A 57,671-nucleotide genomic window follows, 5' to 3' on the forward strand; every position below is an offset into this window, starting at 1 on the left:
TTGCCGCCTTGCGCGCTATGGGAATAACCAGTGAGGAAATGACGCCCCACGGTTTCCGGGCAATGGCACGGACGCTGCTTGATGAGGTGTTGGGAGAGCGTTACGATTTGATAGAACACCAGCTTGCTCATATGGTGCGCGACCCCAATGGCCGGGCATATAACCGCACACAACATCTTGCTGAAAGACACCGCATGATGGAGCGGTGGGCCATGTATCTGGACAGTTTACGCAATGAGCGTCCAATAATCTGACATCCCGCGTTTCAAAAGGCATGGGCAAAACCTCATGCCTTTTGTTTATGAATTGAAAATCGTTATATTCCAATATATTATTACTTTTTCCTTGCCAGAAAGAAATTTTTTTCTGAAAAATTTCCCTTTTTCATACATCCATAGCGTACTCTATCGCACGGTATAAAAGCTCTTCGCACTGTATTGCACTTCTTCAAACTATGTGGATTTATTGACTAAATATGCTATAGCACTCCGTAATCACCAACCGCATACGGAGTTATCGCTATGGCGACTGATATTCCTTCCACTGGTTTTCTTCGGCTTCCGCAAATCCTGAAGCTTTTTCCCATCAGCAAGAGCGCGTGGTGGAAAGGCTGCGCAACAGGGCGTTATCCCAAGCCTGTAAAAATTGGCCCGCGCACAACCGTCTGGCGCGCCGAGGACATCAAGGCGTTTATTGAACGTGTCGGAAAGGAAGGAGAAGGCCATGACTGATCTTCTCCATACTTTCCACGATGTGCTTGGTCAGCATGGCCTTATTCCTGAAGCAATCCTCGCGGACGACACTCTTCACCGCTGCCCCACGGAAAGCAAGCCGCGCAAGCTGAACGGCGCATACATTGCCCATCTGGATAAACCGGCCACCCTCTGGTGGTGCAACTGGGAAATCGACGACCAAGGCACGTTCTGCGCCGAGGAAAAGCAGACGCTTTCTATTTCGGAAATGCCAGCATGGCAGGAACGCCAGCAATCCATCCGGCGACAGCGCGAAGCGGAATGCGCCAGACGCCATAAGGAAAACGAATCGCAGTCCTGGCAGGCTATGCAGGCGTGGCTTCTGGATCTGCGTCGCAGAGGAATCACGGTGCTTCTGATTCATCACGCCGGAAAATCCGGCGACCAGCGCGGCACCAGCGCCAAAGAGGACATTATGGATACGGTCATCAGCCTCCGCAGACCCAGGGAATACGCAATGGCCGAAGGCGCGCGTTTTGAGGTTCACCTGACCAAGGCCAGAGGCATTCTCGGCGACGACGCCAAGCCTTTTGAGGCCAATCTGATTACCGAAGGCAACGCTCTGCATTGGCAGGTTCGGGAAATTGAGGATGTGGAACTGGAGGAGCTGAAAAAGCTGCTTGGCGAAGGCTACAGCATCCGCGACTGCGCCGAGGAAATGGGCAAAACGAAGGGCGCGATTCAGCGACTGAAAAAGAGATTGGAAGCCTGCTCAAAATAGGCCGGTTGGAGGTGTACCGCTGTACCGCTGCTTAAGCGCCGGTACAGCGGTACACCTGTTTCTTACAGGATAAGGAAGTTTCATTATGTCCACACTCGTTCTGCATATGGACAAATTCAAGAAAGACGCCATTCGCGGCATTCAGTCACATAATCGGCGCGAACGTGAGAGCCATTCCAACCCTGATATTGATTACAGCCGGAGTGCCGGAAACTACGATCTATGTAAAAATCCGTCCGCCAATTATGCCGAATCCATTCAAAACCGCATTGACGATCTGCTTATGGTCAAGGCCGTGCGCAAGGACGCCGTACATATGTGCGGTCTTGTCGTCAGTTCCGACAAGGCATTTTTTGACCAACTCACTGCCGAGGAAACCAGGCGTTTTTTCGAGAAGAGCGCGGCCTTTCTGACCGACTTTGTGGGCAGGGAAAACGTCATCTCCGCAATGGTGCACATGGATGAAAAGACGCCGCACATGCACTTCCTTCATGTGCCGGTGACACCGGACGGGCGTCTCAGCGCCAACAGCATCTATACCCGCGCCAGTCTGAAAAAGCTGCAAGCCGACTTACCCGCCTATCTGCAACGCTGTGGCTTCGCCATCCAGCGCGGCGTCGAACAGAAGCCGGGAGCAGCCAAAAAACATCTGGATACGCGGGAGTTCAAGCAGCAACAGGAAGCCCTGAACAGACTGATTCAAGAATCTGAAGAGATGGCCCAACGTTTCCAGCAAACTATCGACGAATTGGAGCAGCGTGAAGAAGAGCTGAAAAAGAGCATTGCAGAGCATGAGCAACAGGCCGAAGAAGCGGAAAAAATTCTTCAGGAGGAGTTCTCGCTCCCGAAGGCCACCGTTTTCAACTACCAATCTGTCCTGCAAAAAGCGTCCGCTCTCATCGCCGAACAGAACAAGGCGCTTGCCGTCAAGCACATCACCCAAACGCGGATGGAAAGCCTGCAACGGGAAGCGGAAGCGTTACGCCAAAAACAGACGCGGCTTGAAGGGGAATACGCGGCCCACAGAAAGCAAAGCCATGAGGAAAAAGAATCGCTGGAGTCCCAATTGAAAAAAGCGGACGCGATCATGGCGGGCTTTCTGGAATTTTTGCGTTTGCCGGAAATCCGGCCCCTGCATCTTGACTTCCTGAATCGCAAGCGGGCCGAACTGCTCCAACGCCAGAGCGAGCGTCAGGAAGCGGAGGCCCGCCAGCAGTCCGAGCGTGAACGGCACATCCGGCAAGAGCCGGAAGCCGTGCCGCAACACCATCGCTCAAGGATGCGCTGACCATCCGCCGGGAATCTCGGCTCAGGGTCGAGCCATAGCCCACTATACTTTCCTGCGGGAAGTCGTGGGCAAGCGTGCCGCTTGACCGCCAAAGGCAAAAGACAACACCGGGGACATGCCCCGTCAATCACAGGAGAAAAAAACATGAGCATCACAGCCAGCCAACTGAAGGAAATCCGACAGGAGTTTGCCCACCTCAAGCCCGCCGTTGTCATGCTGGACGGAAACCGCGCCATGACCGTGAAGCAGGTCATCTTCGCTCTCGCCCCGACGCTGGAGCGGATGAAAAAGCGCGGCTTTGACACACAGGAACTTGTCGAAAAGCTGCGCGAGAAGGGGATTGAGGTGAAGGCCCAAACCCTGACCAAGTATCTGACCGAGGCCCGACGGCAGCGGGAAGGCCAGAAAGCCAAGAAAAAAGACACGCCCCCGCCCGCCTCAGCCACGGCGAAGGCCCCAGCCATACCCCCCAGCCCCACACAGAACAATGACAGGCCCAGGCCGCTTTGGGGGCCGCACCTTCCCCCCGATCATCCGCAAAACCATCGGTGAGATCAACTGTGAACCGATGCAAAAGGACAACCCTATGGAACAGACCTACGGCTACATCCGCGTATCCAGCGTGGATCAGAATGAAATCCGGCAGCGCATCGCCCTGGAACAGCAGGCCATACCGCCCGACCGCATCTTCATGGACAAGATGTCGGGCAAGGACTTTCAGCGCCCGCAATACCAAGCCATGCTCAAAAAGCTCAGGCCCGGCGATCTGCTCTGCATCACCAGCATTGATCGGCTGGGCAGAAACTATGAGGAGATTTTGGAGCAGTGGCGCGTGCTGACCAGGGAAAAACGCGTAGATATTCTCGTCCTGGACATGCCCCTGCTCGACACCCGGCGCGACAAAAACCTGCTCGGCACGTTCATCGCCGACCTTGTCTTGCAGGTACTTTCCTTTGTGGCCCAGAACGAACGCGAGAACATCCGCAAACGGCAGGCGGAAGGGATAGCTGCCGCCAAATTGCGCGGAGTCCGCTTTGGTCATGAGCCAAAACCTTTGCCCAGGAATTTTGCCGAGGTTTACGGGCTTTGGGAAATGGGTCAGCTCACTGTTTCCGAAGCGGCCAGACGCACCGAAATGTCCCGCACAACTTTCCGCAGGAGGGTAAAATCATTCAAAAAAGTTTGTCCATAGTCTGGTAGGATAGTCTACCTGGTGTCCAACGAATACATCCACGCTTTTGATTGTCCAGTAAAGATTGACCAGGTGTTATATATAGCTTAAAAAAATTACTTGACTTTCAGATTGATGGGTGGACACCAGGTAGACTGCTTGTCCACCCCGTTATTGCGGGGTGCGCCATGTCAAGACTTACGGATCAGGAAAAACAGGAAATCATCCGCTATCTGGACGAGGACAAGCCTTTACCAGACAAATACCGTTTTCTTCTGTTTGAGGACAAACGCGAGGTGGAGCTTGTCTGGAACGGCAAGAGCAACGAAGTCTGCAATCTTGTTTTGCCTTTTCAGACCATTGAGCAGATTGATGAACCGCGCAAAGAAAGTTCTGGACATCAGTTTCTTTCTCTTTTTGATATTGATAAACGCGGTCGTCAGCAAAAAGGCTGGACCAACAAGCTCATCTGGGGCGACAACAAGCTGATTCTGTCATCCCTCAAAAATGGCCCCATGCGCGAGGAAATCGAGCGTCAAGGCGGGCTGAAACTCATTTATATTGACCCGCCCTTTGATGTCGGTGCGGATTTTTCAATGGATATTGAAATTGGCGATGAAACATTCACCAAAGATCCCAATATCCTGGAAGAAATAGCCTACCGTGACACTTGGGGTAAAGGCGCTGACAGCTTCATTAGCATGATTTATGAAAGATTACAATTAATGAGGGATTTACTATCAGATAATGGAAGTATTTATGTTCATTGTGATTGGCGGGTGAATTCCTTTATAAAATCAGTTTTGGATGAAATATTTGGACAAAATAATTTTTTAAATCAGATAATATGGAAAAGGCAAACATCATCTGGATATAAAGGTAAAAATTTCTTGGGAAAGAATCATGATGATATTTTTCTTTATAAGAAATCAAATAGTACAAAATTTTTAGTTGAGATGTTACCTTACAGTGACGAGTATATAAATAAAAGATTTTGTCATATCGATACTGATGGACGTAGATTTAAGGATGCCTTTTTAGGTACAGCAACAACTTTAGAAACAATAGAAAAATTAAAAAATGAAAATAAAATCTATTTTACAGATACAGGTGGAATGAGATTAAAAATATATTTAGATGAAGCAGAAGGTATACCACTTGATGATATATGGACAGATATAAATTTTATTAATTCTATGAGTACTGAGCGCATAGCTTACCCCACCCAAAAACCTGAAGCTCTGCTTGAGCGCATTATCAAAGCCTCATCCAACGAGGGCGACCTCATAGCCGATTTCTTCTGTGGTTCCGGTACGCTTTCGGCAGTTGCCGAAAAGCTGGGGCGCAAGTGGATAGCCACAGACCTCGGCAAGTTCGCCATCCATACCACCAGAAAACGCCTGCTTGGCGTACAGCGCCAGCTCAAGAAGGAAGGCAGGCCCTACCGCGCCTTTGAAATCTTGAACCTCGGCAAGTATGAGCGCCAGCACTATGTGGGCGTCAACGAAAATCTGCGCGAAGAAGAAAAGCAGCGCCAGCGTGAAGAAAAGGAAGCCGCGTTTCTGAAACTGATCCTGAAAGCGTACAAGGCGGAAAAGACTGAAGGTTTTCAGACCTTCCACGGCAAAAAACAGGGCCGCATGGTTGTCGTCGGACCGGTCAATCTGCCGGTAACGCGCCTGTTTGTGGAAGAGATCATTCTGGAGTGCCGCAAGCGGCATATCAGCAAGGTGGATATTCTCGGCTTTGAATTTGAAATGGGCCTGTTCCCCAATGTTCTGGATGAGGCCAGAAGCAAGGGTATTGACATTGCGCCCAAGTATATTCCCGCCGAAGTGTTTGACAAACGCGCTGTGGATCGCGGCCAGATTGTCTTTCACGATGTGGCCTATATTGAGGTAAAGCCGCATTACAACAAAAATGAGGTGGCTGTTGAACTGACCGATTTTTCTGTCTTTTACTCGCAGGATTCCATAAGCAATGCCGAGGCCACGCTCAAGGACGGCAAAAGCAAAATCGTTGTGGAGCGCGGCCAGATTGTAAAAGTCAAAAAGGACAAGAAAGGCATTGTCAGCCGCGAACAGCTCACCAGGCACTGGACAGACTGGATTGACTATTGGGCTGTGGATTATGATTTTGAATCCAAGCGCGAAATTATCCGTGTTCATAATCCCGATACAGGCAACATTGAGGAACAATGGACAGGAGACTATATCTTTGAAAATGAATGGCAGTCCTTCCGTACAAGACAGAATCGCAAGCTGGAGCTGACAAGCGCGTATCAGGAACTGCCGCCAGGACGGCACAAAATCGCTGTGAAGGTGGTGGATATTTTTGGCAATGACACCATGACCATAGTGGAAGTCACTGCGGGAGGGGAAAAGTAATGGCCCTGCATCCTGATTTTCCCAAATCTCCCCATGCCATTCTTGACCCTGAATTGCGCTGGTTCCCCGCGGACGAATCCCTGCGTGACAAAATGGCAAACCTCATGCCTCCACTGGTTCCGATATTGCGCCGCAAGGTGAAAGAATTCCGCGATTCCGGCTATGTTGGCGCAAGCGAGACCAGCAAAAGCCTGCTCAACTGGTGGTTCACAGAGCCGCATCTTTTGCCGGCTGGTGACGGCGCATTGCGTGAGTTCAAGTATTATTTCGCCCAGCGCGAGGCTCTGGAAACCATCATTTATCTGTATGATATTGCGGATGCGAAAGACAAACTTGACCTGATGCGCTTTGACGCCTCCGGCGTGGTCAGCGCCAATATGTTTGATGAAAGCTGGCGACGCTATGTGATCAAGATGGCCACCGGCAGCGGCAAGACCAAGGTTATGGCGTTGGCTCTGGCCTGGAGCTATTTCCACAAGCTCTATGAGCCGGATTCGCAACTGTCCAGAAACTTTTTGGTCATCACACCCAACATCATTGTTCTTGACCGCATTTACAAGGACTTTCAGGGATTGCGGATTTTCTTCAGCGATCCAATCCTGCCGGACAATGGCTATGGCGGCCATAGCTGGCGCGATGATTTTCAGCTTACCCTGCACAAGCAGGATGAAGTCAGGATAACAAGGCCAACCGGCAATATCTTTCTGACCAACATCCACCGCGTCTACGCGGGCAACGAAAGCCTGCCCACAGCGGATGACGAGGACAGCCGCGACTATTTTCTTGGCCCAAAGCCGGTCGGCGCGACGACGGATTCAAAGGTGGATCTGGGCCTGATTGTGCGCGACATTGACGAACTGATGATTATCAACGACGAGGCCCACCACATTCATGACGCGTCGCTTGCCTGGTTCAAGTCCATTGAGGATATTCACAATCAACTTTTACAAAAGAACAGGGGCTTGAGCCTGCAACTGGACGTGACGGCAACGCCCAGGCACAATAATGGCGCGATCTTTGTTCAGACCGTGGCTGACTATCCGCTTGTGGAAGCCATCGCCCAGAACGTGGTCAAGCACCCTGTCCTGCCGGACAAACCCAGCCGCGACAAGCTGACCGAGCGGCAATCGGCAAAATTCACGGAGAAGTATGCGGACTACCTTGACCTCGGGGTCATTGAATGGCGCAAGGCGTATGCCGAGCATGAAAAGCTTGGCAAAAAAGCCATTCTCTTTGTCATGACGGACGACACGCGCAACTGCGACGACGTGGCCGAGTATCTGGAATCCACATGCCCGGATCTGAAAAACGGCGTTCTGGTCATTCATACCAAAAACAATGGCGAAATCTCCGAAGCCAGTTCCGGCAAGGCCAAAGAGGAACTGGAACGCCTGCGCGGTCTTTCCAACAAAATTGACGATGCGGGCAGTCCCTACAAGGCCATTGTTTCGGTGCTGATGCTCAAGGAAGGCTGGGATGTGCGCAATGTGACAACCATTGTCGGCCTCCGCGCCTATACAGCCAAAAGCAATATCTTGCCGGAGCAAACCCTGGGGCGCGGCTTGCGCAAGATGTATCCGGGCGACCTTGAGGAATATGTCAGCGTCATCGGCACAGAAGCTTTCATGGAGTTTGTGGAGCAAATCCAGGCCGAGGGCGTGGAATTGGAGCGCAAGCCTATGGGCGACGGCACAGGCGCGAAAACTCCTCTGACCATTGAAATTGACACTGAGAATGTGAACAAGAACATTGACGCCCTGGATATTGAATTGCCCCTGCTCACGCCGCGTCTCTACCGGGAATACAAAAACCTTTCCGAACTTGACGTGACGCAGTTCGGTCACGCAAAAGTTGAATACACACAGTTCAGCGAGGAGGAACAGAGGGAGATCGTCTTTCGTGACATCACCACCGATGAAATCAGCCATACAACCGTTCTGGACAGCGGCGGATTGGCCGATTACAGAAGCGTTCTTGGCTGGTTCACGCAAACCATCATGAAGGACTTGCGCCTGTTCAGCGGTTATGACGTGCTCTACGGCAAGGTGAAACGCTTTGTGCGCGATGAGCTGTTCACCAAACCGCTTGAACTGGACAGCGCCAACACCATGCGCAACCTTTCCGAACTGGCGGCGACAAGAACTATTATTGAGAGCTTCAGGAAGGCCATCAACGCCCTGACTGTCAGGGACAAGGGCGATGCTGAAATCCGCGATTCTATCAAGCTGCGCAAGACCCGGCCCTTCATGGTCAAGCAACAGGAATCCCTGATCCCCAAAAAGAGCGTTTTCAACCGGATTATCGGCGACAGCCACTTTGAATTGGAATTTGCCAGCTTTTTGGAGGGCTGCAAGGATGTGCTTGCCTACGCCAAAAACTACCTTGCGGTCAATTTCAAGCTGGACTATGTGAACAGGGACGGCAACATTTCCCACTACTACCCTGACTTCATCGTCAAACTGCCCAAAAACCGCATTGTGATTGTGGAGACCAAGGGCAACGCCGACCTGGATACGCCACTCAAAATGAAACGCCTTCGCCAATGGTGCGAGGATGTAAACAAGGCGCAGAGTGAGGTGAAGTATGAGTGTCTGTATGTGGAGCAGGAAGAGTTTGGTAAGTATGAAGCGAGGAATTTTAGGGAGCTGATTGAAAATTGTTCAATTCAATTCACCTAATCAAAAAGATGATTTCAACCATGTAATGTTTTTATGCGGCATGGTATCTTGTGGCTCTTCAGATATTTGCATACAGAGCCTGGAACTTCCAGCAAAAAATTTCTCCCAAAAGTATTACTTTATTGAAACCATCCCCCAAAATGGTTCTAGGAGTAGAAATGAAACTTTCTTCAATCCATATACAGAATTATCGTCCCTTGGAAGACATCTCAATTGATTTTAATTCCAACCTAAACGTCATATATGGTGTCAATGGTATTGGCAAAAGCAGCATTTTATATGCAATTCACGATTTTTTAGTGCTATTAAATACTTTATCTATACAAAATAATGATTTACATTTAAATAAGTTGCCAACTGATCAACAAATAAATTTATTCCCATTCGGTAGGTTACATGATCCCAACAAAGATGCTGAAATTACCATTAAATTCACTAATGACAATGTTGTAAAAGCAACACATTTTTCAAAAGGATTTGATGAAAATAATCAATTCCACGATAATAAGAAATTTTTTTCCAGAAATGGCACTTCTGTGAATTCTGAAATGACTTTTATGGAAGTTAAGTTTGCATCATTCATTCCAAATTTAGTAAATCTGGGATTAGTTGGAGTACAAAACCCAGATGGATCGTTTGGTTTTTCTGTTAAACAACCACCTCGCTTCACTTACACGAGGGGTATTTTTGACTTTGAAGAATTTAAACGTAATTTTGAAGAGTTAGAAAATTTAGAAAATCAGAAAAAACTAAAAGATACTACTTATAATCATCCAGCTTTACAAAAAATTCGTAATGCGATTCCTAAGATAGCAGAAAATCTTCATGGTCTAACTATCGATAGGGAAAAACCACATAAGCCATTATGCTCTATAAAAAATGGAGTTTATATGGATATTGAAGATCAATTATCTGCTGGAGAGGCAAGTATTATTGGGCTTATAACAAAAATAGCACTTGATGAAAATAAATTTGGTGAAAGCTTTCCAATTATCATTGATGAAATTGATAGTAGCCTACATCCATCTTGGCAAATACAAGTATGTAAAGTGCTAAAAGATACATTCCCAGATCTGCAATTCATTCTGACAAGCCATTCTCCATTTATATGGGCTGGTTTAAATAAGGATGAAATTATATGGTTAGATTATGATGTTAATAATAAAATCGTAAGGAAACAGGTAATGTACGGCAAGGGTGGAAGTATAGAAAGCATTATATCTCAATATTTTAAAGAAAATAATTATGATAAAGATTTTTCTGATGAACTTCATAACATAGAAGATAAAATCAAATCTAAAAACAATGAAGAGGTTGAAAAAATATTAAATGATCTGAAGATAAAATATGGAGACATTCCAATTATAGATCAATTAAGATTAAAAAACAGGTTGTTTCGCTTATGAACCATATAAATAAGAAGCAAGAGCCACAAAAATTTGTCAATTGGAAGCTGCGTCATCCAAATGCAAATTTTAAACAGTTACCAAGTAACGTAAAAAAGGCTTTGCAAAATTCATTGCTCGATGAACAAGGGTACGTTTGTTGTTTCTGTGGTTCATCTCTGGGAAAGATTGACTATCAAGGCGCAATCATACAAGCTCCATTATCTAAAGGTGATAACCATAATATACGTGTTGCACATATTGAACCACAAAGCGTTAATATCTCTCTATCTTTAGATTATAGCAATATTTGTGCATCTTGTGATTCATCTTTAGATGGCGAAGAGCATTGTGATATAGCACAGAGAGCACAATGCTTGCCAGTTTCACCATTGGAACAGGACTGCCTTTCTTTTTTCTCATTTGATATTTTAGGAAATATTTATCCCAATAAAGATAAGAGTGACAATGAACAAAAGATGGCAAATGAAACAATCAAAATACTTGGTTTGCAAGCACCAAGTCTTGTATTAAAAAGACAAAAAGCTATTAATATTTTATTAAAAGCGATAGAAATGAATGCTTGTTTGCTAGATAGCGATCATATCGAAAAAATTATGCAAAAAGATATCAATGGTTTGTTTATGGAATTTTATTTTGTTATATATAAATATATAAAAGACAATATGAATAAAATAAATTCAAACTAAATTTTTACAAAAATAATTGTGTATACAAACTACACATCACACTTATACCTACAAAATATCAAATTTTGGATCAAAAAGTTTATATACGCAGAATGCTGATAACTGTCAGTATGTTTCTTGGTTAACTGACTTCTGGTATATATCCGTACAGGATTACAGATTATTCTTGTTTTGAGGATGAAGGCATCGCGCTGGTATTTACAGTATGCGCATAGCTTGCGTAAGAACGGACTACATGCTGGAAGAAGCAGATAAGTCTTCTGGACATGAAAATTTCGTCACTCAGGCTTGAATATCTGCAAGTCAACTTCCTTTCCTCCTTTAGCAGCCAAAATAATTCAAACGCACATTACATCTTTCGAGGACTGAAAGTCCATCTCCGTCCAATACTTCATGCTGAAATCCAACAAACTGACGTAAATGGCAAGAGATATTTTACCGTTACTTTTGAACCAATGATATGTACAGAAAATAGGGGTTTATTTTGGGGGTTTATTTAATGTTATTGGAATGAAGTTATTACATTTCAATAAATTAAATATGTGATAAGTCAACTACCTCGATAACTTGCGTTCCGGCAACACTCAACAGTAACCACCGGGGAGACAGATATGACCACCAACACAGACTCCACAATGACGCCCCAGTCCCCAGAACAGGAGACCTTCGTCACTATCGGCAAAATCCCTGAAGACGAGCAAATCACTGTCGCGGATACCGGCTGGAGTGAAGAAACCAGAGAACGCATGAGACAGGCCGCTTATGACGATATGGACATGATCCGGGCATGGTATAGCTGAAAACTCTGCGAATTTCCCACGCAGGCGGCACGGATATTTGCAAATCGACATCTTATGCTATGCCTCGCAAAATCCACGTCGCCTGCCTTCCAATTGTCCGAACTCGGCGTTTACGCTCTTTTTGCCTCAGCTTTTTTTATGATGGCTATCAAGATATATCTTGACATTTCATGAAAGCCTGCCACCATCTGGATACAGGAGATCGCCATGCAACAGGCTCAGAGAGAAAAAACGGCAAAGGTCAAATTCGCCACTCAGGCTGATCCCGTTGTGCTGCAAACCCTGAAAAGCATCGCGGCGAGTGAAGGTCGCCAGATTCAAGCCCTGGTGGATGAAGCCCTGCGCGATTATATCGAGCGCAAAACCGGCAATACTCCCCGCAGGCATGTGATGGATGCGTTCAGGAACAGCATGGAGCAATACGACAGCCTGTACAGAGAGCTGGCGAAATGAGGGATTACCCGACCCTGCATGAAGTTCTGGCTATTCATTCTGAAGCCATCAAGGCATACGGCGGTTCCAATGGCGTGCGCGACCCCGGAGCCATTGAAGCGGCGTTGTTTCGGCCGCAAAGCGGGTATTATGCGGACATCATCGAAGAAGCCGCCGCGCTCATGGAAAGCCTGCTCATCAACCATCCTTTTGTTGACGGCAACAAACGGGTAGCCTTTGCGATCTGTCATGTCTTTCTGGATATCAACGGGTACCGTCTGAATGCGGCCCCCAAATGGCTGTACGACAGAATTTTGCACTGGCTTGAAGAAAAAGAAGGACGATTTGAAACCATGGTGCGGGATCTGCGTTGCTGCGTCAGCAAACGCTGACAACAAAACAACCTGCTTGCGCAAGGCCTCCGGGACGCCCCTGCCGGAGGTCTTTCTTTGCAGTCGGCATTGTTGCACAATGCCCTCACAACATCCGCGCCGCCTGCCTTCCTATTGTCCGAACTCGGCGTTTGCGCTACGCTTTCCCCCATGTTGGACCAGCAAAAGATCTCCCTCGGTAGGGTACGGCAGGCGTATCGGCTGACCTCGAACGAAGTCGAAACCGTCATTCAGGCGCTGTGGCCTCATGCTGTTTTTCCTGCGGAATTATGGCGCAGAGCGCATGAAGCGTACTGGAAAGACTTTGCTGACAGCAATCAGACCATCTATAACAGAGAAAGCCCTGCTTTGCCGCAGCCATGTCTGTCAGACAAACATTTCCATAGCTATTTGTTTGCTCAAGACATGCAGGATTTTTTCAGAAAACTTTCGGAGAATATCCATGCCCATGCCCTGGAACTGGGTCTCCAGTATATTCTGGAAGAAACCTATGATGAAATTGACAACGTATTTCCTGAAGAAAGGGAATGTCTGTTTCATGCCCTGAAAAGGCTTGAGACAGAAGATTTCTCTGATCAATACGCGCCAGACTCTCCCCTGTTTGAAACTCCGATATTCACCATACCTGTATCAAGCTATCACTTCATCTCACATATTTTTGTTGACACCATTCTTGTCAATCGAGATGAAGTCATCAGATTTCTCAGTAAGTATCCCTTGCACATGGAAGTGAAAGGCATTACCCACGCGCTTGTGGAATCCATTCTCAAGAGTATGCCGCCAGAAACAGCCTCCCTTGGAAGTCCCAAAGTACAGACAGAACAGCCAACAGTGGAAGAAACGGAAGACGGCAGACTTACATTCAAGATTCCGTCCGCTGTCTGGAGAGGCAAGCCGGATCATGCCGTCCGCGACGCCATGAAAGACACCTGCCCTCTCGCCGTGATCGCCTATGTGCTGTTTTACTGGTGCGGCTCGGACAAGCCTGAAGCAGGGCACAAGACCCAGATGGGCAGAAAGACGCAACTGGGCCGCCTGCTCACGGAAAAGGAATACAGCGATCCCAAGTCGTACCGTAACCTGATGAACGCCCTCCTCGAAGAAGCGGACGCCTACACGATCGTCAAAGCCTGATTTTCAGTTTTTCTCCGCAGTACCGCATTTTCCCGTCTTTTTCCCGCCAAATTCCCTCACGGGAATCTTTTTTCGTGTGCCAGACCATCCTGAAGACCAACAACCTTCAGGAGTTTTTTTTCATGGCTCGACGCAAACCATCATTCCCCGAATTCGGCTTTGTCCGTCTGCCCCAGATTCTGGCCTGCATCCCCATCTGTGAAAGCGCATGGTGGGAAGGCTGCCGTACCGGTCGCTACCCCAAGCCCGTGAAACTTGGTCCCCGCACCACAGCCTGGCGGGTTGAGGACATCAAAGAACTTATCGAACGCCTGAGCAACGGTGAAGACAATGTCAGGTAGCTCATACCTTCCCGCCAATTCCGGAGGCGAGGCATGAGCGCCGACATTCTGCACAGCTTTGCCGAGTGTCTGCGCGCGGCGGGACTGGAGGTCGAGACCGTTTTGGCCGACGGCCTCCTGCACCGTTGCGGCACTGCGGGCAAGCCCCAGCGCAGGGACGGCGTGTACAAGGCATTTCTGGACGATCCGCCCTCCATCTGGTGGAAGAACTGGCGCACCGGAGATGAAGGCACATGGACAGCCCGGCCGGAAAAGGAAAACAGCGTCCAGCGCAAATCGCTACGGACGCGCATTGTCGCCGACAAGGCCAACAGCGAGGCCAATCGGGATCGCCGCTGGGAAGACGCCGCAAAGCTGGCCGTCAGCATCTGGAATCATGCCAGGCCCGCCGGGGACGAGCATCCCTACCTGCAACGAAAGGAAGTCCCGGCCATCGGCTTGCGGCAGACGGATGACGGGCGGCTCATTGTTCCGATCCTGGATCAATCCGGCCAGATCCAGAGCCTGCAATTTATCCTGCCGGAAAAATCGGCAAGCAACCCGGACAAGTTCTTTCTCAAGGGCGGCAAAACGGCTGGCGGTTTTTTCTCCCTTCCGACAAGGGATGATGCCCAGGACGGCCCGTTGCTCATTGCCGAAGGCTACGCCACTGCGGCAAGCCTGCATCTGGCTACCGGATACGCCGTACTGGTGGCTTTCACCGCCGGGAATCTGGAAACCGTGGCCCGCACAGCCCGAAGCATCCACCCGGACAGGGAGCTTGTGCTGTGCGCGGATAACGACTGCGAAACCGCCAAACCCGACGGCACTCCGTGGAATCCCGGCAGGGAAGCGGCTGCCAGAGCGGCGCGGGCCGTGGGCGGCAAGCTGGCCGTCTGCCCCGCTCATGAAGGCAGAGCCACGGATTTCAACGATCTGCACCGGCTCCGCTCCCTTGAAGCTGTGCGCGCGGTTGTGGAAGCGGCACGAAAACAGGATGTTGATTGCCCCATGCCCGAGGGCTTCTTTCTGGTGCCGGAAGGCAAACGCGCCGGACTGTACAAGCTGGAGACGAAGCCTGACGGCGAGGTGAACGAAATCCGTATCGGCCCCCCGCTCCATGTGCAAGGCATGACCCGCGACAGGGAGGGCAACGAATGGGGCCTGATGCTCGCATGGGCTGATCCCGATGGCAAAAAGCACACCTGGCCCATGCCCATTGAGCTGCTCTTTCGTCAGAGCGCCGACTGGTACAGCGCACTGGCTTCCGGCGGCTGGCTGGGCAATCCGCTGACCAGGAAAAAGCTTGTGGACTTTCTGTCCGCCGTTCGGCCCGTCCGGCGTATCCGCTGTGTGCCGCGCACCGGTTGGGACAGCACCGACTGGGACAACGCCGCCTACATCCTGCCGGATGCCGTGTACGGCGAACGATCCGGCGAAACCGTAGTGCTGCAATCCGCGCACCACGGCGATCTGTACCGCACCGCCGGAACTCTGGACGGCTGGCGGGAAATCGCAACGCTCGCCGTCGGCAACTCCCGTCTCAGCTTTGCCCTGTGCGCGGCCTTTGCCGGGCCGTTGCTGCGCCTGGCCGGTCTGGAAGGCGGCGGCTTCAGCTTTGAGGGCGGTTCGTCATCGGGCAAGACAACGGCCCTTCAGATTGCCGCGTCCGTCTGGGGCGGCCCGGAGCATGTCCGAAGCTGGCGCGCCACAGACAACGGCCTTGAGAATATCGCCGTTCTGCACAACGACAATGTGCTGATTCTGGATGAAGTCGGACAGGTCAACGGCAAGGTTCTGGCCGAGTGCGCCTACATGCTGGCCAACGGTCAGGGCAAGGGTCGTTCCAGCCGCGAGGGCAATCTTCGCAAGTCGCACGCCTGGCGTCTGCTCTTTCTGTCCAGCGGCGAACTCGGCCTTGCCGACAAGCTGGCCGAGAACGGCCTGAAATCCAGAGGCGGGCAGGAGGTGCGTTTTGTGGGATTGCCCGTGGATACGACCATGATCACCGAACTGCACGGCCTTCCCGATGCCGGAGCCGTGGTCAACCGTCTGAAGGAAGTGACCGCCATCCATTACGGTCACGCGGGCCGCGCCTTTCTGCACAAATTGACCGAATCCGACACCATGAGCACGGTTTTGTCCGAGCTGCAATCGGCCCTTGCCAACACGGTTAATCGCCTTGCGCCCGCCGGAGCGGACGGGCAGGTGCGGCGCGTGGCCCAACGCTTCGCGCTCTGCGGGCTGGCCGGAGGTCTGGCTGTGCAGATGAAGATCCTGCCCCCTGACTTTGACGCTCTTGGTTGCGCCGAACGCTGTTTCCAGGACTGGCTGACCGCTCGCGGCGGCATCGGCGCTTCCGAGGATACGGCCATTCTCGCGGCTGTGCGTCTGTTTATTGAGCAGCACGGGGCAAGCCGTTTTCAGGACTTGAATACGCAAACAGCCACCTGCGTCAACCGCGTGGGCTTTCGGCGCACACGCAACAGCATAACCGAGTATCTGATTCTGCCGGAAAGTTTTCGGGCCGAGGTTGTCAAAGGGTACTCCGAGACAAGAGCCGTGCGTGTTTTGCGTGAGGCGGGCTGGCTGCGCACTCCAGACAAAAATCGGTTGAAAGCTCAGGAGCGCCTTCCCGGCCTTGGGCGTGTGCGCGTCTATATCGTGTGCTTGCCGGATGATACGGACGAAGCCCCTACGCAAACCTTGTCTGATTGAGCGGCGACAGTGGTGACAACGGTGACAAGCCTACAGCCGCAAGGGATTATGCCTGTCACCACTGTCACCATTGCATATTTAAGTGGTGACAGCCGGAACGCCTTGCCATTGCTGAGTTGTCACCACTGTCACCGCTGTCACCACTGAAAAATACACAGGGAGAAGGATCTATGTCCTATCTCGTTTTGCATATGGACAAATTCAAAAAGGACGCCATTCGCGGCATCCAGTCGCACAATCGCCGCGAGCGCGAGAGTCACAGCAACCCCGACATCGACTACAGCCAAAGCGCCGGAAATTACGATCTTCATGAATCTGCCTCAGATAACTACGCGCAGGCCATTCAGAACCGCATTGACGATCTGCTCATGGTCAAGGCTGTGCGCAAGGACGCCGTATACATGTGCGGGCTTGTGGTCAGCTCCGACAAGGCATTTTTCGACACACTCACTGCCGAGGAAACCAGGCGTTTTTTCGAGGAGAGCGCGGCCTTTCTGACCGACTTCGTGGGCAGGGAAAACGTCATCTCGGCAATGGTTCATACTGACGAAAAAACACCGCACATGCACTTCCTTCATGTGCCGGTGACGCCGGACGGGCGTCTCAGCGCCAACAGCATCTATACCCGCGCCAGTCTGAAAAAGCTGCAAGCCGACTTGCCCGCCCATCTGCAACGCTGTGGCTTCGACATCCAGCGCGGCGTCGAACAGAAGCCGGGAGCAGCGAAAAAGCATCTGGATACGCGGGAGTTCAAACAGCAGCAGGAGGCCCTCGACGGTCTGCGGAGCGAGGCTGATGCTGTAGTGGCTGATGCTGTAGTGCATGAAGCCTTGCTACTCATCGGAGAAATGGCTGAAAGACAGAAGCAGGAGGAAGTCTTGCAGGAACGTCTGCAATTCATAGAACGACAGGAACGCGAGCAACAGGAAGCGGAGGCCCGCCAGCAGTCCGAGCGCGAGCGGCACATCCGGCAAGAGCTGGAAGCCGTGCCGCAACACCGTCGCTCAAGGATGCGCTGACCATCCGCCGAGAATCTCGGCTCAGGGTCGAGCCATAGCCCACTATGATATGTTTATAAGATTTTACCAGACAGTATTCCACAAATAAATTTTGTATTTTCATATAATTATTGAGATAATGCGACTATTGAGGAGTATCCCAATCCATTGACGTCCGGCACTTTTAGGGGTATTTTTTGGGGTATGAAATCGGGATGCTTTTGTTAATTTTCATACTGATTATGGAGGCGTCCATGCCCAGAGTCATCAAACCGCTGACCGCTGTCCAGGTCAAAAACGCGAAGCCCCAGGACAAGCCCTACAAACTTTATGACGGCGGCGGCCTGTTTTTGCTGGTCACGCCGGCCGGGGGAAAGCTTTGGCGTTTGAAGTATCGGCAGGAGAACGGCAAGGAGGGCCTGCTGTCCTTTGGTTCGTACCCGGCGGTGTCTTTGGAGCAGGCACGGCGGAAACGCGACGAGGCGAAGCAGCAAAAGGCATCCGGGAACGATCCGGGACAAATTGCCCGCGCTGAGAAGGCTGAAAGCAAATCGCTTGCCAGGAATACCTTTGCCGCCATTGCCGGGCAGTGGATTGATTTCATGGGGTCCAAGATAGCTCCGCAGACCCTGAAGTATTACAATTCGCTCATGAAAAATTATCTTCTTCCCAATTTCGGGGATATGCCAGTCAAAAAAATCAAACCGTCGCACCTGATAGAGGTATTCAGAAAAATTGAGGAAAAGGGAACATTGTACAGTTCCAAACGGTCATGCCAGATTTGTTCAAATGTTATGCAGTATGCGGTTGCTCTTGAACTCATCGAAATCAATCCCGTTCCATCCATTCGGAAATTACTGAAGGTTCCCAAATACGGCCATTTTTCAGCCGTCATCGATCCTGAATCATTGGGTAATATACTGTATAAAATAGAGCAATACAAAGGATATGGCACCATACGCAACGCCTTGCGAATGATGCCGTATGTTTTTGTGCGATCAAGCGAACTTATGAACGCTCGATGGGCGGACATGAATTTTGATGCCTGCGAGTGGCGGTACACTGTCCGCAAAACGAATACGCCTCATATTGTTCCTCTTGCTCCGCAGGTCATTGGTATTCTCAATGAACAAAGGAACATTTCCGGGGACTGTGAGCTTGTCTTTCCCGGTTATTATGACAAGACAAAGCGTATGGGGCCAGGTTCAATGTGCCATGCGCTCCGCACATTGGGGATACCGTATTCCGACATGACGGTTCACGGATTTCGTGCCACTGCGCGAACCCTTCTGGATGAAGTTTTGGGTGAACGCTATGAATATATTGAGCACCAGCTTGCCCACGCGGTTCGAGATCCAAATGGTCGGGCCTACAATCGCACCGAACATCTTGCGGAGCGCAAAAGGATGATGATCAGGTGGGCCACATATCTGGACACACTACGCGAAAAAGCGCGCCAGGCAGCATAAAAACAAGACACGCCCCCGGCCCTGTTCCAAAGATTCCGTAATGCGGCGCGGCCCAGGCATACACCCTGACCGCGTCGTTTCTTTTTGCCTCATATCCCGTCTGTGCTTCCATGTCCGCCAGTTTCGGCAACGGCAGCGGGCGAGGCTGTGTCTTGATCCCTCTCTTCCTTGCCCGTGGCAAACCCCAGTGCCGGAACTTTTTCAAACAGAGCTTCCAGCCTGGTCAGTGGAACCGATAGCCCGGCATCCGCGAGCACGTCCCTTATGTCGCGCGGGGTATAGCCCTGCCGCACGGCCTTCCTGATGTCCTTGCCCAGAAGTTCCGCGACCTCCGCACGGGTTTTGCCAATCGTTTTCATAGGCAAGCTGCGGAGCCTTTTCCGGGCTGCCTCTATTTGTTCCATTGTGTAGCGTTGAGCTTTTGCCATAGCTGTCACCTTCCTTGTCAAAAATTCAGAGACCTTTCCCCATACCACAGTGAAAACTTGAGTGGCAACTTTTCTTTGTGGATATATTTGTACAATACTGGATGTATCTGGATTATAGTACATAAGTATAGACAGTAAATTTTTTTAACTCATTTCTGTTTAAATTTATATTGCCTTCAGAATCATTTGTTCAAGGAAAAGCAATACAGTCTTTTTCATTTTTTTCTCTGGCCTCCAAGCTCATTTTTCATCTATGCTTGCGTCAAAAGCAAAGGCGTGAAGCGGCCAACGCGCCAGCCGAGGCAAGAAAGGGCATTCCCAAGCCCGAAAAAGGTTCTTCTTTACAGGATGGTAGCTGTCTGACAACAGCTCACATCCTGCCAAAGGCTTCGCCTCTGGACTCCGGCAGAGCGTTCGGCGCTTCGCTTCTCACGCTCTCAAAAAGGCGGGAAAGGCAGATGGAAAAGCGGAAGGCGACAATCAGATTTCAGAAACGGCGGACGCTCAGGCTCACCGCTGAAGAAGACGCAAGAATGACCCGACAGGCCGCGACCGCCGGAATCTCTGTTTCCGAGTACATGCGGCGGCTGTTCTTCGGCGGCAGGCCCATCATTGCCAGAACGGACGACCAGACCATCCGGGAGCTGCGGCGACTTGGAGGTCTGCTCAAGCATCATTTCGACGTGGTGCAGCGAACACAAAGCACGGCCACCCTCGCGGAACTGGACGCCGCGCTGCGGGCAATCCGGGGAGCCATCGAAGCCCTGAGCGAAACGCGATGATCATCAAGAAGCTCAAACGTACCAGCTTCAAAAAGTCCAAGGCCGCCATGATCTGCGGTCTGGTGGACTACATTCTTGCTTCTCATGATGAAGAAGGAAGGGACAAACTCGCCTTTGCCGGAAGCAAAAACTTTTTGACAACGACTGTTGCCGCGCAGAAAAGGGAAATGATTTCTCTGGCCGAGGAATCCATCCAGAGCAAAATGCCGGTCACGCACTGGATTCTGTCATGGCAGGAAAACGAACAGCCCACCCGTGAACAGGTGGACGAGGCGGTCAGTCTTTTTCTCCGGGGAATGGGGCTTGCCGAACACCAGACAATTTACGCCCTGCACAAGAACACGGGTAATTATCACCTGCATATCGTTGTCAACCGAACGCATCCATATACTGAAAAGGTAATTCAGCCGCACCGGGGTTTTGACATTGAGGCAGCGCACAAAATTATTGCCGAAATCGAACATAAACAGGGCTGGGCACCGCAGATAAATGCCCGCTATCGCGTCAACGAACAGGGGCATGTGGTCAGGAATCTCCAGCGCCGGGAGCAGGTAAAACCCAAGTCCAAGGCCGAGGACTTTGAAAGCGCCACGGGCGAAAAGTCCGCGCAACGCATCGCCCAAGAGCGCGGACATGCCGTCATTCAGAACGCCTCATGCTGGGAAGAGCTGCACGCCGGCCTGGATGCCGTGGGGCTGCGTTTCGCCCGCAAAGGCTCCGGCGCGGTGATTTTTGTGGGGGATATGGCGGTCAAGGCGTCCAGCGTGGACAGAAATTTCAGTCTGTCCAAACTGTGTAAGCGGCTCGGAGCGTTCGAGCCAGGCTACTACTCCAGGCGGACATTCAAAAAGCCCGCCCCGGAGCCGGTCAGTCATGTATGCCGGGAGGAGTGGCTGGAGTACCAGAAAGAGCGGCAAAGGCTGGCCGAGGAAAGACTCCTCGTTGAAAAGAGGCAGGAAGAAGAACGGGAAGAACTGGAACAGCGGCAGCGGGAGCGCCGGGAGGCAGCCACAGCCCGTCTTGCCCGGCACGGGCTTTCCGTACTGAATATTGCCCGGCATTTTCTGAAAGAACAGGAACGGGAGGAGAAAGCGGCGTTGCGGGGCAGACAGTCTCAATCAGGGCAAACGGAGCGGCTCCCGCGCTTCAAGCACTGGCTCGGCAAGCGCAGTCCGCACCTCGGCAATCTGTGGCGTTTTCGCAAGCGGATCGTTCCCGGCGTGGAGGTCAGGAAGCGTGAATTTCCCAGGGTCGGCACGCTGCCCTCGCCCTATGCCGCCTACCGGGAAATGGTCAAAAAGCGTTTCCCGGAAACGATGGATGCCTCACGCTTGGACGCGGCCATTGCCCTGTACCTACGCTGTGCGGGATATACGCCGCAGGAGGTAGCCAACGAATTATTCAGACACAGCCCCGTCCGCCCCCACAGACAGAGCCGTGACGAACGGATAGAGTACGGGCGCAGGGTGGTCGGGTACGCCTTCGGGACGGCGGGAGATATTGATATTGCCAATGTACAGCCTACGGAGGCGGAGATTCGGAATTTCGACAGGGAGGCGGCTGAACTCGCACGGGAACAAGGCACGAAAGAACAGAAACGCCACGTTGCATTTCGTTTGCGGTGATCATGTGAAGCTATATTTTTGAGGGTTCCCGGCATACGGGATGAGAGGCAAACCGCACGGCTGCTTCTTTTCTCTGAAATGCCTGCGTTCGGTGCGGCGCAAGCCGGAACAGGAGCCGGGTATTGACCCCATCGGCATCACCTAGCGATCTGGTACCGGTAAAACGTATGAGAGTATTAATCAGCTGATGTTCACAGCCCCAACAGGTCAGCTTTTATGCGGGTTTCCTGCCCACAAAACATTCGTTGGTTAATACTCTCCGTAAAACAGCGGGGGGTGAAACATGAAAAATTCGGGCAATGGCAGACAGGGACAGACCCATGGTATAAAGCGTGACGGCAAGGGCTTTTTCACTTGCCGGGCGGCCAAGTGGAGTGGTGCGAGTAAATTGAAATCCACAATTCTTGCAGCGATCCCGTTGTTTTCCCAGAATCTTTCCGCTTCGATATACCGTGCTGGCATGGCACTGGGGGCAGTCGGGCTTTGCTTCCATGCGCTCCTCCTTTTGGAGGGATATAACATATTTACATCATATTGTTAATACTCTCACTTTATATTCCAAATGCATCTAATATTGCTTTGAGTGCCATTGGACGAGCATATTTCGTAACCGCGTCACTTATGCTGATGGTATTACATTCCAGAGGTTGTTTCCACATGGCAGGATAAATTAACAGTTCTTTCTCCAGACCATTTACTGTTAGAAATAGGCTGTCGCCTTTCTGTGAAGTTTTTATCTTATGCGCTTCAAATATTGGGGAAAATGGTTTGAGCAGTTCTTTCCGCCTGTCTATATGAAGAGGTTCCGCAAGTTTTCCCTGTGCGCTCCAGCGCAGGAGATCCAGTGCGGCAAATCTATCCAATCGGCCGTGAAGGTGGCGGTTACAATAGAGCATTTTGCTTTTGAAATTATTCAATTTCAAAAGCGGCGCTGCCATCATTTCGCGTCCAGAACGCGGTCTGGACGCTCATTCGGCGCGGGCGTCCGCTCCCGCGGTCGCCAGAGCGTTTAGCTAATTTTATTAGCAAAACGCTCTAGTGCTTTAAACAGAGATGACAGGCATCTTCACATTTACAGGCTGAAAGAAATTGTTCAGTATTTCGAAGAATCTCAGCCATGTAGGGAACAAGTCCTACGGCGTATCCTGCCCCACTGGAAAGACTGTCATACAAATACAGGTCAACGAAGACTTCGCCTTTATTCTCTCGAATACGATAGCCACTAACCAGTTCTGTAAACTCGATATCCAGCTTTTGACAGACCTGAAGGCGCAGTGCTTCAGCTAGAGACTGCGCGGCTCGTTCCAACCATGGGGTGTTGCGTTGCGTATCCATCTTATGGCTGTCCAACCTGCACTCCAGTACGAGCATATCCGTAATGAAATCATAGCCCAGATCAACTTCCAGCACATCCGTATGACGGCATTTTTCTCCGAACTTACTCCGATAGGGACGCCCTACTTCATTCTTCAACCGACTTTTCTGGACGGAGGGTACAGCAGCTCCGCAGTCCCGGCATACATGAAAGCCGTTGCCGCCACCGCTATTCATCATAATGATGCGCTGGCCGCTCCGGTCAGCCATGCGCATATATCTGCACCCCTCCACGAGCGCCATATTTCCCGATTCCGGCAGGGTTGAGTACAAAGGCTGCTCTGTCCACGAATACGTCTCATCCAGGCGGGAAGCCGACATGCCCTCGGCATTGACCGGCGCAAACCCCCATGGCTTGAGCATCGGACGCCCTTCCTCAAGTTTTTCCGATCCGCAGAAGGGGCATCGCCGTTCATCGCCGGAGGCCAGGCCGAACCAATGACATTGAGGACAACGGACGATCGGTTTCAGATATGCTGTATCTTCGATAAAAGACCGGGCCGGACTTTTCCAGTTTGATTTGCCGTCGATTTTATACCGTTCGCTTCCATAGCTGTACAACCCGCCGATCTGATAGGTATTCTTATCCACGACGATACCACGCCCAGGAGCATATTCACTGATAGCTATATCCAGCCCACGGGATACCTGATAACGCAGCCGACCGGATTCATCCGTGATATACACGCTTACGACGTTCTTGGGGAAAGAATAGGTAGGAATGATGCTCTCTTCATACAGAGCATCAAGCAGGTTGCGGGCCTGAATTACTGGTCCTGCCGATTCATAAAGTTCCGGATGCTTACGCCACTTTTCGTAAAGCGATTTTAAAGACTGTCGCAGTCCTTGGCGAAAATCATTTTCCTCAATGTCAACATTCTTATCCAGCAGGATGCCGCCGCACAACACAGGCCAGCTTTCAAGAAATTTTAGGAAACTATCCATATGAGTGGACAGAAAGTTCGCTGCGGGAATTTCATCCAGTCCCTGCAGCCCATTCTGCTCGCAGTAGTCTTGAATGACGACCATGGACAGATGACGCTGGAGCAGTCGAGAACTCCGTGTGTCTATCCACGGTCGACGCGGATCTCCCCGAAACATGGGAGAAGGATCTCGAAAATATAACGCATCATGAGGTCCGTTTTCACAGAAAGTCACGATGGTGGAAAGGACGGCCCCACGACGACCTGCGCGGCCGGCTCGCTGCTGGTAATTTTCGCGCAAGGGTGGCACGTTGCGCAAGCCGACAGCAACAAGAGAACCAATATCGATACCCACTTCCATAGTTGTCGTGCTGCTCAGAATATCTACGGGAGAATCGCCCTCCTCAACTATGTCTTGAAAACGCAATTCATACTCTTCCGTGCGAGACCACAGCTCGTCGCGCTGGTCTTTGTAGGAAAGCTGTGCCGTATGCTCTTCAGTATCAATGACGCGGATAGGTGCCCCTTCGAGAGCATCCCGCATCTGTTTTTTCCACAGCTCCAAGGCTTCAAGCTCTCGACCGGCAAGCGGCTGTATGGAGGGCGCGCCGCAGTTTGGACATGCTCCCTTAAAAGGCATGGCCGTCACCCCCGAACAGCGCGAGCAGCGATACCAGACATGATCCATGTCAAACCGAGGAACCACGGCACAAAGATCGATATAATATCTCCCCTGATTGCCCCTGCCGCGTTTGAGAAAATTTTCCTGAAGGGTTCCCCGCCATTTCTTCACGGCCGGAGAATCCTGCTGCCACCCCATGATGTGCAGCACGGATGAAGGCAATTTCCAGTCTTCCTTAAGGCCACATCCTTCGTAGGGAAGCAACACTTCTTCCCGGACTTCATCCGATATCTGATGGCCAAGAGCCAGCTTGTCGCGACAGATATTCAGCATCCATGCGTTGAACAGTTCGACGAATTCCTGTCTGCCGGTCAGGATGCCATCGTCTTCCAGCTCATCCAAGGCATCCTGAAGATGTTTTTCTTCCGGCTCCAGCCATGCCATGGCGATATCGGAAGCGGTGTTGTAGCCTGAACAAAAGAGTCTGAGCAATTGTACCTGCATCTGTTCGGGGGCAGACGCCATATCCATATCGGGAGAACGCCCCCGCTTCATCCGGCGCAGCACTTTCGCGCAGTCTTCATCCCAAAACCTCTGACCGTCTTTGCCGCTGAACATATGCACATTATGCAATTTGGCCTCAAGGGCGAAATATCCGTACAAATCGTTCAGGGTCTGCGACTCGTGCTCCTGCGACATTCTTTTTAATGCCAAGGCAAAAAGCTGACGCGCGGCAGTGAGATCAGAGGCCTCCGACATGTCTCGAGCCAATGTTGCCGCTCCCTGACGACTGTCGGAAAAAAGCAGTACCTTGCGGCCCTCATTAGGAAACTCCGTTTTTCCCGTCTTTCCCGGAACCGGCGGCTGAGTTTCAAACTGCGCCCGAATGAGACTATAGAAAGGGAAATTCCCACGCACAGCAAAATTCAGGATCTGATTCGGCCCCAAACGCCGTCCACAGTGCGGGCAGGTATGAAACGTTTTGAGGTGCGGCCTTCCCGCATCTTCAAAGCCGGGACAGTAGTAAAGTTTTCGGATAGCGGGTCGCCCCTGGGGAGTGTCATCGCCGATATGCAGAAAGCCGTTGCGTGTATCCAGATAACAGGGGGTGATCTTAGACTTGCCCGAGCTCTTCAGGGCCGTAGAGCCCTTTGGCGGTATGTAAAGATGAATCTCTTTCAGCGTCCTGTCCATCCACTGCCCGGGAAGCCTCCAGAGATATGCCAAGCCTCTATGTCTGAACTGTTCTTCAAGAATGTATCCCTTGAAAAACAGCGCACCGCAGCGACGATCACGATACAATTCATAGACCATGCCGCCGCAATGCGGGCAAGTGGCCTGTCCGCTGGAGAAGGTCACTTCTCCCAGCGTGATCCCTCCTACGCTTGAAGAATGCGGACAGTCCGGGTTGGAGCAGGCGAAAAGTCCCTGTATACCTCGAAACAACATATGCGCCCGCACAGGAAACAGAATATCTCCGTTCTTCCGGGCCAGTGCAAGCATGGAAAGAAGTGTGCCTGTCATCGGCAACGCCTGATCCAAGGCGGTATTCGGAAAGATGGTGGAAGCCAGCTCTGAAAGGGCAACCGACGTACCTCGGCACAGCCCCATAAGCTCACGGAATGGCCGGTATTCCGTCAGGTGTTCAAACAGCCATTCTTCGGCTTCCGCAACAGACGCAAATAGCTCACCTTTCCGGTAAGCACCCCAAAATCTGTTCAGAGTGTCCGTCAGATTTTCACCTTCGCTCAATTCAGAGGCCGAAAAAGCGGCAATATGTTTCGCTGGGATGTCTCTATGTGCCTCAGGCAGAACTTTCCTTGATCCGGTAAGATGACAAAATCCTTCACCTTTGGAAGCCGTAAGACGACCTGCAAACTCACGCACGGCATTTTGATCTTGTTCATTGGCGTCAGGCATACTGGCGGTGGTCAGAATGAACTGCACGCGCTCGCGGGAGATGCCGAGCTTGTGGAACAGACGGCGCAGCAAAAGTGCGACTTCACCGCCCGAAGCTCCCTTATACATATGAGCTTCATCAATAACGAAAATCAGACGATTTGTCTGTGAAGCAGACAACCACGCACGGGTATCGTCCCATATGCCGCGTTCATGTGGACGAAACAGCATATATTCCAACATGGAATAGTTGGTAATGAGGATATCCGGGGTCACGCCCTGCATCTCGAAGCGGGTGATGAGTTCCGCATCTTCCGGATCGGTTACATGTCGCCCAAAACTTAAATGTTCCACAAAGGCGGAAAGATCTGCTTTAGCCGGAATACGTCCCTGCTTCTTCAGCTCTTCAATATAGGCATTCCCTTCCGTATCGACAACACGTTTCAGCGTCCGGGCGAGTTCTTTATCCTGATATCCCTTTGAGACCGAACCTGGATACGGGGTACGCCCCGTGTACATACCAAACTGCGGCCTGCGCGCCTCTTTCCCCGCACAGGCCCGGAAATGCTTCACAAAACATCCTCTTTCATCTCCCATCAGACGGCGCAGACGGCTTATCTGGTCGGAAACGAGAGCGTTCATGGGGTACATGATGATACAGCGTACGCCGCGCTTTTCCCACGTTTGAGGAGCATCATGCGCCTCACGAATCAGTGCGGCCATGAGCGGCCACATGAAACACTCTGTCTTACCGGATCCCGTACCCGTAGACACGAACAAATCCTTCCCCGCAACGGCTTTTTCCAACGCTTTGATCTGATGTCGAAAAGGACTGGAATAGACGCCGAGCTTATCGTGTACCAGACAAGAAAAAAAATCTCGCATCCAGTTTGGGATATCCGCAAAGGAGATGCCGTCCGGCACCTTTTCATACTCCGCCGAAGACTCAATATATGGCTCACGGAACAAAATTCCGTGTTCATCCAACCTTTCCTGCAGCGCTTCCAAAAGAACCGGACTCCTGCGAAGATGGGTGATGATATAATCTTTCAAAGCATTCTTAAGTACGGCGTGGGAACCAAGAATACCTTCAGACATGTGAAGTCTCCTTAAACCGGTAGCCCAGATGGGTCATGATGTCATGAAATGCCGTATAGATCTCCCCGGCCATGATACGGGGAGCGAAAGGCCCCTTGTCTCTCTGGTTCGGAGCCAGGTCAGGCCAGCTGTACAGACGGAAAAAAGCGTCTTCCGCTGGCGGAAGCAGATACCCCGGTTTCACAAAAACAAGTTTTCCGACAGTTTTCACCTCAAAAGGAGGTAAACCGCGTCGGGCAAGCATGGCGGCCGCCAGAGCGACATAATGCTTTTTCTCATTCCAATATTCTGGCAGGGCACGGCAGTAAAAGGTGCTCCCGTCAAAACGATATAAGGCATAGGAGTGATCCCCCTTCTTCCTCCTCATCAGGGAGAGTATCTCCTTATCCGGCGTATTCTTCCAATAGCCCTGGCGGAGAAAAGAAGGATCAAGACACAAAAATTCCCGGCCTTCCAGAGTGTGCCGGCGTTCTTCACGCAAAGACTCTTCCAGTCGCTCCAAATTTTCCTCCGAGGACAACGCCCGCAGCCCAAACATGGAAAAAATGTCCCTGTTCGATTTGTTAGACATTTCTTTTCGGTAAAACCCGGCCCCACTTATGGGGCATACTTCTCCAGGACGAAGTCCCCGCAGAAAAGATACCCCACTCTTGAAGGCACAGGACGGAGCGGCTGGGGCGGCACGAAACTCTTTATGGTAGAAGCATCCGCCGTTCCGAAGAATATCGCATATCTTCACTGACAGCTTTTCTTTCGTTTGCCTCTCGAAAGAATCCAGAACCTTGCCTACCTGAGGGAATAATGTACGAAAAGTCGCCAAAGTTTGCTCTATCGTACAGGTGAGATGCTTCAACGATACGCTTTTTTCATCCTGATTCTCTTCCTGCTCCCAGAGGAAGGTCAGACCGCGCACTGCGGCGGCACTGTATGCAAGGCGACAATACCAATATTCAACCGGTTCAGAGACTTCTTTGTCTATGCCAAGATCCTGGGATATACGTTCAAAGATTTCAGCTTCATTCATCAGGATTGTTCTCCCAGAGCGCCTTCAAGAAAGCGTCGATCTGTAGAACTCAAGTTATTTTCGGATCCAAGCTTTTCAAGAAACTTATTTTTTCGATCCAACGCCACCGCAAAAGGAAAGAGCAGACAAGAAAAATGGAAAAATTCCTTGTATCTTTCATTCATCGTGGCACAGGCCCATGCCGTAAGCTCTCTAACATTGTTTTTTAAAGTAGGTTTCCGGCTCAAGAATTTTATTGAGTTTACCATATTCTTCACATCTTCGCACTTTCCGGATTGATGATATTCGCTGCTTCTGCGGCATCCGACCATGGAGCCGGAAGTCTTGCCGGTAATAAAAATGTCGAGCACCAGCGGAAAAATGTAAGAATATAGACTGACAGGTTCAAGAGGCAGATCATCGGCATAGGGATGAACAAATATCCACATCTTCCCCGTATCTTCCAATTCAGGAATCAGTTGATCGATCCAGCGATGCAAAAAAGGATGCTTCACCACGATGACAGCAGTATCATCATGCAGCACGCATTCCAATACCGTCGGCGTCCATGCCCCACAGCAGTCCAGTACAGCGGCATGGTGTCCCGTCATGGCGCAAGAAAGCGCATCCGCTACGGCCGCCCCCTGCGGACCGGCCAACAGGAGAGGAATACGGCTCTGAAAGGCTCCATACAGGAAATGCGCCAGTTCCTTCTCATGCGCCGCACCGACCATTTTCAAGTTATCCTGCAGCAGTTCCAGACTTTCTTCCGTATTTCGCACATCTTCTTGATCTTCCGTCGGTTTTCCCGACTGGAAGAAAAACGGATCGGAACTGCTGGCATAAGAAGACGCCGCATCTGCATTTTTTTCTGAAGTTCCGAACAGAGCCAGATCCGCAAGAAATTCGGCCGCCTCTTTACGGGCAAGATTGAGCTTCTCCCGTACCAGACACAGGCTTTTTTCACTTAACTGCTCGTAATATACCGCATTTTCCTTTGCTTTTTCTAGGCGTTCTTCCGCATCCTTCATTTCTTGCTGTATCAACGCCAATTTCTTTTGATGTTCTGAGTAAACGTTCTCCAGTTCCTGTTTTTTCTGCTCTAGCTCTCTGCGACGATCAGCATATATTTCTTGTTCCTTAAAAATTTTCTCTTTTTCTTGCTTTAACTCAGAATCATAAGCTTCTAACCATTCATCTTTGAGTCTTTGTCGTAATATATCATCCTCTTTCAAAAGAGATTTAAGTATTTTACTATCTATATCATCACCTTGAACAAACTGATCAAGCTTATTTTGAAATATATTCCAGATCTCTTTTGCTTCTTCAAAAGTAATTGGATAATAAGATAAAATTTTTTCAGGTATTTCTTCATTAGGAAATTGTTTGATTAATTCATGGATCTGTTTTACTCCCTTGCGATATATACCATTTTTCATAAGATAGCGTTTATTTAGTTTTTCAATAAGTAATTGTTTAATTACATCATTTGGATGAGATATGAACATAGACTCATTTTTTTCTGGCAATTTATAACGATAGTATAGATATCGCCTAGATCTATTATTATATATATCTATATTTAAAATATTTCCTTCATATATGTTAAAACATGGTAAGTAATACACGTCATTCTTTAGGCGAATTCTATCTTGAAAAACTTTCCACTGAAAAGATTTGCATAATACTGCATTCAAAATTCTGTTAGATTCAGCAGAATAGTTTTCTTTATCACTTTGATTTAGTTTTTTTTTGAATAAAATCAATCTATTATGCTTACAATCAGGAAGATCTACTCCTTCCTTCAGTTGTTTGGCTAGAGCTTCCTTTGAAAATGTGGAATATTTCTTAATAACTTCAAAGAACGTATCTTCATACCCGTCTAAATAGGTACTTATAACTCGGTCATTCTCATCAACATACCATTCCCATACCCCAAGTTGTCCTGAAGTCATAGGGGTCTTCTGTTGATTGTAAAAAAGTCTGTCTCTTTGATATCCTTTATATGAACCATCGATTTTAGGCAGCGAAAGATATCCGTCTTTAATATCGGCAAGACGTGTCATTCTATTATCTTCACCGGTTATTTCACAAATAGAAATAATTTTTTCATATTCATACATTATTTTTCCCCCTTTTTTCTTTTTCCTGCATCACCGTATACAGCAGAGTCTTCGCTCTTTTGGAAATATTCCCCTTGGCTTGCCTCTGCCGCAGCCACATTTCCACTGAACGCCATCCTCTAAAAAAATGGATAAACTCCGCTAAGGGGCGGGAGGCCTCCACTTCATCTCCAGTCATGCGTCTCAAACGTCGGCAAAGCTGCGTATCCGTCCATCCGACAGCACTGCCATTTTTCGTTTGCTCTGGAGCTTCCGTACCCTGTCTTTTCTGGCCGGGACGAGCGAACACGATGGTTCGCACACAATCCAGCCCCTGAAAAATAACCAGCGTCTGCCCCATCCCCGCTTTCAGTTCCAGATCTTCGCCGCCTTTCAGAGTACGTCTGTCCACCAGCGGTGAGCCTCCGCTCTGCAGCCAGACTTCACCGTCAAACGGCCCTTTCACATAGAGTCGTGTTCCGGGGCGAAGGCCTTCCAACCAGTCGCCTTCCAGTTCGTTTCCCTTGTGATCCGTCACTGTTACCTTGGGCAGAGACGCCGTCTGATCAAAAGATTGCCGAATAAAATAATCATAATGCAAGGGATGAGAGAATCGCCCCAGTTGAAGAAGCGGAGTGTCGGAACCGCCTGACACCATCTGTTTCCGTATCCCGCAGGCAAAACGTATAAGACGTGCCGTTTCTCGCTCCACGGTTGACACTAGTGAAATAGAAGGGAAAGCCTGAACCTTTATCTCTTTACCTATGCCTTCGCCTCCCAGGAAAACAAAAAGCTCATCGGCGTCGTGATAGATAAGGTGAGGCGTACGTATGACCACAGGCCATAGGGGAAAAATAAGCGGAACTTGCTTTTTGAGATTCGCCTTAAGACGAATAAAAAAGCTTGCAGCCTCTTTGCTGAAGCGAAGAGCCTGCACACGGTATATATCATAGCCATGCCAGCCATGTTCTAATACCCGATCGGCACGTACATCAAGTCTACTGCCTGGATCAAAACGTCCACGGATGACCGCAAGATATTCTTTAGCTACCTCCACATCAGTGAAAAACGGCAGACGACGACCGGTTTCGGCTTCAAATAGCGTAATGTCGTCCAGCCCGTCTATCCGCTGAGGCCAGAGCGGAGGCAGCGAAGAACCATCACTAAAAAAAAGCTGAAAATATTCTGAAGATTGTTCCCCTACATTGACCCATGTAAGCCGGTTCGGATAGAGGCGCTCTATAAGATTATACTTGTACTTTTTCCCCTTACTATTCAAAATACAAAGTAGTTTCTGGCCATATTTTTTTAAAGCTGTTTCTTGAAGTGCCAGCAATCCGAGTTCCAGTCTCCAGTGTCCTGATTCTCGTATCAATCGAAGTGGAAGTGTTTGTATTTTTGCTGGAAGACGATTTGTAGACTGACTATACTCATACGCTTGGGAACGATCCTCGCATTCCTTGTTCTGAGCCGCCTGATCATGGCGAAAGTGTCTAATCTTTTTCTCTCCTGCGGTAAGGGTTACCCCTTGCCCACAAATACCGCAGATAAAAAGCTTGCTTTTAGCAGAGACAGTATAAGTATAATGCTCCACCGCCTCGTCAACCGTCACCGGTTGATATCCGTATTTATCCTTCCACATAAAAACGTGGGAAAGCGCCATATGACATCCTAAGTCTTTATAAATGCAGTCTTCTGGATTTTGCGAACTGGCGCGCCATGGCGAGATTTGCCCCTGATTTTGGTGACTGAAAAAATACACATCGCAGATTTTGCCGTTGGCGGGACAAGGGTGTATGGGAAAAACTTCTCGAAATATTGATAGATGAACCAGATTTTGAATGGCTTATGATTGATGCCTCATATATAAAGACTCATCATGATGGAATGGGCGCGAAAGGCGGCAGCCAGGATATGGGACGCACAAAAGGGGGATTAACTCAAAGATACATCTGGCCCTGGATGCGCATGGTATGCCGGTCCGAATGGCTGTCACGTCAGGTACCGTCGCTGATTGTACGAAGGCTTGCAGTCTCATAGAAGGGATTGACGCCGAATATCTGCTTGCGGATAAAGGTTATGACAGCGATGCTTTCGTGGAAACGGTGGAAGAAAATGGATTGACAGCGGTCATCCCACCACGCAAAAATCGGAAAAAACAACGCGATCATGACAACGACTTGTATAAATTGAGACATTTGGTTGAAAATTCATTTCAATTTTTGAAACAGTGGCGAGGTGTGGCTACCAGATATGCAAAAAATACCGCCTCATTCCTTGCTGCAGTTTATATTCGCTGCATAGCTATCTGGGCTAAAATCAAATAACGACACACACTAAAAATCATATATCAATAAAATTACCATAGCGATAAATGAGCATAAAAAGCATGAAGAAGAAGAACCCATCCCCCGCTTTGGATTAGGTTCAGGAATAACATGGGCGCAAAAAATTTCAAAGAGGTAAAGTTTTCTGAGGGTTTCATTTTTGAGATGATTTTCTTAAGAAAATTCGTTTTATTTTACATAGTTGTGAAAGAAATTTCACTCTAAAAGTCATACCCTGAGTTTTCTGGTAGTGGCTCACTTTGAAATATATGCAGCCCGCTTGGGGCATGCTGCCCCCGAATCCTCATGAGCCAGTTTGACAGATGGTATCCCCTGCGGCACCATATTCCCAACAAGCTGAATATCATGAGAATTTCAATGGGTTATTTTTCATGACTGGTGCCCCGCCAATCCTCGAAGATGCGCTCCGGGCACGAACTCGAACACATTTCGGTTCAGACATTCATCCCGTAGTTTGCTGTTGGAGCTTTCCACAAATCCGTTATCCGTCGGTTTGCCGGGACGGCTGTGCTCCATGCTCTCGCCATGTTTACGCGCGCCAGACATCCAACGCCAGACCTGTGAACTCAGGGCCGTTGTTCGTGCGGAGTCTGCGTGCCAAACGTCCCTGCAGGCATTCCAATACCCCACCACCCGTTGGCCGAAAAGCGATACATCCACTTTCAGGGCTGGAGTTGACCTGTCCCGGAGATCAAGGATGCTTAAAAAGGGATGCGCTGCCCCGATATCAGACTGTCGCTGACAAAAACCATATCCCATTGCTCGTTCGGGCCGCCGGACATCGGCAGGCATGACCGCATAAACCTGGACGTTTTTTATGTGGCGCAGGCGCAACGACAGTCCCTCCTCACGATACACAGCTCCGTCCGCTTGTGATTCACCACAAGCCCCTCACGGCGTAAAAGGATATGCAGCCGTTCGCCGAAACGTCGGCGTCCTTGGTCAGTTTCCAATCCCGATCTGGCGGCAAGGGGCGTCGGACAGTGCTGCGGTTGACACCAAGGCCGCGCAGGCCCGCCGCTGAGAGGTGTCGTCGTCTGGATATGCCGCATAGCCTTCCTCCATGACACGGGTTATATAAGCCATCTTATAATCACTATAAAATAAGTTAGAACATGTTTGAGAAGACAGTCCACTGTCGGGCTATCCTGTCCATATGCATCCAACTTTTTTAGGGGTATTTTTTGGGGGTATTATAGCTTATGCCAAATCTTAATATACTGATATAAATAAAAATTAAATATTTCTAGCATAGCCCACTATACTTCCCTGCGGGAAGTCGTGGGCAAGCGTGCCGCTTGACCGCCAAAGGCAAAAGACAAAACCGGGGACATCTCCCCGTCAATCACAGGAGAAAAAAACATGAGCATCACAGCCAGCCAACTGAAAGAAATCCGACAGGAGTTTGCCAGGCTCAAGCCCGCCGTTGTCACGCTGGACGGAAACCGCGCCATGACCGTGAAGCAGGCCATTTTCACCCTTGCCCCGACGCTGGAGCGGATGAAAAAGCGTGGCTTTGACACCCAGGAACTTGTCGAAAAGCTGCGCGAGAAGGGGATCGAGGTGAAGGCCCAAACCTTGACCAAATATCTGACCGAAGCCCGACGGCAACGGGAAGGCCAGAAAACCAAGAAGAAAGACACGCCCCGGCCCGCTTCAACCACGGCGAAGGCCCCAGCCATACCCCCCAGCCCCGCACAGAACAATGACAGGCCCAAGTCGCTTTGGGGGCCGAACCTTCCCCCGGATCATCCGCAAAACCATCGGTGAGATCAACTGTGAACCGATGCAAAAGGACAACCCTATGGAACAGACCTACGGCTACATCCGCGTATCCAGCGTGGATCAGAATGAAATCCGGCAGCGCATCGCCCTGGAACAGCAGGCCATACCGCCCGACCGCATCTTCATGGACAAGATGTCGGGCAAGGACTTTCACCGGCCGCAATACCAGGCCATGCTCAAAAAGCTCAGGCCCGGCGATCTGCTCTGCATCACCAGCATTGATCGACTGGGCAGAAACTATGAGGAGATTCTGGAGCAATGGCGCGTGCTGACCCGGGAAAAGCGCGTGGACATCCTTGTCCTGGACATGCCCCTGCTCGACACCCGGCGGGACAAGAACCTGCTCGGCACGTTCATTGCCGATCTTGTCTTGCAGGTACTTTCCTTTGTGGCACAGAACGAACGCGAGAACATCCGCAACAGGCAGGCTGAAGGCATTGCCGCCGCCAAGCAGCGCGGCGTGCGCTTTGGCCACGAGCCACGGCCCCTTCCTCCCAATTTTCCGGAAACATACGTCTTGTGGACGGAGGGCGTCATCTCGACATCGGAAGCGGCGAAAAGATCGGGCATGGCCCGCTCCACATTCCGTACCCGCGCGGAATCCTTCAAAAAAGATTGTCCATAATATGCCGATAAAGTGTACCTGACCGCCACCCGCTTGTTTGTTATTATCGGGCTGTTTTTAGACTATAAAAAATACTTGGTCAATTGTCATTGGACAAACTCAAACTGCAAGCCTCCTCCTGGCGGTCAGGTACACTTAGCCGCCACCCACCGCGAGGTGGCATGGGGTGGTTCGCCTTGAGGATCTCACAAGCGGAAGCATTGTTCTTGGCATTGACACGCACGATGCCGTCACCATTGTGGCCGCGCAATGGTACGGCAACGCCGTTCTGAACATCACATACAGGAACAGCAAGGGGGAGCTGGGCAGTCGGCTGCTCTATCGCGAGAATGAAGCCTCGCTGACGCTGCAGGAGGCCAGCCTTCCCTGGAGTTTTGATGCCGACGGCGCGCAACTGCGCCTTGCCTCCGAAGCTTGGCGCATCCACTACGCCCATCTGTTTGATCCCTATCTCGCCGTTCATACCTCCGACATAGAGCCGCTTCCCCACCAGATTTCCGCCGTGTATCAGGAGATGCTGGGCCGCATTCCCCTGCGCTATGTCCTTGCCGATGACCCCGGCGCGGGCAAAACCATCATGACGGGCCTGTTCATCAAGGAATTGATGGCCCGCGGCGATCTCAAGCGTTGCCTCATTGTCAGCCCCGGCAGTCTGGCCGAGCAGTGGCAGGACGAGCTTTTCCGCAAATTTCACCTTCGCTTTGACATCCTGACCAACGAACGGCTGGAATCCGCCGTCACGGGCAATGCCTTTGAAGAGGTCAAGCTGGCCATAGCGCGGCTGGACAAGCTGGCGCGCAACGACGCTCTTCAGGAAAAGCTCCGCGTCACGGACTGGGATCTCATCGTCTGTGACGAAGCGCACAAAATGTCGGCCACAGTCTGGAGCGGCGAAGTCAGAATGACCCGGCGCTTCCAGCTTGGGCGGCTGCTTTCCGGCATTGCCCGGCATTTTCTGTTGCTGACGGCAACACCCCACAATGGCAAGGAAGAAGATTTTCAGCTTTTTCTTTCCCTTGTGGATCAGGATCGCTTTGGCGGCGTGGCCCGAACCGGAGCGCAGGCCGTCAACGTGTCCGATGTGATGCGCCGTCTGGTCAAGGAGGAACTGCTCAGATTTGACGGCTCCCCGCTTTTCCCGGAACGCCATGCCGTGACCGTCAACTACGATCTTTCCCCGGACGAGGCCAGACTTTATGAGGCCGTGACCTCCTATGTGCAAAGCGAGTTCAACCGGGCGGACAACCTGAACAGCGAGCGGCGCGCCACCGTGGGCTTTGCCCTGACCGTGCTCCAACGCAGGCTGGCTTCCTCGCCCGAAGCCATCTACCAGTCCCTGCGCCGCCGCCGGGAACGGCTGGAAGACAGACTGAACGAAGAAAGGATCGGGCAACGGAGCAAGGGCGACAGCCAGCCCCTCACAACTCTGGAGGACTACGACGAGGACGAGCTCTCCGCCGACGAGCGCGAAAGCGTTGAGGAGCAGGTGGCGGACAGGGCCAGCGCCGCGTCCACCATTGCGGAGCTGGAAGCCGAAATTGCGACGCTCCGCCATTTGGAACGCCTGGCCGATGCCGTCCGCGCCAAAGGGACGGATCGAAAATGGGAGGAGCTTTCCAGTCTCCTGCAGGATGAACACTGCATGTTCAGCCCGGACGGCTTTCGCGAAAAGCTCATCATTTTTACGGAACACCGCGACACCCTGCGCTATCTGACGGGGAAAATCCGTTCCCTGCTCGGCACTGACGACGCCGTGGTAAACATAGACGGCTCCATCCTCCGCGACGAACGGCGCAAGGTGGAAGAACGCTTCCGGCAGGACAAGGACGTGCGCATCCTCGTGGCCACGGACGCCGCCGGTGAAGGTCTGAACCTTCAGCGTGCCCATCTCATGGTGAATTACGATCTGCCGTGGAATCCCAACCGGCTGGAGCAGCGATTCGGCCGCATTCACCGCATCGGCCAGAGCAAAGTCTGCTGGCTGTGGAATCTGGTGGCCTCCGAAACCCGCGAGGGGCAGGTGTTCAATCGCCTGTTTGAAAAGCTGGAACAGGAAAAGGCCGCCCTGGGCGGCAAGGTCTTCGACATTCTCGGCAAGGTCTCGTTCAACAACCGCCCCCTGCGCGAACTGCTCATCGAAGCCGTCCGGCACGGCAATGAACACGATGTTCAGGCCGAAATTGCACGAATCGTCGACGGCGCGTTTGATCGGGAGGCTCTGCTCAGGCTGGTGCGGGAACACGCCCTCACTGACGATGTGATGGACGCCCACACTGTGGCCGCCATCCGTGAAGACATGGAACGGCAGGAGGCGCGCCGGCTCCAGCCCCATTTCATTGAGGCATTTTTCAGGGAGGCATTCCGCGAGCTTGGCGGCAGAATGGCCGCGCGGGAAAAAGGGCGGTATGAAATCTCCTTTGTCCCCGCCGTGGTGCGCGGCCGCGACATGCTGATCGGCTATGGCGAACCGGTTTTGCAGCGATACGAACGGATCTGTTTTGATAAGGCGTATCGTAACCTGCCAAGAGCCGTGCCCGCGGCCTTGATCGGCCCCGGCCATCCCCTGCTGGAAGCTGTGCTGGATGTGCTTCTTGAGCGTTCCAGCGATGTCCTCAAGCGCGGCGCGGTTCTTGTTGACGACAGCGATCCGGGCGACACGGCCCGCCTGCTTTTTTCCATCCAACATACCATTCAGGACGGGCTCACCCTGCCCGGCGGGGGCAAGCGCGTCATTTCCCAACGCCTTCATTTTGTGGAGCTTGACGCGGAAGAAAATGCCTCCGACGCAGGCTACGCCCCCTATCTGGACTATCGCCCCGCCACCGCCGGGGAACAGCAGGCCGTTCTGACCTGGGCCGCCGATCAGGACTGGCTGTGCCACGACGTGGAACAGCGTGCCCTCAGTCATGCCGTCACGCACCTCATTCCCGAACATCTGACGGAAGTCTGCTCCCGGCGTGAAGCGAACATCGAAAAAACGGCCAGGGCCGTGAAAGAGCGGCTGACCGCGGAAATTCAGTACTGGGATTACCGTGCCGCCGAACTGAAGCAGAAGGAAAATGCCGGCAAACGCAATGCCCGCCTCAATTCCCAGCAGGCGGCGCGACGCGCTGAAGAACTGACGGCGCGGCTGGAAACCCGCCTGACGGAACTGGAAGCCGAACGGAACATGGCGGCTCTGCCGCCGGTGGTGCTGGGCGGCTCGCTGATTATTCCCGCCGGTCTGCTGGCGCGTTTGACCGGCACAACGCCCCCCGTGACCGCCGATGCCGGGGCGCGAAAAGCCATTGAGCAGGCCGCCATGCGTGCGGTCATGGATGTGGAGCGCAAACTTGGCTTCATCCCCCGTGATGTCAGCTCCCACAAATGCGGCTACGACGTGGAATCCCTTGTGCCCGATGCCCTGCGCACGGGTGACCAGCCCAGTCTGCGCTTTCTTGAGGTCAAGGGCCGGGCCGCCGGGGCCACGACCGTGACCGTTTCCCGCAACGAAATGCTGACCGCCCTCAATCAGCCGGAGCAGTTCCTCCTCGCCATCGTGGAGGTGGACGGCTCCCGCACGCATGTCATGTACCTGAAACGCCCCTTTGTGAATCCGCCCGATTTCGCCGTGGAAAGCTGCACCTTCAGCATGACCGCGCTGCTGGAACGGGCGGAAAAAGTCTACGAGGATCAGCCATGAGCCAACCCGCCAAAAAGCTCATTGAAGTCGCCCTGCCGCTGGATGCCATCAACGCGGCATCCGCACGGGAAAAATCCATCCGCCACGGGCACCCCTCCACCCTGCATCTGTGGTGGTCGCGTAAACCGACGGCTACGGCACGCGCCGTTCTCTGGGCGTCTCTGGTGGATGATCCCTCGTCTCACCCGGAGCTGTTCCCCACCGAAGAGGAACAGGAAAAAGAACGGCAGCGGCTGCACGCGCTGCTTGTCCAACTGGTGAAGTGGGAAAACTCCAACGATGACACCATCCTGAACGCGGCCCGCGCCGAAATCAAAAAATACATGGGGGACGGGCCGCTTGTCTTTCTCGATCCCTTCGCGGGCGGCGGCTCCATCCCGCTGGAGGCGCAGCGCCTGGGGCTGGAAGCCCATGCCCACGATCTGAATCCCGTGGCCGTGATGATCAACAAGGCCATGATCGAAATCCCGCCCAAGTTTGCCGGCAACAGGCCGGTCAATCCCGAAACGCGCGCACGAATGGGAGCTGACCGCATCTGGAAAGGCGTCACCGGCCTTGCGGAAGATGTGCGCTATTACGGCGAATGGATGAAGCAGGAAGCCTTCCGGCGCATCGGGCATCTGTACCCCAAAGTGAAACTGCCGCCGGAACAGGGCGGCGGCAAAGCTACCGTCATTGCCTGGAAATGGGCCAGAACTGTGAAATGCCCCAACCCGGCCTGCCGCTGTGAGATGCCGCTGGCAAGCTCCTTTGTGCTGTCAAAGAAAAAGGGGAAAGAGGCGTGGATCGAGCCGCACTTTGAAAACGGCACGGCACATTATGAAGTCCATCTCGGTGGCACGCCGAACCGTGAAGGCACGGTCAACCGTCAAGGCGCTGTTTGTCCATGTTGTGGAACAACAGTACCTTTCCGCTATATCCGGGAACAGGGCAAGGCTGGGGCCATGTCAGCCCAAATGATGGCTGTTGTGGCTGAGGGGAAAAAAGGAAGAATATATCTGTCTCCTGATAATGAACATAGAAAAATAAACCAAATTGTAAAACCGGATACTTACCCGCAAGGGGAAATGCCAAAGAACCCGCGCTGGTTCAGTCCTCCAATGTTTGGTCTCAATGATTTTTCCGACCTTTTCACCCCCCGCCAGCTCACCGCGCTTACCACCTTCAGCAATCTTGTAGCCGAAGCCCAACAAAAGGCCACACAAGATGCTATAGCTGCGGGCTTGGCGGATGACGGCAAAGGGCTTGCCGAGGGCGGTTACGGCGCTACGGCCTACGGGCAGGCTGTGGGCGTGTATCTGGCGTTTGTAGTGGATAAATTGTCAGATAGAAATTCATCTATTTGTAGTTGGGATATGAGTCGTGATGGTTTAAGAAATACCTTTGGGCGTCAGGCCATAGCTATGGTATGGGACTATGCTGAGGGAAATCCTTTCAGTAATTCATCAGGATGTTTTAACAATATGCTGGAATGGGTATTTAAGTGTCTCCTGGAATTTCCAGCATCTATAAAAGGGACTGCCTGCCAACATGACGCACAGACAGATTATGGACTTCGCAATCTTGTTATTTCCTCAGATCCGCCCTACTACGATAATATCGGCTATGCCGACCTTTCCGATTTTTTCTATATCTGGTTGAGACAGTCTTTAAAAAGCACCTGTCCTCAGCTTTTCCGTACTATGCTTGTTCCCAAGACCGAAGAACTGGTAGCCACGCCGTACCGTTTTGATGGCAACAAAGACAAAGCCCGCCATTTTTTTGAACATGGTATGCTGGAAGCTTGCCGCCAACTTTACACCTGTGCGCGGGAAGATGTGCCCGTCACCATCTATTACGCCTACAAGCAGAGCGAAAACGATGAAGGAAGTCAAGCCTCTACCGGCTGGGAAACCATGCTTTCGGCCATTATCAATGCCGGTTTTGCCATAACAGGCACCTGGCCCATGCGCACAGAAATGGCAAACCGTTCTGTTGCCAGCAATACCAACGCCCTCGCCTCTTCCATTGTCCTTGTCTGCCGCAAACGCCCCGCAAACGCACCTTCCTGCCCACGCCGTTCTTTTATGGCGGAACTGAAGCGGGAACTGCGTTCCGCCTTGAAAAAGCTGCAAGCCAGCAATATTGCGCCGGTGGACATGGCGCAGGCCGCCATTGGCCCCGGCATGGGCGTGTATTCCCGTTACGCGCAAGTGCTGGAGGCCGACGGATCGGCCATGACGGTGCGCAACGCTCTGCACAGCATCAATCAGGAACTGGACGCCTACCTGGCGGAACAGGACGGCAATCTGGATGCTGCCTCCCGTTTCTGCATCGACCTCTATGCCCAGTATGCCTTCAACGACATGAAATTTGGCGAAGCCGACGTGCTGGCCCGCGCCAAGAACACTGCCGTCGGCACGCTGGCGGACATGGGCCTTGTCTTTGCGGAAAAGGGCATCGTCCATTTGCGGGAGCGGGAAGATTTACCCGCCCCCACTGCGGACAGCGAAAAAACACTCTGGCTGCTCACCCAACAGCTCACCCACGCCATGCAGGAAGGCGGCATCACGGCCTGCGCCCGGATTGTGGCCCGTATGTACGGCTCCGCGCCAGACAGGGCCAAAGCCCTGGCCTACCGGCTCCATGCCCTTGCGGAGCAAAAGGGCTGGACGCAGGAAGCCTACGCCTACAACACGCTGGTCGTCGCCTGGCCGGAAATCCAGCAGCAAGTCAGCGCCATGCGTGAGGCCGCCCGTCACGCTACCCAGGCCACCCTGCTTTGATCTTTCAGGAGATGCCGCCATGCCGCAAAATCACGAACTCGTTTCCCGTGGCTTTCATTCTCTTCTGATGGCCTTTGCGCCCTATATGTGCGCCATGCTCAAGGCCGAATACGGTGATTCATGGTGGGCAGAGGCCGTTTCGGGCAGGCTGTGGGAAGAGCAAAAACGCGATCTGCCCGTGGATGGCCCGGAAAACACGCTGATTGCGTCGCTGGACATCCAGCGCTGCCTCATCCTGTTTGACCTGCACTGGAAGGACGTATTCCGCAAACGCCTTTCCATCGATCATCGTACCTGGGCCAAAGAGCTGATGGGCGTTCGCAACCGCCTGGCGCACATCGGCGCGCAGGATTTCAGCAACGACGACACCTGGCGCGCTCTGGACACCATGTCCCGCCTCTGCGAACAGATAGCCCCGGATGCTGTGGAGGAGATACGCGCCTTGCTGCGGAAATCCCGCTACGGTTCCGCCGCCGGTTCCACGACTGTGACCGGGCAGACCACGCCCGCCGTGACCGTTGAGCATTCCGGCATCCTCGCCGTTTCTCCGGCCAATCTTCCCAGTTGGCGCGAGGTCATGGAACCTCATCCTGACGTGGCGCAGGGGCGCTATCGGAACGCGGAATTTGCGGCGGATCTGGCGCAGGTGGCGCGCGGGGAAGGTTCCTTTGAATACCGCGATCCGGTGGAATTCTTTGCCCGCACCTACGTCACGGAAGGCATGAAGGGCCTGCTTGTCCAGGCCGTGAAGCGCGTAACAGGCACGGGCGGGGAACCGGTCATCCAGTTGAAAACAGCCTTTGGCGGCGGCAAGACGCACAGTATGCTGGCGCTGTATCATCTTTTACGCGGCGGGCTTGCCCTGGAAAAAATGCCCGCCATCCATCCCGTGCTTGAAGAGGCTGGCGTCAGCAGTCTGCCCGGCGTCCATGTCGCCGTGCTGGTCGGCACCGCGCTTGATCCCAGCCGCAGCAAGCGCCCGCAGCATCTGCCCGGTGTGACGGTCAATACCCTGTGGGGCGAGATGGCCGCCCAGCTCGCGCATTCAGCCGGAAATCCAAAACTCTATGAGCACATCAGGGAAGCGGACAAAAAAGGCATTTCCCCCGGTTCCGAAGCCCTCAAGCGCCTGTTTGACGCCTGCGGCCCCTGCCTCATCCTCATGGATGAACTGGTGGCCTACGCCAGACGCATTTATGGCGTGGGCGGGCTTCCGGCGGGGAGCTTCGACAACTTCATCACCTTCATTCAGGAGATCACCGAGGCCGCGCGCGCCAGCACAAACAGTCTGGTAGTGGCGTCCATCCCGGAATCGGACATTGAAATCGGGGGAGAAGCGGGCAAAACGGCTCTGGAAACCATCGAGCACACCTTCGGCCGCATGGAAGCCATCTGGAAGCCGGTGGCCGCCAACGAAGGCTTTGAAGTGGTGCGCCGCAGGCTCTTTCTGAATTGCAAAAATCCATCCGCCCGCGACATGGTGTGCGACCACTTCAGCACTCTGTATCGGGAAAACCCGACGGACTTCCCGCTGGAAGCCAGGGAGCTTGAGTACAGAAACCGTCTGCTGGCCTGCTACCCCATCCATCCCGAAGTTTTTGACCGTCTGTATGAAGACTGGGCCACATTGGAACGCTTTCAGCGCACGCGCGGCGTATTGCGCCTGATGGCCGCCGTGATCCATGAACTGTGGATGGGCAGTGACGCAGGGCTGCTGATCATGCCCGGTTCCCTGCCGCTGGATCTGCCCAGTGTGCGGGACGAACTGACCCGCCACCTGCCGGAGGGCTGGAACAGCCTTGTGGATCGGGAGGTGGACGGCAAGCAATCCGTCCCCTGGCAGCAGGATAAAAATGTTCTCCGCTATGGCAAGGTACTGGCCTCACGGCGCGTGGCCAGAACCATCATGCTGGGCAGCGCCCCCACCGTGCGCCAGCAGAAGGTGCGCGGCATTGAGACCTCACGCATCCGCCTTGGCGTTGTTCAGCCCGGCGAACAGATCGCCGTCTTCAACGACGCGCTGGCTTCCCTGCAAAACAGCCTTGCCTATCTCTACTCCAGCCCCTCGGCTGACCGTTTCTGGTATGACACCCGGCCCACCCTGCGCAAGACCGTGGAAGATCGGGCGACCCAGATTGCGGCGTCTGACGTGGAACAGGAGATAGAGCGCCGCCTGAAAAAGCTGCGCCGGGAACCGCCGTTTGAAGGCGTCCATATCTGCCCTGCTTCCTCCCTGGACGTGCCCGATGAGCAGGCCGCGCGCCTGGTGATCCTCCGTCCGGCGGAGACAGTGACAGCATCGGGCCAGGGTGCGGCCATGAACGCGGTGGAAGAAATACTGGAACGCCGGGGAAGCTCACCACGAAGCTACCGCAATATGCTGGTCTTTCTCGCGCCGGATCAGACGGCCCTGTCCGCCTTGGAGCAGGAAACGCGGCGCTACCTGGCCTGGCAGTCCGTCAGGGACGACAGTCAGGATTTGAATCTTGACGCGGCCCAGAACAGGGAGACGGAAAACAGCCTCAGACGCAGTAACGAAACAGTTGACCTGCGCCTGAGCGAAACATGGTGCTGGCTTTTGACGCCGAGCATTGACCGCTCTGACATGAAAACCGTGGAATGGGAAAAAACGCGTCTCAGCGGCGGGGATGGTGGCATTATTGGCCGTGCGGGGAAAATGCTGCTTCAGAACGAGACTGTGATTGCCAAATGGGCGCCTGCCCTGCTGCTGATGGAGCTGGACAGTCTGCTCTGGCACGGAGTCAATCAGTTGCAGATAAAACAGTTGTGGGACTACCTTACGACCTATTGTTACCTGCCGCGTCTTGCCAGCTACAACGTGCTGGAAGCAACTATCCTGAACGGGCTGTCATCGGAAGAATATTTCGCCTATGCTGCCGCCGTGGGAGAAAATCGCTATATCGACCTCAAATATAACCAGCCAGCCCAAATAGAGCGAAGCGGCTTTCTGGTGCGGGCGAGTGAAGCCAGAAGGCAGCTTGAACGGGAACAGGCAGGGCGGCCTGATGAATCCGCCAACGGAAAAACCGGTACGGGCGCGGACAAGCCGGAAACATCAGCTTCCGGACTTCAGGAAGGCAACGCGCCCTTTGCCGCACCTGGGGGAACATCAACGGTCACGACTCCGCCCTCTCCTCCTGCGCCCAAAAGTATGCGCTTTTTCCTGTCCGCCCCGCTGGACACCACCCGCGTCAACCGCGACGTGCAGCGCATCGTTGAAGAGGTCATTTCCCAGCTCACCATGGAAAACGGCGTGACGCTGAACCTCAAGCTGGAAGTGGAAGCCTTCGCGCCCAATGGCGTGCAGCAACAGACCGTGCGGGCCGTTTCAGAGAATTGCCGGACACTGAAGATTGATAATTTCGGCTTTGAGGAAGGAGAAGTTTGAGAGAGAGAGAGAGAGAGAGAGAGAGAGAGAGAGAGAGAGAGAGCTTTTCCACACGCGAAAAGTCTGGTTGTACCGTTGAGAAAAATCAAGCTGGAATCTGAGTGATCAGATTTTCAGCCTGCTTTCTGTGCATCCACAGATGAAGCGCATTATCCGCAAAACGCTGAAACAGGAATTTCTCATAAAAAGCGGCAACGCGTTCGTTTTTGGCATCCACCAGAAACAAGGCCCACGCAAGTTCATTGAGGCAAGAGCGACGCAAGGCATCCAAAACCAGCAGACTGCCGATATGCTGGCCTTGCATACCTGATGCAACCGCCAGCCGGCCAAGGCGAACAGCGGGAATATTCGGATAACGCGGCATCTTGCGGGCCATTTCCTCCGGCACGTTATCCAGAAGGACAGACGCCGCAGACAAGGTATAATAGCCGATGATTTTTTTCGGAGCGGTTTCCGTCCTGGCCACTATGACCGTGGCAAAACCGCGTTTCATATCCTGGCTGGCAAGTTTTTGCAGGTATGTATCCAGAGCGGCCTCCCCGCAGGTAAAACCGCTTTTCTCCATAGCAGGAGAGAGAAGACCAAAAAGCAGCTTCATGCCCGAGTCACCCGCTCGCCATACTCGCTGGTCAGGGATTTGAGAAACGGGCTTGGCTCGGATACGTTTTCTTCAGTCAGCGCCTTGGCCAACAATTCCTGGTCGCGCAGGGTCAGACGAATCAAGCTTTGCTCGGCAATGATCCTCTCCGCTTTTTCCAGGGCAGCTTCAATGAGAAAATCCGTGCGAGTCCGGCCTTGCAGGGCAGCGGCCCGGTCAATGGTCTCGCGAACGGTCAGGGGGATTCTGGCATCAATACGGGACATGGATACTTCGGAATTTTGCGACATGGCAGCCTCCTGAAAAAATATATACGGATTTTTGCCGTACAGGTCAAGAGAAATGGGGAATCCCTCACAATTCATCAATCTTCTAAACAAGATGTTGAGGAACACTCGATATAGAAGAAGTAATTTTTGATTTTTCAATATTTCTTATTCTATCAGATATTTCTGTAACTTTATAGCAAAGCCACCTATAGGCAGTTGTGTTATCACGGTAGTCTGCTTCAGCATACATATTAATTCTCCCATCCATCCGCATTTTTTCTACCTGTTCAAAAGCTTTTTGGTCTCCTTTAGGGTAGATAGCAAATGTTGATCCTTTATCTTTATTTATTAAGGAAAAAGCTGGAATATCACTTGGACCATCAGCAATGTAAATCATATTATTTAGGTGAACTCTCCTGATATCTTCTGGCATTTTAACATTCACATTGATTTCAGGATATTGTGGAATCCCCTTATTAATTTCAAAAATAGCACGTGTTTTTGTCGTGTTATCAATAGTATATCCAATCTCACTAATTATTTTTTCACCATTATACTCATCTTCTAGAGCATTTTCACTTTGAAAACGCTCTGCTGACGCGAAAGCGGCAGCCTCCGCAACGTGGCGTACATTCAGGCGAAAACCGCGTTTTTCGCCTGAATGCCACCTTTGGCTTTCATAAAAAGTCAAAGGTAATCTGCTCTAACCAATAACAGTATTGGAGTAAATAACGGACTCCTTGATTAAACTCTCAGCAGGAATACCAAAGCGCCCATGAAGATTGCGTATCATCTTCAAGGTAAGCGGACGCCGATAATTCAAAACATCATAAACCCGGTTCTTACGCCCGATGGCAGGCTCTAAGTCCATCCGGGTTCTAGTATTCCTTCCTCGAGGAATCCTAGGGCTAAGGCGACTTCGTGGCGGAGGCTTTGAGGGCCGTCTCTTACCGCTATATTAACAAAGTGGTATTCTCTTCGTTATCCCTAAATGTTTCGGAAATTTCGGCGTCATACGTCGTGTCTGTACAGTCTTCAAAAAGTTGCACAAGACGTTCAAGGAGAGAAACCAATTCATCTTCTGACATGTGAATCTTTTCTGGAAGGTTGTTATATTTTTTATAAATATTATCATTTAGATGATGTTTTTTGTTCCTTAAAGTAAAATTAATTCCGTTAACCGTATCAGTTTCTTTATTTATAGTAAATTTAAAATCACTATGAGCCAATGAATGTCGCATCAATGTGATAATATCAATAAAAAGTTTGTTCTTAACTACTTCTTTTTCAGCATTAATATCTTCAATACTTGTAATAACACTCTTAATAGAATCAGGGAGACTATCTATATCTAATTTTTCTGTATCAAATCTCTGTAACGCCCCCTTTTCTCTAAACATAATTATACATAAAAGAGTAGCGGAAAGAGCCTCTACCGTCGCGAAAGCTTCTTCTTGATTGTCTTCTTTTTTTTAATAATATGATAATTGGCAATGGCTCTTTGAGCCAGCTCGTAGGCAAAAGTAGGTTTCATATATCCTCCTGTCTTTTTAGAGAATTTTTTGATTGAAAATATCTATTTTCAATCACTTCGCTACCACCATTTCTCGTCCAGAACGCGGTCTGGACGCTCATTCGGCGCTGGCGCCAGAGCGTTTAGCTAATTTCATTAGCAAAATGCTCTAGTTGGCATACGCTTTATCCATAGCCGCCCGGATAAACGCATCAAAGCTGATTTTACCGGTCATATAGTCGCGAATGATCTCAATGCCCCGCCTGGTTGGCTCATAGCCCTCAAACATATTTGAACCGATGGCCGCCGCCGCACTTTCCCAAGCTTCCAGAGAGGGAAAGGGAACGTCCATAATGGTCAGGGCTTCACGGTCTATGGATATGGGAGTATAAGGCATTCTTGCGGATCCTTGGCGCTTGTACCTCATCATAGCAGGCGAAATTTGAGACGGCAAGAGAGACAAAGCCGTGGCGCAAGACCCTGAACAAGGGGCGTGTAGACCAGAACTCCGGTAATACTTCCGGTTTGTTGGTACGGACGTTGGTATGAAAAATTTTAATATTTTTTTATTTCAATAAAAATAAGTAGATGTATTCATAATCTGTTCTCCCCTTCACCAGGTAAGAGTCCAAACAAGTCCCGCAAGGTCTGAAAAGCCTTGCGGGACTTGGCTTTTTGGGCAATGGTATGTCCAGCGAGGTGTCGTAAAAAGCGGGGAGAACCAACAAAAATGACGGTATTTATTGCGGTATGAGCCGATACGGAGGAAACGCGGCCAGAAAAATACCGTCACCCTGCAACCCCTTGCCAGCAAAGGATTTGAGCCATGCCACTGACCGACACCATGCTCAGGAATTTGAAGTCCGACGGTACTCCGGCAAAACTGGCCGACTCTGAAGGCTTGTACCTTTACCTCTCCGCTTCCGGAGGAAAATTGTGGCGGATGGATTACCGCTATGCCGGAAAAAGAAAGACGCTCAGCTTCGGGGCGTATCCCGCCGTCTCCCTGAAAGACGCCCGCCGCAAGCGCGACAAGGCCAAGGAACTGCTTGCCAGCGACATTGATCCCGGCGCTCAGAAAAAGGCCGCCAAAGAAGAAGCCGAAGCGGCGGCGCGTGAACAGGCGCTGACCTTCGCCGTTGTCGCCCAGGAATGGTTCGCCACAAAACAGGATTCCTACGCGGCGGCCAATATCAAGAAAAAACAATGGCTCCTTTCCCTGCTCAATGAGCGGATTGGCGAAAAGCCCATCAGCAAACTGGTGCCTGGGGATATTCTGGGCGCGATCAGGCCGGTGGAAGCCGCCGGACATTCGGTAACAGCGCACAAGCTGGCCGAAACCGCCGGACAGGTCTGCCGCTTCGCCCGCACCTGCGGCTACATCGTCTTCAATCCGGCTGACGGCCTCAAGGAAGTCCTCAAGCCCATCCAGACAAAGCATTACGCCACCATGACCGATCCCGCCGCTGTCGGCCATCTCCTGCGCTGCATAGACGAATATCAGGGCGGAGCCGTTGTCGGCTACGCGCTCAAGATACTGCCCTATCTGGCGCTTCGGAGCGCCGAGCTTCGCGGCGGCAGATGGTCGGAGATTGATCTGGACAAGGCGCTCTGGATTGTGCCCGCCGCCAGACGGGAAAATGCAAAGGACGGCGGCGGCATGAAGATGCGCATTGCCCATGCCGTGCCCTTGCCCACTCAGGCGGTCAAACTTTTCCGCGAACTGCATCTGCTTACCGGCACCGGCGAACTCTGCTTTCCGGGACGGCATTCAGCCTCGCAATGTATTTCGGATATGGCGCTTTTGAACGGTATCCGCCGAATGGGCTTCAGCAAGGAAGAAATGACCATCCACGGTTTCCGCGCCATGTTCTCCACCATCCTGAATGAAAAGAAACTGGAATGGGGCTTTGACGGCGACATCATTGAGGCCCAGCTTGCCCACAAGGAGCAAAATACCGTTCGGGCTGCTTACAACCATGCGTCATATCTGGAGAAACGAAGGGAGCTGCTTCAGAGGTGGGCCGATTATCTGGACGAATTACGCGGGCAAAGGGTATCCAATACCTTGGAATAGTTGAATAAGTAAACAAGATTCAGGTTTATGGCAGGGCTTTGCGGCATCATGGCTGCAAGGCTCTGCTTTTTTATTCGCACAAAACTTTTTTCAGGAAAAAACACTTTTTTGTACATCTCCATCAAACTGTAATGGACTGTATAAAACCATATCGCATTGTAGCGTACTTTTTCAAACTATGTGGATTTATTGAATAACTATACTATAATACTCCGTAATCAACCCATTTATACGGAGTTATCGCCATGACATCAGATATACCCTCCACTGGTTTTCTTCGTCTTCCGCACATTCTGAAGCTTTTTCCCATCAGCAAAAGCGCGTGGTGGAAAGGTTGCGCCACAGGCCGCTACCCCGGACGGGAGGCTCAGCGCCAACAGCAGAAAGCAAGGCCAGAAGGAAATCAAAGTGCTGGAGGCGCAGTTGGAAAAATGAACACGATCATGGCGGGCTTTCTGGAATTTTTGCGTTTGCCGGAAATCCGGCCCCTGCATCTCGACTTCCTGAATCGCAAGCGGGCCGAGCTGCTCCAACGCCAGAGCGAGCGTCAGGAAGCGGAAGCCCGCCAGCAGTCCGAGCGCGAGCGGCACATCCGGCAAGAGCTGGAAGCCGTGCCGCAACGCCATCGCTCAAGGATGCGCTGACCATCCGCCGGGAATCTCGGCTCAGATGTGAGCCATAGCACATTATGCTTTCTGCGAAAGCAAATGTGCAAGCGTGCCGCTTGACCGCCAAAGGCAAAAGACAAAACCGGGGTCACGCCCCGTCAATCACAGGAGAAAAGAACATGAGCATCACCACAGCCCAACTGAAAGAAATCCGACAGGAGTTCACCACACTCAAGCCCGCCGTTGTCACGCTGGACGGAAACCGCGCCATGACCGTGAAAGGCCATCTTCACCCTTGCCCCGACGCTGGAGCGGATGAAAAAGCGCGGCTTTGACACACAGGAGATTGTCGAAAAGCTGCGCGAGAAAGGCATTGAGGTGAAGGCCCAGACCCTGACCAAGTATCTGACCGAGGCCAGACGGCTGCAAGAATCCAGAAAGGCCAAAAGGCAAGACACGCCCGCCGCCCACCACCGCCAAGACTGAAGGGATTGCCAGACGACAGGATAATGACCAACATCGCGGGGGTCTGGAGGTGGTTTTACCATCCTCCAGAAAGGAGGAAAACGGGTTTTCGTCCGTGTGCCGGAAGATATGATCAGAATGCTCCAGGCCTGCCATCGCAAGTCTGCTGAACTGTAGTTAATACTCTCAATTTTTTAAGACATGGTTTTCATAACCAGCGCGGCCCCCATCTCATAGGCTTTTTTGCATTCCTGCGGAAATACGGTTTCATGTCTGCGTTTTTTCGCCTCGGGATCGAAATACGACCAGGGCCAGTCCAGCTTGCTATAGTCTTTGAGCTGGAGCGTATTGCCGCTGACCAGGGTTTCCGTTGGCCCGACAAATCTGTTCAGAATCTGCTGGTAGTTTTGCAGCAGTCCCGTGTAAGCCGTATCGGGCGCGTTGCTGGTCATGATCAGCAGCACGGGGATCGGATTTTGATTGCAACACGGCGTTTCACTGTTATAGGTCAAATTTTGGAACACCAGCCGTTCATAGAGCGCCCGGAACGAGGCTGTCATTTCGCTGAGATAATTCGGAGAACCAATGATCAGTCCGTCAGCTTCGCGGATGGCATCCAGTACTTTTGTCAGTCCATCACGGCGCACGCAGTGCCCTTTGTTCTGGTTTTTCTTGCATCCAAAACAGGAAATACACCCGGTATATTTTTCGAGACGGAACAGGTCGAATTTTTCCACAGTTGCGCCTGAGGACTCAGCGCCTTTCGATGCCTCGGTGATCAGGGTATCAGTGTTCCAGCCTTTCCGTGGCCCGGCATTGACCGCTATAATTTTTTTACTCATACATTTCACCTCGTTCAGCGTTTTTTTTCATTCAACCCCCGGCTTGAAAGCGTTCGGGAGCCGACTTCTTACTTCCCTCGTACACCGTCTTTTCCTCATCGTAAATGATCGGCTGATCCGGCCCAGGTTTTCCCGTTTTTTTCTTCAGCCATCGCGCGGAGTAATTGCTTTCGCCATTTTGAGGCGTTTCCAGGTTCAGGGTCAGAAGGCCGGGCTCTGGTCAGACAAGGCAGCTAGAGCATTTTCTCTTTGAAAATGCTCTGCTGACGCGAAAGCGGCAGCCGCCGCAACGCGGCGTACATTCAGGCGAAAACCGCGTTTTTCGCCTGAATGCCACCTTTGACTTTCATAAAAAGTCAAAGGAAATCTGCCCTAGGGAGCCGTGGGGATCGCAGGAGGGGGCATTTGCGGATGCGGCCTATTTGTCTTAACCTCTCACTATGCGTTACCTTTCCGTAGAATTTTTCTTTCGGGCACGAACCGTGGCCCGGTTTCCATGGTATACGGGCTCCATGCTGCGTGGCGCTTTGGGCAACAGCCTGCGTCATGCCGTCTGTATGATGCAGGGCAAAGATTGTCCTGACTGTATGCTCTCTGGCACCTGCGCTTTCCCCAGGCTTTTTACCTTTGTCAGCGCGCCGGAAAACAGCCAGTCTGCCCCGATGCTGCCCCCTCCCTTCTGTATTGAGGCGCCACAAGGGGCAAGGGGGGAGCTCGCACCTGGGGACACCTTCAGGTTCACCCTGAAATTATTCGCCTATGCCGCAGATTACCTCCCGTATTTCATCCACGCCTTCAAACTGGCCGGGGAACGGGGTATGGGGCGCGGCATTGCCGAAGGGATGGGCAGGCTTTCTCTTTGTGATGTCAGGCAGGGCGATGTCTCTATCTATGACGCGGAGAGCGAGAGGCTGCTGCCTCACAAGGCGGAAGATCTCTCGCTTCCCCGTCTTGGGGATTCCCATGTGACAGGGATGGTAAGCGTGGAGTTACGTACTCCATTGCGCTTCAAGCAAGCGAACCACCTCGCTGCGGAGCTGGATTTTCCGCTGCTGGTACGGCTTATCCTGCGAAGGGTGGCGAATCTGGAGGCCCTGGAGGGGAGGCTGTTTCGTCTGCCCCCGGCCGAGTTTGCCGCCTTGCGAGAGGCAGCCGCCACTGTCCGGAGCGAGGCTACCCATCTGCGCTGGCATGACTGGCGCCGTTATTCCGGGCGGCAGAATACGGCCATGCAGCTTGGGGGACTTGTGGGACGCGTCAGCTATACGGGCCCAGTGGCGGCGTTTGCCGAATATCTTGATTTCGCAGCTCGGGTTCATCTGGGAAAACAGACAAGTTTCGGCCTGGGGGCACTGAGCCTCAGCTGGGAATGTGCCAATGGATAGCATCCTTCCTTTTTGCGCTTTTCCTCTGGTTTACCCGTCATAAGCACACGTTCGCCTGCAATGGTCAGTGCGGTACATGTCAAGGACAGCCCTGTTTTACGAGAGTGCATCCTTGCCCTTGCGACAGGGCAGGTGAAGGGATATTTTTCAAAAAAAATATCGGCTGACACATCAGGAGGCCCGCATGAAGCAGGAGCTTTCTATACTGGCGGCATGGCTCCATGATATTGGCAAGTTCGCGCAGCGCGCCGACGCCCCCTGTTCCCAGGGCCTGGCGCAGGAATACTGCCCCCACGGAACCACGCACCGGCATGTGCTGTATACGGACTACTTTATAGAGCATGTACTGCCGCTCCCGCCGGATCTGGAGGGCATGAGAAGCCGTCTCGCCCGCCTGGCGTCGGCACACCACAGACCCGACGCCACTTCACGGGAGGAACTGTTCCTGCAAAGGGCGGATCATCTCTCGTCTGGCGGTGACCGTCTGGAAGGCGAGGCCGAAGGCGATTTCAGAACGGCCCGGCTGGAGTCGGTGTTCACCAACGTTTGTCTGAACGGCAAGGGACTGGCGCAAGACGCGCCTCCGTTGCGCTACCGTCTGCTGCCCCTTGACACACAGCCGGGGGCCGGGGATGACTCCCCCCTCTTCCCTGTCGCGCAAGCGGGAAAAGCTGCTTCCTATAAAGCCCTGTATGCGCAGTTCCTGGCTGCCCTCGACTCCCTGCCGCTTCATATGGGGCATCATCACTACATGGCATCGCTGGTCAGCCTGCTGGAGCGGTTCACCTGGTGTGTGCCATCCTCAACGTGGAAGACACGGGCCGACATCTCACTTTATGACCACGCGGCCACAACGGCGGCTATCGTTCAGGCGCTGCTCGCCTGCCCAACCGGGAAAGAACGCCTGCTGCTCGCCGGTGGTGAGCTTTCCGGTATCCAGCGCTTCATTTTTGGAGCAGAAGGGCAGGCGGACAAGGGAGCCAGCAAGCTCTTGCGGGCGCGTTCCCTGTATTTGCAGGCGCTCACCCGTTCTGTATGGCTTTCCCTGCTGGAGCGGCTGGATCTCTCCCCGGCAGCCAGGATTATGGACGCGGGCGGTCGTTTCGTGCTCCTCCTGCCAGACACTCCGCAAAGCCGTGAAACCCTCCGCATACTCCATCAGGAAGTGGATGCGTGGCTCTTGAAGACCTTCCTGGGCACAGCGCGTATGACATTCGCAAGCTTGCCACTGTTGCCTGAGGATCTGGAGCGCACGCGCTTTTGCGGGCGATTCGAGGCTTTCAACGACGCCCTGGAGGAGGCCAAACTCCATCCTTTCGCAACAGCTTTCAAGGGCGGTGTCTCCCCGGTTCTTGGTGTGCAGCAGAAAGATTACGCTGAATATGGCGAATGTGACTTTTGCCGCGCGCGCCCCGCCACGGGGCGGCTTGATGACGGGGCTCCCATCTGCGGGCTGTGTCGTCGCCTCATTGAGCAGGTGGGGCGCCGCCTGCCAAATGCACAGTACCTCGTCTTTACCCGTGAGGGCGATGGGGTCGCTCTCTTTGATGGACTGCGCCTGCGCCTGGCAGCGCGTGATGCCGCCGATGATCTTCTGCGGGACGCCCTGGATGTTGTGAACATGCGCGGCTATGACGGTTTCGCCGCTGTGCCGGTTGCCGGGCATGTGCCATATCTGACTCGGGAGGATATGGAGCGGTGGCGCAACGAGGGACGCCTGGAAGACATCAACGGCGCAGCCGTCCTGAATGGCGAAGCCGTGGAAGTTGACGCTCCCAAGACTTTTGCCATGCTGGCCGAAGAGGCCCGCGTGCCCATTGCAGACTCCACGGGGATGCGTTCTGTGGCCTGTCTGGCGGCATGCAAGGCGGACGTGGACAACCTGGGCCTGCTTTTCGGCATGGGCTTCGGCACAGGGGAGGAGAGCCTGTTCTCCATTTCCCGCTTTGCCATGCTTTCGCGCATGATGAACCACTTTTTCGCCGCGCATGCGCCGCGCCTCATGAAGCGGGAATTCCCCGGCATGTACCTCGTTTTTGCGGGTGGTGACGATCTCTTTGCCCTTGGGCCGTGGTCTCAGGCAATCGACTTTGCACGCCGGCTGCGTGAGGACTTCGGACGCTTTACCGGAGAAAATCCCGCCGTGACCTTCTCGGCCGGCCTGCCTGTCTTCAAGCCGCGCCTTCCCATGCGGGCCATACGCCGCGCGGCGGAGGATGCGCTCGAAGCCTCCAAGCATCATCCCGACAAGGACGCGGCCACGTTGTTTGGCGTTACAGCCGGGTGGGCTCAATGCAAGCACCTGCTTGAAAATGGTCAATGGCTGGAGGACATGTGCCTGAAAGGGGCCGTCACCCAGGGCTTTGTGCGTCGCCTGCTCGGCTATGCCCGGGCCTGCGGCGAATTTTACCGGGGCGACATGCGCAAGGGCCTTTACCTTGCGCACCTCGCCTATGACATGAAGCGCAACTGCCATCCTGACAACGTGGACACAGAGCGCCTGTGGCGCATGGCGCAGGACAACAGGGGCTTCCCCCAAGAGGAATTGGGCATCACCTGGGCACTGTACCGCACCCGCACTACCGGAGAGAGGAGCAGAGCATGAGTAAAATCGAGTATTACAAAGACAAAGCCAAGCAGGAGCTCAACCCTGTATGGGTAGATTCCAGGGCAGAGGAAACGGCAAGATCCTTTACAGAAAGGCCGGAAATAAAAACCTCTCAGCTGCGGAGATTTTACGCGGACGTGAAGTCGCTTGAGAGACAGTTGCTGGATGCCCGGGACGAACAGGCCGCCTTTTGCCGCATCCTGCCTATGATTAAGCTGCTCAAGGCCAAGTCGGAATACGCCCTCAAGCGTAAGGTCGTCCCTGAAAGTTTTAAGACATGGCTATGGAAGAATGTGGACAGTATAGAGGATGTTTGTGATTTCAAGGCATTCCTGCTGCACTTTGAGGCGGTTGTCGGCTTCAGCGCCCGCTATCTCAAGGATTGACATCACGGAGGAAGACATGCAGTTGCAATCCATACGCACACTTACCGGCCGCATCCGCCTGCGCACCGGCCTGCACATCGGCGCGGGCAAGGAAACTGTGGAGATCGGCGGGCTTGACCAGCCCATTGTGAAGGACCCGCTTTCCGGGGCGCCCTATATTCCCGGCTCATCCCTGAAGGGCAAGATGCGATCCCTGCTGGAGGTGGGTATCGTCATGGGCACGAACCCTGAGACCCGGAAATACATAACCAATGGCGCGCCCTGCGGCTGCGGCAAGGCGGATTGCCCCGTATGCGTGCTGTTCGGCGCGCATAATGATCCGGGGAAGTGTGATCCCGGGCTCGGCCCCACGCGCCTTTTGGTGCGTGACGCCATGCTCTGCAAAGAGGACAGAGATCGCTTTGCGGCCGGGCAACTCCCCATGGAGATCAAGTACGAGAACACCATCAACCGGGTCAACGGCACAGCCGAACATCCCCGCCCGCTGGAGCGCGTGCCCGCCGGCGTGGCCTTTGAGCTGAGCATCGCCCTCAAGGTTTTTGAGCACGATAAGGCGGACGAGCTGGCCCAATGGCTTTTCAAGGCTCTCAGGCTCGTTGAGCTTGACGCCCTGGGTGGCGGGTCTTCACGCGGCAATGGGCAGGTGGCATTCGAGGATCTGGCGCTGGATGGCGAGCCAGTGGATCTGGCCGGCATCAGGGCCCTCTAGCCGGAGTCAGCCATGCAACTTTTGCGCTACATTGTGCGGCCGCTCTCTCCGTGGGGCACGCCCCTGCGCAGCGATACGCTGTGCGGGATGCTGCTCTGGCGCATGGCCGAGCGCCAGGGGGCGGGGGCCTGCCGCGCCGCCATCGAGGGCTTTCGCTCGGGGAACCCGCCCTTTGCCGTATCCTCAGCCCTTCCCCTTGACACCGTCAGTATGCCGCGCCTGCCGCCGGCCAGCCGCGGCAGCTTTCGGCAATGGGTCGCGTCCGAAGAATTTTGTGACCCCGCGGGCAGGCCCCTCGAGCTCTTTGACGCGTTGCAGGCGTACAAGCTCTTCCGCAAGACAAGGCATTTGCCAGTAGAGGTCTGGGCGCGCCATGCGGCCGCCCT

General features: G+C 52.6%; 47 protein-coding genes and 2 pseudogenes (1 of these 49 running past the window's edge). 35 read left to right on the plus strand and 14 right to left on the minus strand.

The genetic code is table 11. The features are described from left to right. The 18 genes and pseudogenes from G7Y52_RS14900 to G7Y52_RS05855 all read left to right on the plus strand — a co-directional run. Positions 1–254: pseudogene (locus G7Y52_RS14900) on the plus strand (integrase); the annotation flags it as partial. Between the two features lie 267 nt (positions 255–521). Beyond that, positions 522–731, plus strand: coding sequence for an AlpA family phage regulatory protein (locus tag G7Y52_RS05775; RefSeq protein WP_165067566.1), 210 nt, complete (start codon positions 522–524; stop codon positions 729–731). After that, complete coding sequence (locus G7Y52_RS05780; protein ID WP_165067569.1) at positions 724–1,473, plus strand: hypothetical protein; 750 nt, start codon at positions 724–726, stop codon at positions 1,471–1,473. Before G7Y52_RS05775 ends, G7Y52_RS05780 begins: the two co-directional genes overlap by 8 nt. A gap of 85 nt (positions 1,474–1,558) precedes the next feature. Beyond that, positions 1,559–2,761: a MobV family relaxase gene (gene mobV / locus G7Y52_RS05785; RefSeq protein WP_165067572.1), complete on the plus strand. Its 1,203-nt coding sequence runs from the start codon at positions 1,559–1,561 to the stop codon at positions 2,759–2,761. Positions 2,762–2,905: 144 nt separating this feature from the next. Continuing rightward, complete coding sequence (locus G7Y52_RS05790) at positions 2,906–3,313, plus strand: protein MobC (RefSeq protein ID WP_241159607.1); 408 nt, start codon at positions 2,906–2,908, stop codon at positions 3,311–3,313. Positions 3,314–3,347: 34 nt separating this feature from the next. After that, positions 3,348–3,953, plus strand: coding sequence for a recombinase family protein (locus tag G7Y52_RS05795; RefSeq protein ID WP_165067576.1), 606 nt, complete (start codon positions 3,348–3,350; stop codon positions 3,951–3,953). Positions 3,954–4,120: 167 nt separating this feature from the next. After that, entirely contained in the window at positions 4,121–6,319 is a 2,199-nt protein-coding gene (locus G7Y52_RS05800) for a site-specific DNA-methyltransferase (RefSeq protein WP_165067579.1), read from the plus strand. Then, positions 6,319–8,997, plus strand: a complete 2,679-nt coding sequence (locus tag G7Y52_RS05805) for a DEAD/DEAH box helicase family protein (RefSeq protein WP_165067582.1) — start codon at positions 6,319–6,321, stop codon at positions 8,995–8,997. Before G7Y52_RS05800 ends, G7Y52_RS05805 begins: the two co-directional genes overlap by 1 nt. Positions 8,998–9,155: 158 nt before the next feature. Then, positions 9,156–10,403: an AAA family ATPase gene (locus G7Y52_RS05810; RefSeq protein ID WP_165067585.1), complete on the plus strand. Its 1,248-nt coding sequence runs from the start codon at positions 9,156–9,158 to the stop codon at positions 10,401–10,403. Continuing rightward, the gene (locus G7Y52_RS05815; RefSeq protein ID WP_165067588.1) at positions 10,400–11,092 is read left to right on the plus strand and encodes a retron system putative HNH endonuclease; all 693 of its coding nucleotides are present in this window, start codon (positions 10,400–10,402) and stop codon (positions 11,090–11,092) included. The genes G7Y52_RS05810 and G7Y52_RS05815 overlap by 4 nt, the downstream gene beginning before the upstream one ends. 611 nt (positions 11,093–11,703) lie before the next feature. Further along, positions 11,704–11,892 carry a hypothetical protein gene (locus G7Y52_RS05820; RefSeq protein ID WP_165067591.1) on the plus strand — a complete coding sequence of 63 codons (189 nt, stop codon included), beginning with the start codon at positions 11,704–11,706 and terminating at the stop codon, positions 11,890–11,892. A 207-nt stretch (positions 11,893–12,099) separates the two neighbouring features. After that, positions 12,100–12,345, plus strand: a complete 246-nt coding sequence (locus G7Y52_RS05825; protein ID WP_165067594.1) for a hypothetical protein — start codon at positions 12,100–12,102, stop codon at positions 12,343–12,345. Then, positions 12,342–12,716, plus strand: coding sequence for a type II toxin-antitoxin system death-on-curing family toxin (locus G7Y52_RS05830; RefSeq protein WP_165067597.1), 375 nt, complete (start codon positions 12,342–12,344; stop codon positions 12,714–12,716). Before G7Y52_RS05825 ends, G7Y52_RS05830 begins: the two co-directional genes overlap by 4 nt. A gap of 57 nt (positions 12,717–12,773) precedes the next feature. Further along, positions 12,774–13,850 carry a hypothetical protein gene (locus G7Y52_RS05835; RefSeq protein ID WP_241159609.1) on the plus strand — a complete coding sequence of 359 codons (1,077 nt, stop codon included), beginning with the start codon at positions 12,774–12,776 and terminating at the stop codon, positions 13,848–13,850. Positions 13,851–13,972: 122 nt separating this feature from the next. Next, a complete protein-coding gene (locus G7Y52_RS05840) occupies positions 13,973–14,191 on the plus strand; it encodes an AlpA family phage regulatory protein (RefSeq protein WP_165067600.1) in 219 nt (72 codons plus the stop codon). Between the two features lie 33 nt (positions 14,192–14,224). Further along, entirely contained in the window at positions 14,225–16,888 is a 2,664-nt protein-coding gene (locus G7Y52_RS05845; protein ID WP_165067604.1) for a DUF927 domain-containing protein, read from the plus strand. Positions 16,889–17,058: 170 nt separating this feature from the next. After that, entirely contained in the window at positions 17,059–17,907 is an 849-nt protein-coding gene (mobV, locus tag G7Y52_RS05850) for a MobV family relaxase (RefSeq protein WP_165067610.1), read from the plus strand. Between the two features lie 233 nt (positions 17,908–18,140). Further along, complete coding sequence (locus G7Y52_RS05855) at positions 18,141–19,355, plus strand: integrase arm-type DNA-binding domain-containing protein (RefSeq protein ID WP_165067615.1); 1,215 nt, start codon at positions 18,141–18,143, stop codon at positions 19,353–19,355. Between the two features lie 89 nt (positions 19,356–19,444). On the opposite strand, the gene G7Y52_RS05860 is transcribed toward G7Y52_RS05855, so the two are convergent. Beyond that, on the minus strand, positions 19,445–19,714 hold the full coding sequence (locus G7Y52_RS05860) for a hypothetical protein (RefSeq protein ID WP_165067622.1): 270 nt from the start codon (positions 19,712–19,714) through the stop codon (positions 19,445–19,447). A 527-nt stretch (positions 19,715–20,241) separates the two neighbouring features. Between G7Y52_RS05860 and G7Y52_RS05865 the strand changes: the two genes are divergently transcribed. Further along, positions 20,242–20,565 carry a hypothetical protein gene (locus tag G7Y52_RS05865; protein WP_165067627.1) on the plus strand — a complete coding sequence of 108 codons (324 nt, stop codon included), beginning with the start codon at positions 20,242–20,244 and terminating at the stop codon, positions 20,563–20,565. Further along, complete coding sequence (gene traI / locus G7Y52_RS05870) at positions 20,562–22,190, plus strand: TraI/MobA(P) family conjugative relaxase (RefSeq protein ID WP_165067652.1); 1,629 nt, start codon at positions 20,562–20,564, stop codon at positions 22,188–22,190. Before G7Y52_RS05865 ends, traI begins: the two co-directional genes overlap by 4 nt. Before the next feature lie 214 nt (positions 22,191–22,404). Here the strand turns inward: traI and G7Y52_RS05875 are convergent, their stop codons facing one another. From G7Y52_RS05875 to G7Y52_RS05900, 6 genes are all read right to left on the minus strand, one after another. Then, a complete protein-coding gene (locus G7Y52_RS05875) occupies positions 22,405–22,683 on the minus strand; it encodes an IS1 family transposase (RefSeq protein ID WP_165067674.1) in 279 nt (92 codons plus the stop codon). 58 nt (positions 22,684–22,741) lie between these two features. Further along, positions 22,742–23,053: a hypothetical protein gene (locus tag G7Y52_RS05880; protein ID WP_206215206.1), complete on the minus strand. Its 312-nt coding sequence runs from the start codon at positions 23,051–23,053 to the stop codon at positions 22,742–22,744. A gap of 172 nt (positions 23,054–23,225) precedes the next feature. Continuing rightward, on the minus strand, positions 23,226–28,106 hold the full coding sequence (locus G7Y52_RS05885) for a DEAD/DEAH box helicase (RefSeq protein WP_165067700.1): 4,881 nt from the start codon (positions 28,104–28,106) through the stop codon (positions 23,226–23,228). Beyond that, positions 28,099–29,130: a hypothetical protein gene (locus G7Y52_RS05890; protein WP_165067706.1), complete on the minus strand. Its 1,032-nt coding sequence runs from the start codon at positions 29,128–29,130 to the stop codon at positions 28,099–28,101. Before G7Y52_RS05890 ends, G7Y52_RS05885 begins: the two co-directional genes overlap by 8 nt. Then, positions 29,130–31,232: a hypothetical protein gene (locus tag G7Y52_RS05895; RefSeq protein ID WP_165067713.1), complete on the minus strand. Its 2,103-nt coding sequence runs from the start codon at positions 31,230–31,232 to the stop codon at positions 29,130–29,132. Before G7Y52_RS05895 ends, G7Y52_RS05890 begins: the two co-directional genes overlap by 1 nt. Further along, positions 31,225–32,874, minus strand: a complete 1,650-nt coding sequence (locus G7Y52_RS05900; protein WP_165067563.1) for a hypothetical protein — start codon at positions 32,872–32,874, stop codon at positions 31,225–31,227. Before G7Y52_RS05900 ends, G7Y52_RS05895 begins: the two co-directional genes overlap by 8 nt. On the opposite strand from G7Y52_RS05900, the pseudogene G7Y52_RS05905 reads away from it, so the two are divergent. From G7Y52_RS05905 to G7Y52_RS05925, 4 genes and pseudogenes are all read left to right on the plus strand, one after another. Continuing rightward, positions 32,797–33,538, plus strand: a pseudogene (locus G7Y52_RS05905) (IS5 family transposase). The gene G7Y52_RS05900 and the pseudogene G7Y52_RS05905 overlap by 78 nt on opposite strands. Before the next feature lie 1,383 nt (positions 33,539–34,921). After that, a complete protein-coding gene (locus tag G7Y52_RS05915; protein ID WP_241159610.1) occupies positions 34,922–35,329 on the plus strand; it encodes a protein MobC in 408 nt (135 codons plus the stop codon). A 34-nt stretch (positions 35,330–35,363) separates the two neighbouring features. Then, the gene (locus G7Y52_RS05920; protein WP_165067725.1) at positions 35,364–35,969 is read left to right on the plus strand and encodes a recombinase family protein; all 606 of its coding nucleotides are present in this window, start codon (positions 35,364–35,366) and stop codon (positions 35,967–35,969) included. A 166-nt stretch (positions 35,970–36,135) separates the two neighbouring features. Continuing rightward, the gene (locus G7Y52_RS05925; protein WP_165067731.1) at positions 36,136–39,651 is read left to right on the plus strand and encodes a helicase-related protein; all 3,516 of its coding nucleotides are present in this window, start codon (positions 36,136–36,138) and stop codon (positions 39,649–39,651) included. Here G7Y52_RS05925 and G7Y52_RS15210 read toward each other — a convergent pair. Next, complete coding sequence (locus tag G7Y52_RS15210) at positions 39,642–40,070, minus strand: hypothetical protein (RefSeq protein ID WP_241159612.1); 429 nt, start codon at positions 40,068–40,070, stop codon at positions 39,642–39,644. The genes G7Y52_RS05925 and G7Y52_RS15210 overlap by 10 nt on opposite strands. A gap of 18 nt (positions 40,071–40,088) precedes the next feature. Here G7Y52_RS15210 and G7Y52_RS05930 point away from each other — a divergent pair, with 18 nt between their 5' ends. Together G7Y52_RS05930 and G7Y52_RS05935 are read left to right on the plus strand one after the other, a co-directional pair. Then, on the plus strand, positions 40,089–42,416 hold the full coding sequence (locus G7Y52_RS05930) for a hypothetical protein (RefSeq protein WP_241159613.1): 2,328 nt from the start codon (positions 40,089–40,091) through the stop codon (positions 42,414–42,416). A gap of 19 nt (positions 42,417–42,435) precedes the next feature. Then, complete coding sequence (locus G7Y52_RS05935; RefSeq protein ID WP_165067758.1) at positions 42,436–45,825, plus strand: Swt1 family HEPN domain-containing protein; 3,390 nt, start codon at positions 42,436–42,438, stop codon at positions 45,823–45,825. Positions 45,826–45,910: 85 nt separating this feature from the next. Here G7Y52_RS05935 and G7Y52_RS05940 read toward each other — a convergent pair whose 3' ends face one another. The 5 genes from G7Y52_RS05940 to G7Y52_RS05960 all read right to left on the minus strand — a co-directional run bounded on the left by G7Y52_RS05940 (position 45,911) and on the right by G7Y52_RS05960 (position 48,602). Beyond that, positions 45,911–46,318, minus strand: coding sequence for a GNAT family N-acetyltransferase (locus tag G7Y52_RS05940; protein WP_165067761.1), 408 nt, complete (start codon positions 46,316–46,318; stop codon positions 45,911–45,913). Positions 46,319–46,419: 101 nt separating this feature from the next. Beyond that, a complete protein-coding gene (locus tag G7Y52_RS05945; protein WP_165067764.1) occupies positions 46,420–46,713 on the minus strand; it encodes a DUF1778 domain-containing protein in 294 nt (97 codons plus the stop codon). An 82-nt stretch (positions 46,714–46,795) separates the two neighbouring features. Next, positions 46,796–47,383, minus strand: coding sequence for a hypothetical protein (locus tag G7Y52_RS05950; protein WP_165067767.1), 588 nt, complete (start codon positions 47,381–47,383; stop codon positions 46,796–46,798). A 262-nt stretch (positions 47,384–47,645) separates the two neighbouring features. Continuing rightward, positions 47,646–48,092, minus strand: coding sequence for a hypothetical protein (locus G7Y52_RS14905; protein WP_206215208.1), 447 nt, complete (start codon positions 48,090–48,092; stop codon positions 47,646–47,648). A 282-nt stretch (positions 48,093–48,374) separates the two neighbouring features. Then, entirely contained in the window at positions 48,375–48,602 is a 228-nt protein-coding gene (locus tag G7Y52_RS05960; RefSeq protein WP_165067770.1) for an antitoxin VbhA family protein, read from the minus strand. 429 nt (positions 48,603–49,031) lie between these two features. Here G7Y52_RS05960 and G7Y52_RS05965 point away from each other — a divergent pair, with 429 nt between their 5' ends. The 4 genes from G7Y52_RS05965 to G7Y52_RS15220 all read left to right on the plus strand — a co-directional run bounded on the left by G7Y52_RS05965 (position 49,032) and on the right by G7Y52_RS15220 (position 51,376). Next, positions 49,032–50,282 (plus strand): integrase arm-type DNA-binding domain-containing protein, encoded by a 1,251-nt coding sequence (locus G7Y52_RS05965; RefSeq protein WP_165067773.1) that lies wholly within the window; start codon positions 49,032–49,034, stop codon positions 50,280–50,282. Between the two features lie 431 nt (positions 50,283–50,713). Further along, complete coding sequence (locus tag G7Y52_RS05970; protein WP_165067777.1) at positions 50,714–50,926, plus strand: hypothetical protein; 213 nt, start codon at positions 50,714–50,716, stop codon at positions 50,924–50,926. Between the two features lie 143 nt (positions 50,927–51,069). Next, a complete protein-coding gene (locus tag G7Y52_RS15215) occupies positions 51,070–51,225 on the plus strand; it encodes a hypothetical protein (RefSeq protein WP_241159614.1) in 156 nt (51 codons plus the stop codon). Continuing rightward, on the plus strand, positions 51,206–51,376 hold the full coding sequence (locus G7Y52_RS15220; RefSeq protein ID WP_241159615.1) for a hypothetical protein: 171 nt from the start codon (positions 51,206–51,208) through the stop codon (positions 51,374–51,376). The genes G7Y52_RS15215 and G7Y52_RS15220 overlap by 20 nt, the downstream gene beginning before the upstream one ends. Before the next feature lie 173 nt (positions 51,377–51,549). Here the strand turns inward: G7Y52_RS15220 and G7Y52_RS05980 are convergent, their stop codons facing one another. Continuing rightward, a complete protein-coding gene (locus tag G7Y52_RS05980) occupies positions 51,550–52,197 on the minus strand; it encodes a flavodoxin family protein (RefSeq protein ID WP_165067781.1) in 648 nt (215 codons plus the stop codon). A gap of 662 nt (positions 52,198–52,859) precedes the next feature. Here G7Y52_RS05980 and cas6 point away from each other — a divergent pair. From cas6 to G7Y52_RS06005, 5 genes are all read left to right on the plus strand, one after another. Next, positions 52,860–53,582, plus strand: coding sequence for a CRISPR system precrRNA processing endoribonuclease RAMP protein Cas6 (cas6, locus tag G7Y52_RS05985; protein ID WP_206215209.1), 723 nt, complete (start codon positions 52,860–52,862; stop codon positions 53,580–53,582). Between the two features lie 184 nt (positions 53,583–53,766). Next, complete coding sequence (cas10, locus tag G7Y52_RS05990; protein ID WP_165067788.1) at positions 53,767–56,187, plus strand: type III-A CRISPR-associated protein Cas10/Csm1; 2,421 nt, start codon at positions 53,767–53,769, stop codon at positions 56,185–56,187. Next, positions 56,184–56,576, plus strand: coding sequence for a type III-A CRISPR-associated protein Csm2 (gene csm2, locus G7Y52_RS05995; RefSeq protein WP_165067791.1), 393 nt, complete (start codon positions 56,184–56,186; stop codon positions 56,574–56,576). The genes cas10 and csm2 overlap by 4 nt, the downstream gene beginning before the upstream one ends. A gap of 16 nt (positions 56,577–56,592) precedes the next feature. Beyond that, complete coding sequence (csm3, locus tag G7Y52_RS06000) at positions 56,593–57,285, plus strand: type III-A CRISPR-associated RAMP protein Csm3 (protein ID WP_165067794.1); 693 nt, start codon at positions 56,593–56,595, stop codon at positions 57,283–57,285. 12 nt (positions 57,286–57,297) lie between these two features. Next, positions 57,298–57,671 carry the 5' portion of an RAMP superfamily CRISPR-associated protein gene (locus tag G7Y52_RS06005; protein ID WP_165067799.1) on the plus strand. 601 nt of this gene lie beyond the right edge of the window, so 374 of the gene's 975 nt are visible here — the first part of the coding sequence; its start codon is at positions 57,298–57,300; the stop codon falls past the right edge of the window.

Source organism: Desulfovibrio sp. ZJ200, from assembly GCF_011039095.1.
Lineage (GTDB): Bacteria > Desulfobacterota > Desulfovibrionia > Desulfovibrionales > Desulfovibrionaceae > Desulfovibrio.

Excerpts from the sequence above, each read along its gene's own strand:
- G7Y52_RS05775 (WP_165067566.1), top strand. The coding sequence starts at position 522 with ATGGCGACTGATATTCCTTCCACTGGTTTTCTTCGGCTTCCGCAAATC.
- G7Y52_RS05780 (WP_165067569.1), top strand. The coding sequence starts at position 724 with ATGACTGATCTTCTCCATACTTTCCACGATGTGCTTGGTCAGCATGGC.
- mobV (WP_165067572.1), top strand. The coding sequence starts at position 1,559 with ATGTCCACACTCGTTCTGCATATGGACAAATTCAAGAAAGACGCCATT.
- G7Y52_RS05790 (WP_241159607.1), top strand. The coding sequence starts at position 2,906 with ATGAGCATCACAGCCAGCCAACTGAAGGAAATCCGACAGGAGTTTGCC.
- G7Y52_RS05795 (WP_165067576.1), top strand. The coding sequence starts at position 3,348 with ATGGAACAGACCTACGGCTACATCCGCGTATCCAGCGTGGATCAGAAT.
- G7Y52_RS05800 (WP_165067579.1), top strand. The coding sequence starts at position 4,121 with ATGTCAAGACTTACGGATCAGGAAAAACAGGAAATCATCCGCTATCTG.
- G7Y52_RS05805 (WP_165067582.1), top strand. The coding sequence starts at position 6,319 with ATGGCCCTGCATCCTGATTTTCCCAAATCTCCCCATGCCATTCTTGAC.
- G7Y52_RS05810 (WP_165067585.1), top strand. The coding sequence starts at position 9,156 with ATGAAACTTTCTTCAATCCATATACAGAATTATCGTCCCTTGGAAGAC.
- G7Y52_RS05815 (WP_165067588.1), top strand. The coding sequence starts at position 10,400 with ATGAACCATATAAATAAGAAGCAAGAGCCACAAAAATTTGTCAATTGG.
- G7Y52_RS05820 (WP_165067591.1), top strand. The coding sequence starts at position 11,704 with ATGACCACCAACACAGACTCCACAATGACGCCCCAGTCCCCAGAACAG.
- G7Y52_RS05825 (WP_165067594.1), top strand. The coding sequence starts at position 12,100 with ATGCAACAGGCTCAGAGAGAAAAAACGGCAAAGGTCAAATTCGCCACT.
- G7Y52_RS05830 (WP_165067597.1), top strand. The coding sequence starts at position 12,342 with ATGAGGGATTACCCGACCCTGCATGAAGTTCTGGCTATTCATTCTGAA.
- G7Y52_RS05840 (WP_165067600.1), top strand. The coding sequence starts at position 13,973 with ATGGCTCGACGCAAACCATCATTCCCCGAATTCGGCTTTGTCCGTCTG.
- G7Y52_RS05845 (WP_165067604.1), top strand. The coding sequence starts at position 14,225 with ATGAGCGCCGACATTCTGCACAGCTTTGCCGAGTGTCTGCGCGCGGCG.
- mobV (WP_165067610.1), top strand. The coding sequence starts at position 17,059 with ATGTCCTATCTCGTTTTGCATATGGACAAATTCAAAAAGGACGCCATT.
- G7Y52_RS05855 (WP_165067615.1), top strand. The coding sequence starts at position 18,141 with ATGCCCAGAGTCATCAAACCGCTGACCGCTGTCCAGGTCAAAAACGCG.
- G7Y52_RS05860 (WP_165067622.1), bottom strand. The coding sequence starts at position 19,714 with ATGAAAACGATTGGCAAAACCCGTGCGGAGGTCGCGGAACTTCTGGGC.
- G7Y52_RS05865 (WP_165067627.1), top strand. The coding sequence starts at position 20,242 with ATGGAAAAGCGGAAGGCGACAATCAGATTTCAGAAACGGCGGACGCTC.
- traI (WP_165067652.1), top strand. The coding sequence starts at position 20,562 with ATGATCATCAAGAAGCTCAAACGTACCAGCTTCAAAAAGTCCAAGGCC.
- G7Y52_RS05875 (WP_165067674.1), bottom strand. The coding sequence starts at position 22,683 with ATGGAAGCAAAGCCCGACTGCCCCCAGTGCCATGCCAGCACGGTATAT.
- G7Y52_RS05885 (WP_165067700.1), bottom strand. The coding sequence starts at position 28,106 with ATGTCTGAAGGTATTCTTGGTTCCCACGCCGTACTTAAGAATGCTTTG.
- G7Y52_RS05890 (WP_165067706.1), bottom strand. The coding sequence starts at position 29,130 with ATGAATGAAGCTGAAATCTTTGAACGTATATCCCAGGATCTTGGCATA.
- G7Y52_RS05895 (WP_165067713.1), bottom strand. The coding sequence starts at position 31,232 with ATGTATGAATATGAAAAAATTATTTCTATTTGTGAAATAACCGGTGAA.
- G7Y52_RS05900 (WP_165067563.1), bottom strand. The coding sequence starts at position 32,874 with ATGGCGCTTTCCCACGTTTTTATGTGGAAGGATAAATACGGATATCAA.
- G7Y52_RS05915 (WP_241159610.1), top strand. The coding sequence starts at position 34,922 with ATGAGCATCACAGCCAGCCAACTGAAAGAAATCCGACAGGAGTTTGCC.
- G7Y52_RS05920 (WP_165067725.1), top strand. The coding sequence starts at position 35,364 with ATGGAACAGACCTACGGCTACATCCGCGTATCCAGCGTGGATCAGAAT.
- G7Y52_RS05935 (WP_165067758.1), top strand. The coding sequence starts at position 42,436 with ATGCCGCAAAATCACGAACTCGTTTCCCGTGGCTTTCATTCTCTTCTG.
- G7Y52_RS05940 (WP_165067761.1), bottom strand. The coding sequence starts at position 46,318 with ATGAAACGCGGTTTTGCCACGGTCATAGTGGCCAGGACGGAAACCGCT.
- G7Y52_RS05945 (WP_165067764.1), bottom strand. The coding sequence starts at position 46,713 with ATGTCGCAAAATTCCGAAGTATCCATGTCCCGTATTGATGCCAGAATC.
- G7Y52_RS14905 (WP_206215208.1), bottom strand. The coding sequence starts at position 48,092 with ATGTTTAGAGAAAAGGGGGCGTTACAGAGATTTGATACAGAAAAATTA.
- G7Y52_RS05960 (WP_165067770.1), bottom strand. The coding sequence starts at position 48,602 with ATGCCTTATACTCCCATATCCATAGACCGTGAAGCCCTGACCATTATG.
- G7Y52_RS05965 (WP_165067773.1), top strand. The coding sequence starts at position 49,032 with ATGCCACTGACCGACACCATGCTCAGGAATTTGAAGTCCGACGGTACT.
- G7Y52_RS05970 (WP_165067777.1), top strand. The coding sequence starts at position 50,714 with ATGAACACGATCATGGCGGGCTTTCTGGAATTTTTGCGTTTGCCGGAA.
- G7Y52_RS15215 (WP_241159614.1), top strand. The coding sequence starts at position 51,070 with ATGAGCATCACCACAGCCCAACTGAAAGAAATCCGACAGGAGTTCACC.
- G7Y52_RS15220 (WP_241159615.1), top strand. The coding sequence starts at position 51,206 with ATGAAAAAGCGCGGCTTTGACACACAGGAGATTGTCGAAAAGCTGCGC.
- G7Y52_RS05980 (WP_165067781.1), bottom strand. The coding sequence starts at position 52,197 with ATGAGTAAAAAAATTATAGCGGTCAATGCCGGGCCACGGAAAGGCTGG.
- cas6 (WP_206215209.1), top strand. The coding sequence starts at position 52,860 with ATGCTGCCCCCTCCCTTCTGTATTGAGGCGCCACAAGGGGCAAGGGGG.
- cas10 (WP_165067788.1), top strand. The coding sequence starts at position 53,767 with ATGAAGCAGGAGCTTTCTATACTGGCGGCATGGCTCCATGATATTGGC.
- csm2 (WP_165067791.1), top strand. The coding sequence starts at position 56,184 with ATGAGTAAAATCGAGTATTACAAAGACAAAGCCAAGCAGGAGCTCAAC.
- csm3 (WP_165067794.1), top strand. The coding sequence starts at position 56,593 with ATGCAGTTGCAATCCATACGCACACTTACCGGCCGCATCCGCCTGCGC.